Source organism: Aureimonas sp. Leaf427, assembly GCF_001425485.1.
Lineage (GTDB): Bacteria > Pseudomonadota > Alphaproteobacteria > Rhizobiales > Rhizobiaceae > Plantimonas.
This window is the reverse complement of record NZ_LMQW01000007.1, coordinates 1-54,925: the sequence shown is the minus strand read 5'-3', so window position 1 is coordinate 54,925 and position 54,925 is coordinate 1. Positions and strand designations below refer to the sequence as shown.

Here is a 54,925-nt window from a genome sequence, read left to right as displayed (position 1 = left end):
CCATCGCCTTCGGCGCGATCGGCGTCCTCGCCTCGCAGGCCATGGGCCGCATCGCGAGCTTCAGCGTCATCGTCTCCTCCGGCACGCTCCTGGCCGCCATCGGCCTCGCTTCGCCCGCCGTCACGGCCGGCGCGCTGCTCTATCTCGTCAGCTCCTCGCTGACGCTCTGCGCCTTCTTCCTGCTGATCGAGCTCGTCGAGCGCGGTCGCGAGCCCGGCGCCGACATGCTGGCCGTCACCGCCGAGGCCTTCGGCGGCGACGAGGACGAGGAGGGCGTGCTCCACGAGAGCGAGGAGGTCGGCACCGCCCTTCCCGCGACCGTCGCCTTTCTCGGCATCGGCTTCTTCGCCTCCGCGATCCTCATCGCCGGCCTGCCGCCGCTGTCGGGCTTCCTCGCCAAGTTCGCGATCCTTTCGGGCATGATGAACTCCGAGGGTCTCGGACGCGGCACGCCGATCAGCGTCGGCGCCTGGTGCTACCTCGCGCTTCTCCTCTTCTCCGGCTTCTCCGCCATCCTCTCCATGGTGCGCACGGGCATCCGCATCTTCTGGGTTCCGCAGGAGGGCGGCCCGGTCCAGCGCGTGCGCGTCATCGAGTTCACGCCCATCATCGCGCTGCTCGCCCTCTGCGTCGGCATGACCGTCGCGGGCGAGCCGGTCATGCGGTTTATGCGCGCCACCGCCGACGACATCCACAGCCCCAGGGCCTATATCGAGACCGTCCTGCCGCAACGCGCGCCGGCCCCGGCACAGGGCGCCGAGACCGCGCCCGCGCCGGCCTTCGAGCCGCCGGCACCGGCACCTGCGGCGGGCACGGGAGGCACGCCATGAGCCTTCGCCCCGCCTATCCGCTCTTCGCCCTCTGCATCCTCGCCTTCTGGCTGATGCTGAACCAGAGCGCCTCCCCCGGCCATATCCTGCTCGGCGCCGGCCTCGGCCTGTTCGGCTCCTTCACGCTGGCGCGCCTGCAGGAGCCGGGCCTGCGCCCGGGCAATCCGCGGGCGGTCCTCAAGCTCGCCGCCCATGTCGCGGTGGAGATCGTGCGCTCCAACATCGCCGTCGCGCGCATCGTCCTGTCCGGTTCGGCCAAGCGCCGCTCCGGCTTCCTCACCGTGCGGCTTGAGCTGAAGGACCCGCACGCGCTGGCCGTCCTCTCCGCCATCCTCACCGCGACGCCGGGCAGCCTCTGGGTCGATTTCGATCCGACCGACGGCCGGCTCCTTCTCCACGTGCTCGATCTCATCGACGAGGAGACCTGGGTCGGCATCGTGAAGGGCTACGAGGCCCGTCTGCAGGAGATCTTCCGATGAGCGCCGTCATCCTCGACTGGTCGATCACCATCGCGCAGGTCATGCTGGGCCTCGCCTGCGCCTGCGCCACCTTCCGCATCGTCGCCGGCCCGCGGGCGCAGGACCGCATTCTCGGCCTCGACACGTTCTACATCTGCGTGATGCTGGTGCTTCTGACGATCGGCATCCGCTCGGGCACCAACATCTTCTTCGAGGCCGCGCTCGTCATCGCCGTCCTCGGCTTCGTCGGCACGGTCGCCCTGTCGAAATTCCTGATGCGCGGGGAGGTCATCGAATGAGCGCGGCCGCCGGCATGCCGCTCTGGGCGGCCCTCCTCGTCTCGGTGCTTCTCCTCTTGGGCGCCGGCATCACGCTCGTCGGAGCGCTCGGTCTCCTGCGTTTCAAGAGCTTCTACGAGCGCGTCCACGCCCCGACGCTCGGCGCCAGCCTCGGCACGATCGGCACGGTGCTCGCCTCGATCGTCTTCTTCACGGTGCTCCAGACGCGCCTTGCGATCCACGAGGTGCTGATCTTCGTCTTCGTGACGCTGACGACCCCCGTGACGCTCATGCTCCTCACGCGCTCCGCGCTCTACCGCGACCGCACGGAGGGCAAGACCTCGGTGCCGAAGATGTCGGAAAAGCGCGAGCCCTGACGAAGGGTATCATACCAGCGGCCCTGACCTTCGACACGTCGAAGGCAGGGCGAAACGGCGGCATCAGCCGCCGCCGCGCCGGTCGGCGCGGGATACCAGCGGTCCCTTGCCGGGGCCGCGGGTATCAGTTCCGGTTGGGAAAGTGGTTGGTCGAGCTGACGGTCATCCGATAGCCGAGAAGGTCGAACGGATAGGCGATCTCGACGCTCACATAAGAGATACCGTCGACCACGGCCTGCGTGTCGATCGTGACCTGATCGGGCGTGATGTCGGAGAGCCCCCGCGCGGAGGCGGTCGCGACCGCGTAGCAGGCGCCGGCAGCGCCGGAACAGCCGGCGGGAACCTTGCCGCAGTCGGACGACTGGATGGCGAGGCAGCGGGCCGTCTCCGCCGTCGCCTCCTCCAGCGCGTTCCACTTCCAAAGCGCGACCCCCATCGCGATCGAGCCGAAGACCATCAGGCAGAGGAGCGGCAGGACCATCGCGAACTCGACCGCCGCCGCGCCGCGCCTGTCCGCCCGGAACGAAAGCCGGCGTCCCGTAAGGGCTCCCGGTCTCATTTCACCCTCACGATCGCCCGGTCCGTCACGCGAATGGCGCTGCCGAGCACCGGGTCGCTCTGAAACAGCGTCGTCTCGGCGGCATGGGCCTCGATCGAGATGAACCGGCCGGAGAAGACGCCGCCCCCGCAGCCTGCGACGGCGGTGCCGGTGGAGGTCCAGACCGGCGGGGAGCCGGACGGGCAGTAGTAGTTGCCGGCGCGGCTGCCGTCGGCGGCTCCGTTGAAGGTCACGGTCACGGTCGGGGCGGATGGAAGGCCGGCGATCGTTCCGACCATCGAGGCCACCTTGGCGTTGAAGTCCGCGACCTGGTCGGCGGAGAGGTTCCGGCCGTACTGGAAGGCATATTGGGAGGCTGCCGTCACCGCGTTCGTCAGTTTCAGGCGAATGTGGAACGCATAGCCGAAGTCGAGCATCAGGATCGAGCCGAGCGCGAAGACGGGCATGATCAGCGCCAGTTCCACTGCCGCCACGCCGGACCGGTCAGCCGCGAGGCGCCGCCGCCGAAGGGGATGCGACCGCTTCGCCCTCATCGATACAGCGACACGTCGGAGGTGGACTCGGCCGACGACGAGCAGGGTGCCAGATCCAGCGAGGCGTCCTGGTAGATGTCGAGAACACCGGAAAGGAACTCGAGACATCCCTTCGCCGGCCGCTTCACGATCTGCTTGCCGTAGATCGAACTGTTGGTCTTGGGAACATAGGAGATGCCGGCCATCGTGTTGGTGTGGGCGGCCGACTGGTAGAGGTTGAAGGCGCCGCCGAAGACGACGAAGAGCATGTCCCGATAGCCGTAGGCGGGCGCCTTGCCGGTCGGCGCGGTCGCGGTGATCGTCCCCGTGCCGTAGAGGCTGATCGTTCCGCCATCGAGGGCGATGGTCGTGCCGATCGCGGTCATGTCGCCGGCGGACAGCGAGAGCGAGCCGCCGGACAGGAAGATGGAGCTGCCGCCTTCCACAGCCGAGCCGCCGACGCCGAGCTTCACCGACTTGCCGTTGAACGCGACGCTTCCACCATACATTTTGATGTCGCCCACGCCGAAGCTCTTCTCGGACCGGGGGTCGAGGATGAGGCCGCCCCCCTGGAACTCGAAGGGGCCACGGCCGAAGGTCATGGTGCCCGCGACATTCGTCACCGTGCCGCCGTAGAAGATGAAGGGTCCGTCGCCGAAGGTCATCGTTCCCGTCGAGGCGTTGCTCATGCTTCCGCCCCAAAGGTAGAAAGCCCCGTCGCCGAAGGTCATCGCCCCCTCGCCGTTGCTGATCGAGCCGCCGTTGAAATAGAACGGCCCGGTGCCGAAACCGAGAGTGCCCGAGCCGTTGAAGACGCCGGCCCCGGCGACGATCTCCCCGTTTCCGAACCGGAAGATGCCACCCTTGGAATTGTCGATATTGCCGGTGATCGAAACGGTGGCATTGCCGATGACGAGGCTCGCGCCGGAATGGACGAGGTCGCCCTTGAAGACGAGCGTGACGACGGCCCTGGGCTTGATGTCGAAGATGACATCGGCCCCGGCCTTGGTCGAAACGGTCCCTCCGAAGACGTAGCAGCCGGAGGCGAGGACCAGCCGCGTCGTGCCGGACAGTTCGGTGACGCCGCTGAAGCTCGTCGGCTTGGCGCAGCCGGGATCGGCGCCCTTCGAGCCTTCGAAGGTGATGAGGCTGCCCGCAGCGGTCAGCTTGCCCAACTGGGCACTGGCGGAAACGATCTGGGACCCAGGGCCGTAGGTCTGGTCCGGTCCGGTCGAAACGCTCGGCGTCAGGAGCTTGCGCGGCGAGATCCGTCCATAGGGCCAACCGGGATTTCGCATCGCCACGAAGCGTTTGCGGATCGCCGCCACCCGGCTGTCGGAGGATAGCGGATCGGTGCTGGTGGCGCCGAAGGTGAAGCTCGAAAGCGCGGGCGCCATCTTGGCGGAGTCGCAGATGTAGAGCTTCTCCCAGGGGGCGGTGTATTTCACGGATACGCCGAGCAGCGTGATGGCGGCGTTGCCGCAAGCATAGAAATAGGTTGCTGCACCGAGCCTGCAGTTCGGCCCGAAGACCGAGGCATTGCCGTAGATGTTGACCGGCCCCAGCAGCGAACGGGCGCAGTCGCCGATCGGCGTGTTCTGGACCACGGCCCAGGACTGGCTATCGACGGTGACGGACGGGTCGCGGCTGAGGAGGTTGCCGAGTTGCAGCGGAACATCGCGATGGATCGTGGTCACGAGCGCCGTGCCCGAGCCGCCATCCGTCGCGCGGCCGACCGTCTGCGTCCGGCCGGCGCCCATGCCGTTCAGCTCCGCCAGATGGGCGGCGGCCGCAACGGCCGTCGCGCTCGGCGTCGTTCCGGACAGCGGCTGCGGCGTGGCGGCGGCCGCCAGACTGGCAAGGTCGCTGGCGCGCTGGGTCTGGAGCTTCACCAGATAGAGGTTGGACGATTCGATCGCGAGCGCGGCGACGAGCACCATCACGCAAAAGAAGATCGCGGCGGCAATGCTGATGCTGCCGCCTTTGCTGTCGACAAATCTCGTGGAAGTCCGAAGTCCCAAGGTTTTCTTGCCATTGATTGTCGATGACAATAATGAAGCCGCCAAACAACTGACAAATCATGAACAGAATATGTCATTATTCATGTAGTATCGGACGCGGGCAGAGACCAGCATTCGCTTGAGGCCATGCCTAGCCGGCAAGGCGTTACACAAGTTTACCTTACGATGTCGCAAGCATCCCTTCACCCGCGGAGCGCTGACGCCACACGCGTCGGCCGAACCTCGCGAGCGGACGGGGCGTCGCATCGACCGCCGTCGAGAACGATCGAAACGCCGCTCGAAGCGCGCGATGCCGCGAAAGCCGGCTTAGCTTTTGTCGATGGAGACGATCGGGAAGCCCGGCAGACGACGCGCCTCGCCATGGATCGCCAAAGGAACTGGCGCCGACCGAAAGTCCGGACAGGCCTTTAGCATCCGTCAGGTTCATCCTGAACCAGACAGACCCTCGACCCTTGTCGTCGTTCGTCTTTTCGGGATAGCGGGCTTCACCCGATCCCGAAAAATCCTAGCGCAGGCGCCGCAGCCGGCTGGCGATGTAGTGGGCGAACTCTTCCAGTTCGAGCGTCACCGCCGCGCATTTTTCCGGGCTCATTCCCGCTCCGAGTTCGGCGTCGAGTTCGGCGCGCGCCTGCATCAGCATCTTGCGCGCCTCGATGCCGGCCGGCGTGATGCGGATGAGGGTCCGGCGACCGTCGCGGACGTCGCCGACCCGCTCCACCAGCCCCTTGTTCACCAACCGGTCCATCATCTTGGAGACGGTGGAGGGGCGGATGGCGAGATGCGCGGCCACCGTGCTGACCGTCTCCCCCTTGGCGTCGATCGCCATGAGGAGTTCGTCCTGGCCATTGTGGAATCCGAGCGAGGCCAGCTTGATGCCCTGCAGGGCCCGCGTCGATTTCGAAACCGAGAGAAGGGCGGGAACCAGACCGACGACCGCTATACCGGGGTCGTCGCCCGACCCGGACCTGCGGCGAGACGGCTTGCCACCTGCAGATACCGACATCGCACCACTCCCCCGTTTCACGATGTGCTGCCACCATGCTTGGAGAGCAGGCACGTTTTCCAGTCGAACGAAGGCCCTCAAGTCATGAACGTGAACGAGCATCCGTATCAATATGCAAGTCGAGACCGCTCGTTATGCCAGCTGCTTCGAAATGCTCCGGCACTGCGCGACGTCGTTGGGTCAACCGGCCCGGCACACGACGGCCTTGTCTCGGCTAGAATGTAAGGCGGCAGGACGGATACATAAATCCTCAGCAGCCCACCAGACTGAAAGTCGATATTATTATAATTCGGCCAATCAAACCGACATCCAAATCAAGCTTTCGAGTCCCGTCTGCGCCAATTCGCCGCAGCGGTATTTTGAAGGCTTGCGCACGCCGTAGCAAGGCCATTCGCCGTCGATCCGAGATCGGCGGTCGCCGCCTCGGGACGATGACGGCGCGAACAGGCGCAGGGGTCCGCGATGCCGCAGTGACAGACGCGTCCGGCGACCCTAGCTGAGGGGCATGGTGACGCTCGAACGACCCCGCCCCCTCGACGATCCGTCGATCCTGTCCGTCACGGGGTTGGGAAAGAGCGTTCCCGGCGGGCGGCGGCTCTTCGCCGGGCTCGATCTCTCCGTGCGGCCAGGCGAGGTCGTCGCGATCGTCGGCGAATCCGGCGTCGGCAAGTCGACCCTCCTCAACATCCTGGCCGGCCTCGACGAGAGCGACGCCGGCACCGTGGCGATCGAGGGAAAGGCGCTCGGCCCGCTCGACGAGGCCGGGCGCACGAGGCTCCGGCGCGAGCGCATCGGCTTCGTCTTCCAGGCCTTCCACATCCTCCCCTACCTCACGCTCCGGCAGAACGTCGCGCTGCCGCTCGCCCTTGTCTCGGCCGCCGCCGCCACGCTGGAGGCGCGCGCCGATGCGATGCTCGCCGCCGTCGGCCTGGGGACGCGCGGCAGCGACTATGCGCGCGATCTGTCCGGCGGCGAGTTGCAGCGCGTCGCCATCGCCCGCGCGCTTGTCCACGAACCCGCCCTGATCCTGGCGGACGAGCCGACCGGCAATCTCGATCCCGAGACCGCCGCCCGCGTTCTCGACCTCTTCGCGACGGCCGTGCGCGGCGGTCGCTCGGCCGCCGTCATCGTCACGCATTCGCTCGCCACCGCCGCCATCGCCGACCGCGTGCTGAGGCTGACGGCGGAGGGCCTGCGGGACGACGGCGCCTCACGCCCGGCGCGCGAGGGTGCTGAGAGGCAGGCGCACGAAGGCGCCATGTCGTGAACGGCCTCTCCTCCGTTCTGTCGGCCCGGCTGGCGCTCGGCTGGTTCGTGCTCGGCGAAGTGCGCGCCCATCCCGCCCGCATTCTCGGCACGATCCTCGCCATCGCCGTCGGCGTCGCGCTCGGCTTCGCGGTCCATCTCGTCAACGGATCGGCGCTCGCCTCCTTCGACGGCGCCGTGCGCGGCGTGAACGGCGCAGCCGACCTCCAGGTGCGCGCCGCCAGCCCGCTCGGCTTCGACGAGGCGCTCTACCCGGACGTGGCGCGCGCCGCCGGCATCGCGGATGCCAGCCCCGTCGTCTCGCTGGAAGCGCGGGCGAAGGGCCACGACGTCACCCTGCTCGGCCTCGACGTGATCCGCGCCGCGCAGGTGACGCCGAGCCTCGTCGGCCTGCGTCCGAGCGGACCCGACACGTCGGGCGAGAGCGTCTTTTCCGGCGAAGCGCTCTTTCTCTCCGCCGCCGCTCTCCAGGCCATCGGCGCTCGCACCGGCGAGGCGATCGAGATCTCCGCCAATGGCCGGAGCTGGACCTTCACCGTCGCCGGCCTCCTGCCCGGAGTGGCGGAGGGGCAGGCGATCGGCACGATCGACATCGCCGCCGCCCAATGGCGCTTCGATCGCCTCGGCCGGCTCGACCGCATCGATCTGAAGCTCTCCGACCGCCCCGCCGCGCAATCGGCACTGGCCGCGATTCTGCCGGCGGATGCCGCGCTCGGCAGCGCCGAGACCGAGACGCAGCAGGGCAGCGCGCTGTCGCGGGCCTACCGGGTCAATCTCGACATGCTGGCGCTGGTCGCGCTTCTCACCGGCGGCTTCCTCGTCTTTTCCGCCCAGTCGCTCTCCGTCGCGCGGCGCCTTCGCGCCTTCGCGCTGGTGCGCACGCTCGGCCTGCCGCGCAGCGGCATCGTCGCGCTCGTCGCGGTCGAGGGTCTCGTCATCGGCCTTCTCGGCGCGACGCTCGGCCTCGTCCTCGGCTACGGGCTCGCCAGCCTTGCCCTGAAGCTTCTCGGCGGCGATCTCGGCGCGGGCTATTTCCGCGGCGGCGGGATCGGCATCGTGTTCCAGCCGATGGCCGCCATCCTCTTCTTCGCGCTCGGCCTCGCCGCGGCTCTCGCCGGCAGCATCCTGCCCGCCAGAGCCGCCTCCAAAGCCGCACCCGCCGCCGCGCTGAAGAATGCCGGCGATGTCCTTGATCCCCGCGCGCCCGTCTCCTTCAAGCCCGCGCTGGCTCTGCTGGGCACCGGCATCGCCGTCAGCCTCCTCCCGCCGCTCTGGAACCTGCCGATCTTCGGCTTCGCCGGCATGGCTCTGATGCTGGCGGGCGGCGTCGCAGGCGTGCCGTTCCTCGCGCGGCTTCTCCTCTCGCCCCTGTCGCGGCGCCGCTCGGGCAGCGTGCCCGGCCGGCTCGCGCTCGCCCATGTCCACGGTGCGCCCGCCGCGGCCGCGACGGCGCTCTGCGGCATCGTCGCCTCCACCGCGCTGATGATCGCGATGGCGACCATGGTCACGAGCTTTCGCGGCGCGGTGGACGAGTGGCTGGGCGACGTCCTCTCGGCCGATCTCTACCTGCGCAGCGAAGACGGCGGCGGCTTCACGCCGGAGCGGCAGGCGAGGCTCCTCGCGGTTCCGGGCGTCGCCTCCATCGACTTCAGCCGGCAGCTGCCCCTCCAGATCGCGCCGGACCGCCCGCCCGTGACGCTGATCGCGCGCGACATCGACACGTCAGCCCCCTCGAACCGCCTCGTCCTCATCGAGGACGCCCCCGCCCCGGTGCCATCGGCCCGTCCCGCCTGGGTCTCCGAGCCGGCCGCGCGGCTCTACGGCTGGTCGCCCGGCCAGACGATCACGCTGCCCATCGGCGGGAAGGCCGAGTTCCAGGTGGCCGGCATCTGGCGCGACTATGCGCGCCAGACCGGCGCGGTGGTCGTGCGCGCGGGCGACTACCAGCGGCTCACCGGCGATGCCGCACGCGGCGAGGCGGCGGTGATGCTCGTCCCCGGTGCCGATCCCGGCCGCACCGGCGAGGCGCTTCTCAGCGCGCTTCGACCGGATCTGGAACCCTCGCTGGCCGAGCCCGCCACGCTCCGGCGCTTCGCGCTCGATCTCTTCGACCGCAGCTTCCTCGTGACCTACGTTCTGGAGGCGATCGCGGTGCTCGTCGGCCTCGCGGGCGTCGCCGCCACCATGTCCTCCCAGACGCTGGCGCGGTCCCGCGAGTTCGGCATGCTGCGCCATCTCGGCCTCGCCAAGGGCCAGATCCGCGCCATGCTCGGGATCGAGGGCGCGCTGCTCGGCGCGGTCGGGGGGCTTGCGGGCGTCGCGCTCGGCATCGCGCTCAGCCAGGTTCTGATCCACGTCGTCAATCCGCAATCCTTCAACTGGACCATGACGACGCGCCTGCCGCTCGGCACGATCGCGGGCGTGGTCCTCGCCCTGATCGCCGCGGCCGCGGGAACCGCCGTCCTTGCCGGACGGCGCGCGACCGCGGTCGATGCGGTGACGGCCGTCCGGGAGGACTGGTGACCATGGTGTTCCTGCGGACTCTCTTCGCGCTTCTCCTCGGCCTCACGGCGGCTCATCCCGCCGAGACGGCCTATCCGGCGGTGCGGCCGGGCGTCGCCCTCGCCTTTCCCGCCGATCACGGCGCCCACCCGGCGTTTCGGACGGAATGGTGGTACGTCACGGGCTGGCTGAAGACGGCCGAGGGCCGCGACCTTGGCTTCCAGGTCACGTTCTTCCGCACGCGCCCCTCGGTGAATGCGGACAATCCGAGCCGCTTCACGCCCGGCCAGGTTCTCTTCGCCCATGCCGCGATCTCCGATCCCGAGACGGGCAGACTCATCCATGGCGAGCGGGCGGCGCGAGCGGGCTTCGGCCTCGCCGAGGCGAAGACCGGCGATGCCGACGTCGCGCTGGCCGGCTGGACCTTCCGCCGCGAGCCGGACGGCCGCTTCACCACGCGCGTCGCGGCCGAGGGCTTCGCCTTCGACCTCGCCTTCGACCCGACGCAGGAGCCCTTCCTGCAGGGCGAGGCCGGCTACAGCCGCAAGGGCCCGTCCGAAGGCGATGCGAGCCACTATTATTCGCTGCCGCATCTGGCCGTCTCCGGCACGCTGACGCGGGACGGCGGAAGCGCGGAGGCGGTGACGGGCACGGCCTGGCTCGACCGCGAATGGTCCTCCAACTATCTGGCGCCCGATGCCGCCGGCTGGGACTGGACGGGACTGAACCTCGACGATGGCGGCGCGCTCATGGCGTTCCGCATCCGGGGCGCGGATGGGGGCACGGTCTGGGCCGGCGGCTCGCTGCGCCGGCCGGACGGCACGATCCAGCGCTTCCAGCCCGGCGACGTCACGCTGGAGCCCGTGCGCACCTGGCGCTCGCCGCGCACGGATGCGGATTATCCGGTGGAGCAGATCCTCACCATCCGCCTGCCGGAGGGCGAGCGGCGCTTTCCCCTGACGCCCCTCTTCGACGACCAGGAGCTGGACGGGCGCAGCGGCGGCCTTCCCGTCTACTGGGAAGGCGCCGTCACCACGACCGGCGGCCGCGGCTATCTGGAGCTCACCGGCTATGCCGCCCGGCTGCGGATGTGACGGCGGTGGGCCGTCGGGCGGTCAGTCCTTGGCCAGAACCGTGAAGCCCTGCGCCTCGAAGAGCTTGCGCGCCTCGTCGGTCTTCAGAAAGTCGAGAAAGACGCCGGCATCCGCATTCTGCGACTCGGCGGTCAGCGCGGCGGGATAGACGATCGGCGCGTGCGACTCCTCGGGAAACGTGCCGACCACCTCGACCGCCGGATCGGCCGCCGCATCCGTCTTGTAGACGATGCCGAGCGGCGCCTCGGAGCGCGACACGAGGACCAGCGCGGCGCGCACGTTCTCGGCCTGCGCCACCTGATCCTTCACCGCGTCCCAGAGGCCGAGATGCGTCAGCGCGGCCTTGCCGTATTTGCCGGCCGGCACGGAATCGACATTGGCCATGGCGAGCTTGCCGCCGCCGAGCATCGCGGCCAGCGGCAGGGCCGGCGTGATCGCGGCAGGCGCGACGCTACCCTTCGGCGCGACCAGCACGATGGAATTGCCGAGCAGTTCCACCCGGCTTTCCGCCCGGATCAGCTTGTCCTTGGCGAGCGCGTCCATCCAATCGAGATCGGCCGAGACGAAGAGATCGGCCGGCGCGCCGCTCTCGATCTGTTTGGCGAGCGCGGAGCTGGCGGCATAGGAGACCGTGGCCGACTTGCCGGTCTTCGCCGTCCAGGCCGCGTTCACCGCATCCAGCGCGTTCTTGAGGCTCGCCGCCGCGAAGACGACCGGACCGCCCTCCGCCGCGCTCGCGCGGGGCAGCGGAAGCGCAGTGGTCGCGACGAAGGCGATGGCGGCGAGGGCCTGGATGAAATGTCTGCGGGTCGTCATGCCTGTCTCCCGATCGGTTTCGAACGCTCCGACAGGATATAGCGAACCGTCGCCCTCGGAAAGGCGCTATATTCGACGGAATATGTCGCCGCCTCAGCCGAGCTCGAAGCTCGTCAGGCCGAAGATCCAGTCGAGCGGCAGGGCCGGCGCCGGTCCACGATACATGCGCGCCGTCTCGAAGACCGGCGAGAGACCGGCCGCCTCGGCCAGCGCCCGCGCCGCCACGTTGGGCTCGGGAAGATCGATCATCACGACCTCGCCGATCCCGGCCTTGGCGACGAGCGCGGCGAGCAGCCGGCCCGCCGCCTCCGGCGTCTCGGCAAAAAGCGGCGCGATCTTGAAGCCGGTGCGGCAGGGGCGAAGCACACCGAAGCCGGTGGGCTGCCCGTCCTCGCCCTCTGACAGGAGCGCCACATGGCCCGGCGCCGTCAGCCAGGATCGCAGGAAGGCCGGCCGCGCCGCTCCGAAACAAGCCGTGTCGATCCGATCGAGCGCGGCCATGTCGCCGGGCTCCACGGTCCGCACGCCCGCCACCGGCCCGTCCAGCACCGAGGCGATGCCGGAATAGCGGATGTTGCGATGGACGAGCGCGAAGCCGGAGCGCCGGTAGTCCGCCTGCCGCTCCACGACGCCGTCGAGCCCGACCGTCCGCGCGGCGCGCGCCTCCAGCGCGGCGTTCCAGAGCCGCGAGCCGATGCCCTGCCCCCGCCGATCCGGCCGCACCATGTAGAGGCCGAGAAAGGCGAAATCGGCCGTCGGCCGCACGAGCGACACCGCGCCCACCGGCTCGCCCGCCTCCAGCGCCACGAAGAAGCCCTCCGGGTCCGCCCGGTGGAAGAGGTCGGCATCGGACAGGCCGGGATTCCATCCTTCGGCGGCCGCCCAGTCGATGGCGAGCGCGACCTCGGCCGCCGTCATGACCCTGATCTCGAATTCGCTCATTCCGCCGCGAAACCCTTGCCTCTTGACCACCCGGACGGCGCCTTCGCCCCGCCCTCGCCCGCGATGGGCGACAGGTCGAACGCCTCGTTTCCGAAGCATATCGCCTGGAAAGGCGCAAAGGCACGTCTGGAGTTCCCTTAGCATGTTCGATGCGGCGATACGGAAGGCCGGCATTCCGGCATCGGCCCAACGGGAGAGGCCAGGGCTCAGCCCCAGCGCGGAAGCCGGTCGCGGGCGGCGCGCAGAAGCCCGAGCTCGGGATGCGGCGCGGAGAGAGGCAGGCGTCGGCCCGGCGGCTGGAAGCCCGCCTCGCGAAGTCTCGGATGGTCGTTCGAATAGGTCTTGCGGGCCTTCGACATGGGACGGCGCTCTATCATCGGTGAGCCGGGAGCCATGCGAGGGCATCTTCCTGGCATCACGCGACAGGCGAGGGCCGGCTCCTTGGGTGTCGTCAGCTCGTAGCGAACCCGCGTTTCCGCTAAATGTCGGCCCGGCACGATCGGGTTTCGCTGCAACGGCGGGAGCCGCGGCCCGCGACGCGTGGCCGAGTTGTGGCCGACATGAAAAAGGCGGCCCGAAGACCGCCTCTCTCGAAACCGTAGGGCTGAAAGCCCGGCTTTATTCGGCGGCGTCCTTGGCGGCGGCGGCTTCGGCAGCGGCCTGCTTGGCGGCGACCTTGGCGGCTTCGGCCTTGTTGCGCTCCTCGACCACGACCTGGCGGGCGTCGTCGTTCAGCTTGCGGGCGCGAACGTTGGTCGCCTCCACGATACGGGCCGACTTGCCGCGACGATCGCGCAGGTAATAGAGCTTGGCGCGACGAACGCGGCCGCGGCGCACGACCTCGACCGACTCCAGCATGGGCGAGTACATCGGGAAGACGCGCTCGACGCCCTCGCCGTAGGAGATCTTGCGAACCGTGAAGTTCTCCTGGATGCCGGCGCCCGAACGCGCGATGCAGACGCCCTCGTAGGCCTGCACGCGGGTGCGCGTGCCTTCCGTGACGCGCACGTTGACGCGCAGCGTGTCGCCCGGGGAGAAGGTCGGCAGGGTGCGGACGGCGGCGATGCGGGAGGCTTCGGCGGCCTCGAGTTCTGCGATGATGTTGCTCATGACGGGAGCCTCTCTTCATTTCATGCCGGCTCAGCCGGTCATGGCCGTTCTGCACGGTCAAGTTATTCTGAGGAACGGGGCGTGCCTTACACGCAAGGAGCCGTTTTGTCGAGCCGGCCCCATCGCCTTTTCTCGTTGGTATTGGCCGGGCGCATGCCTTGCCGGACCTGAGCCATCCTCCTATTCCTCGATCCGTTCCGGCGCATGCTCGCTGCGCCGGCCGGGGACACGTCAGATGCCGCTTCTCGAAATCGCCCTCCTCTTCCTGGCGGGCTTCGCCTCCGGCGCGATCAACGCGGTGGCCGGCGGCGGCACCTTCGTCTCCTTCGGGGCGCTGAGCCTCATCGGCGTTCCCCCGATCTCGGCCAATGCCACGTCCTCGATCGCCCAGTTTCCCGGCTACGTCACCTCCACCCTCGCCTATTGGAGCGACATCAAGCGGATGTGGCGGGGCGCCCTGGTGCTCGCCGTCGTCTCGGTTCTCGGCTCGACGCTCGGCGCGCTGATCCTCCTGTCGCTGGACAATCCGCAGTTCAAGGCGATGGTCCCCTGGCTCCTTCTCGCCGCCACCGGGCTCTTCGCCGCCGGCCCCTGGCTGAAGCCCAAGCCCCGCCATGCCGAGGAGGCCGCGCGCGGCAAGGGCCTCGCCGGCCCGATCGCGCAATTCGTCACCGCCATCTACGGCGGCTTCTTCGGCGCCGGCATGGGCATCATGATGCTGGCGACGCTCGGCCTCACGCAAGGCGGCGACTACCACCGCCTCAACGCGCTCAAGAACATGCTGGCGACCGTCATCGCCATCGTCGCCATCGTGATCTTCGTCGGCGGCGGCGTCGTCGACTGGCCCGGCGCCCTCGCCATGATCCCCGGCGTCGCGCTCGGCGGCTATGCCGGCGTCTGGATCGCCAAGCGCCTGCCCCAGATCTACGTGCGCAGCTTCGTCATCGTGGTCGGGCTCGCCCTCGCGGCCTACTACTTCGCCAAGGGCTGAGAGCGGAAAGCTCAGCCCTTCAGAAGATCCGGCCGCCGCTCCCGCGTGATCCGCTCGGCCTCGCCGCGGCGCCAGCGCTCGACGGCTCCGTGGTCGCCGGAGGTGAGGACGGGCGGGATCGTGCGGCCCTCCCATTGGGCGGGGCGGGTGTAGTGGGGATGTTCCAGAAGGCCGGCCTCGAAGCTCTCGGTCTCGCCGGAGAGCGCGTTGCCCATGACGCCGGGCAGTAGCCGCACGACGGCGTCGAGCAGGACGGTCGCCGCGATCTCGCCGCCGGAGAGGATGTAGTCGCCGATCGAAACCTCGGTGAGGCCCCGCCCCTCGATCACCCGCTCGTCGACGCCCTCGAAGCGCCCGCAGACGATCACCGCGCCCGGACCCGCGCTCAAGGCCCGCACGAAGCGCTGGTCGAGCGGCCGGCCGCGCGGGCTCATGAGGAGGCGCGGGCGCGGATCGCCCTCGGGCGACGCCGCGTCGATCGCCTGTCCCAGGACGTCGGCGCGCAGGACCATGCCCGCCCCGCCGCCGGACGGCGTGTCGTCCACCATGCGGTTGCGCCCGACCGAGAAGTCGCGGATCTGCACGGTCTCCAGCGACCAGTCGCCCCGCTGCATCGCGCGCCCCGAGAGCGAGATGCCGAGCGGCCCCGGAAACATCTCGGGATAGAGCGTCAGGATCGTCGCGCGGAAGCTCAACGCCCTTCCGGCTCCCCGGCGCCGGGCTCGGCAAGCCCCGCCGCCTCCTCCGCCTGATCGCCGACCGTCTCGGCGAGGCCGGCCGCGACGGGCTCGACGGTCATCGAGCCCGCCTCGATGTCGATCTCGGGAACGGCGGCCTCGGAAAAGGGGATCATCACGGTCGCCCCGCGCTCCGGCCGGATCTCCACCACGTCGCCCGCGCCGAAATCATGGATCGCGATGACCGTGCCGATCGGCTCGCCCGTCACGCTGACGGCGGAAAGGCCGACGAGGTCGGTCTGGAAGAACGCGTCCTCGTCGTCCTCGTCAGGCAGCATGGAGCGGTCGACGAAGAGCTCGGTCCCGTTCAGCCGTTCGGCATGGTTGCGGTCGCGCACCTCGGCGATGGCGGCGACGACGACCGTCTTCTGCACCCGCGCGGAGCGGATCGTGTAGCGGTTGCCCTTGGCGTCGACGAGCGGACCATAGGCGCCGATATCGGTGGGATCGGCGGTGAAGGAACGGATGCGCACCTCGCCCTTGATGCCGTGGGCACCCCCGACGACGCCGAGAAGGACGGGATCGGCCGGGGCCTGAGGTTTCGGATCGGACAAGGCGTTCGCTCGGGCTATTGGCGGGGAGCGGCCTGTTTGCGGGCCCTGCCTCCCCGCGTCAAGCCATCGAGCTGCGCCGGTCCACGCCCTGGTGCTGGTAGTACGCGCGCTTGGCTTCGTACATGCGAAGGTCCGCGCGCTTCACCGTGTCTTCCAGGCGCTCGCCCGGGCGAACGGAGGCGATGCCCATGGAGAGCGAGAGCGGCTCGCCGGGATAGAACTGGTTGTTGATCTCGCAGAGCTCTCCGATGGCGGAGGAGAGCGTGCGTCCTTCGTCCGGGCCCGCGCCGGGCATCAGCACCGCGAACTCGTCGCCGCCGATGCGCGCGGCGGTCCAGGGCTTGCCGACCGCCTCCTTGAACACCTCGCCTGCGCGACGGAGCAGCGTGTCGCCGGCGGCATGGCCGAGCCCGTCGTTCAGGACCTTCAGCCCGTTGAGATCGGCGACGAGCACGGTGAAGCGCTCGGTCTTGCGCCGCTCGATCCGGTTCAGCTCGTCGGCGTAGAAGGAGCGGTTGAAGAGCTTGGTGAGGACGTCGTGCTTGCCGAGATATTCGAGATAGGCCTCGGCCTTCTTGCGCGCGGTGATGTCGGTCAGCGCCACCTGCACCAGCGCCCAGTCCTCCTCGTGCCCGGGCAGGACGGAGAACTGCATGAGGAAATGCAGCTCCTCGCCGCTCAGCGAATAGTTCACGACCTCCCGGCTCTGCGAAAGCTTGCCGTTCCAGAGATCGACGAGTTGCTCCAGGAAGGGCTGGTGCATCCCGTCGCGGAAGACGTCGCCCTGGCGCAGGAGAAGGGTCTCCAGATCGGGCGCGGCGAAGGTCTGCAGCGTCTGGCGGTTCACGTCGAGGACGCGGATCTCGCTCATGCAGCGCGAGACGAATTCGGGATGGACGCTGAGGAAGGTGCGAAAATCCGTAACGCCGTTCTCCCGAACCTCCTCGATGAGGAGACGGATCGAGGAGAAGTCCTCGACCCAGAGGGAGACCGGCGAATGCTCGAAGAGCCCCTTGGCATAGGCCTCGCTCTCCGCGAGCCTGTGGCGTGTCTCCAGGAGGTCGGTCACATCCTCCGTCGCCACGAGAAGCCGGCTCCAGTCGGCCTCGTGGCCGGGCAGGACGCGCCCCTTCAGCTGGATGTCGAGGCGCCGTCCGGTCAGTGTGTGATTGACGGCCCGGCTGGTGAAGCTCGTCGCCCCGTCCCAGAGCTGGACGAGCTCTTCGAGATGGTTCTCCAGCATCGCGCCCTGGAAGACCGCGCCGAGCTCGGCGACGAGCGCTTGCGTGTCGGCGGCCTCGTAGAGGGCCAGTGCCTTGGCGTTGAGATGGAGGATGCGGATGCCCTTGGTCGAGGCGCGCAGCCGCGCCCGGTCGGCGAGGAGAAAGGCGCGCAGATCCGTCACGCCCTCGGCGCGCCAGCCATCGAGCAGCGCGCGCACGCCGCTCCAGTCCTCCAGCCAGAGGGGCGAGGGTGCGAGTTCGAAGAGGTCGTCGGGCGCGGCGGCCGGCTCGTGCGTCATGGCATCGATCCCCGAACAGGCGGCCGCCCGGTGGCGGCACGAACGAAAACGGCGCGGCGGGGGTTTCCCCCGCCGCGCCGCGCAGTCTATGCGACGATTGTAAAATCGAGCTTTACAACCGCTTGTATTACTCGGCCGTCTCTTCGGCCGGCGCGTTCTTGGCGGCTTCCGCGGCAGCGGCGGCGGCCTCGGCCTTCGCCGCGGCGTCTTCCTCGCGCTGCTTCTTCTCGGCGATGCGCTCGAGCGCCTTCTTGCCGGGCAGACCCTTGGTCTCGTTCTTCTTCTCGGGACGGTTCACGATGCCCGCCTTGTCGAGGAAGCGCAGCACGCGGTCGGTCGGCTGGGCGCCTTCCGAGATCCAGTGCTTGATGCGCTCGTCCTTCAGCGTGACGCGCTCGGCATCCTTCGGGAGCATCGGGTTCCAGGAACCGACGGTCTCGATGAAGCGGCCGTCGCGGGGCGAACGGGCGTCGGCGACGACGATGTGGTAGTAGGGGCGCTTCTTGGAGCCGGCACGGGCAAGGCGCATCTTCAGGGGCATGGGTCTGTCCTTCGTTCGATGAGTTGAATGTCGTTCTCTGGTCGTCTCAACTTCGGCGCCGGGAGGCGGCCGAGGCTATGTCTTGCGGCCGGGCCGCACTTATTTCTTGCGGCCGGGAAGCCCGGGGAGCCCCGGCAAGCCGGGCAGACCGGGAAGCCCCTTCGGCAGGCCGCCCGCGCCCGGCATTCCGGGAAGGCCCTTGGCCTGCGCCATCTTGGCGAGCGCCTCGAGCTGCTTGGGGTCCATCTTGGAGAGATCGGGCATCCCGCCCATCCCGCCCATTCCACCGCCGCCTCCGCCGAGGCCGAGCTTGGCGCCGAGCCCGCCCATGAGCTGACCCATCATGCCGCCGCCCTTGCCGCCCTTCATGGACTTCATGACGTCGGCCATCTGCCGGTGCATCTTCAGGAGCTTGTTGATGTCGGCCGAGGAGGTGCCCGAGCCCGCCGCGATGCGCTTCTTGCGCGAGTGCTTCAGCGCATCGGGATTGCCGCGCTCGAAGGCGGTCATCGAGGAGATGATGGCGAGCTGGCGCTTCAGGAGCTTGTCGTCGATGCCGGCGGCCGCGACCTGATCCTTGATCTTCCCCATGCCGGGCATGAGGCCCATCATGCCGCCCATTCCGCCCATCTTCTGCATCTGGCGGATCTGGTCGGCGAGATCGTCGAGGTCGAACTTGCCCGACTGCATCTTCTTGGCCATCGCCGCGGCCTTTTCCGCGTCGATGTTCTCCGAGGCGCGCTCGACGAGGCTGACGATGTCGCCCATGCCGAGAATGCGGTCGGCGATGCGCGAGGGATGGAAATCCTCCAGCGCGTCCATCTTCTCGCCGGTGCCGATCAGCTTGATCGGCTTGCCCGTCACCGCGCGCATGGAGAGCGCCGCGCCGCCGCGACCGTCGCCGTCGATGCGGGTGAGGACGATGCCGGTGATGCCCACGCGCTCGTCGAAGGAACGCGCCAGATTCACCGCGTCCTGGCCGGTCAGGGAATCGGCGACCAGCAGGATCTCGTGCGGGTTCGAGCGGGCCTTGATCTCGGCCATCTCGGCCATCAGCGGCTCGTCGATATGCGTGCGGCCGGCCGTGTCGAGGATGAGGACGTCGTAGCCGCCGAGCTTGGCGGCCTGGGCCGCGCGCGAGGCGATGGCGACGGGGTCCTGGCCGACGATCACCGGAAGGGTCGCCACGCCCGTCTGCTCGCCGAGGACGCGCAGCTGCTCCTGCGCGGCCGGACGGCGCGTGTCGAGCGAGGCCATCAGCACCCGCTTCTTCTGCCTCTCCGTCAGGCGCTTGGCGAGCTTGCCGGAGGTCGTCGTCTTGCCCGAGCCCTGGAGGCCGACCATCATGATCGTGACCGGGGCGGGCGCGTTCAGATCGATCGGCGCGTGATCGGAGCCGAGCGTCGCGACCAGCTCGTCATGGACGATCTTGACGACCATCTGGCCGGGCTTGATCGACTTGACGATCTCGGCGCCGACCGCCTTCTCGCGCACGCGGTCGGTGAAGGAGCGAACGACCTCGAGCGCGACGTCGGCTTCGAGCAGGGCGCGCCGCACCTCGCGCAGCGCCGCCGCCACGTCCGCATCCGACAGGGCGCCGCGTCCGGTCAGGCCGGAGAGAATGGACCCCAGGCGGGTCTGCAACGAGTCGAACATATCGTCCCTTCCGTCCTTCGCCGGCGCCGGCCGATCGGAAGACCGGCTGCGCACGATCGCGAATGTGGTGACGGACCATCAGCCGCAACAAGCCGCGAACGCCCAAAGCAAAGCCGCATCCGCGGGCGACACTCGCTGGCGGATGGGGACCTCCGTAACGTCGGGGCGTCTGCCATCAGGCAGAAAATCCCGACAAACGGTCGGCGGCTCGCGGACGGATGCTCGCGGATTTGGGTTGCCTAAAGCACGGATGGGGGGACGAGGTCAAGAATGCGCGAATTCAGGCCCGAAGCTTCGGCACATGGACGACATCGGGAAGACCGATGAAATGGGCATCCGATGTCAGAAGAGACGCGCGATGATGCCGTGCGGTCGCATAGATGACGGCATCGGCGGTCGCCAGCTTGGCGCTGGCGGAAAGCTCCGCGGCGAGAAGGGCGATCGTCGTATCGAGGGGAACGACGACGCATTTTTCCATGAAGGCGGCGACTTCACCTGCCCGTTCCGGATCGACCTCTCGCCGCAGCCACTTGGACAATTCGAGTTGGACCATCGTCGGAACGATCCAAGCGTCTCGCCGAGGCAGCAACGGCTCGATAGGTCGTCCCGTCGGCGAATTCGCAAGCCATTCGATGAAAGCCGACGTATCGACCGCCCGCATCAGTATCGATCGTTACGGTCGCGATAGTTTTCCGTGTTGGCGCCGGCGGCGATGCCCTGGAGACGGTCGCGCGTCGGAACAGGAACCAGCAGCACCCCGGCCGGCGTCGGGACGAAGGCAAACTCCTGACCCACGTCCCACTTGTTCTGGGACCGGACCGACTCGGGAATCTGGATCTCGAAATCAGAAGAAAGAACCGTTGAATCCGACATGAACCGAACCTCGCCCAGTCATCGAGAAAAGATAGATAGCATCCCGAATAGGGTCTCGTAAGACCTCGGCCAGCCGTGCAGATCGAGGTCCCGCTGTCCGCACTGCATGTGCAGCCACCCTTGCCTTTTGCCTCCTCCGCGCAACCCTATGCCGCGTCTCGTTCCGCGCCGTGTCGCCGGAAACAGTTGGACAGGGTGGCGTCCTTCGGGGCCAGGAGACGGACCGATGTGGGCAGAGATCGTAATCGGCCTCCTCGCGGGCATTCTCCTTGCGGCCACGCTCGGCTCCTTCCTGCGCATACCGCACGGCTTCGTGCGCAGCCTCTCCTTCCCGCGCCTTCAGATCTTCGTTCTCGCCGCCGCGCTCGTAGCGGCCGCGCTCTGGTGGGTTCCCCCGTCGGCGACGCGCTGGTCGATCCTGGCCGCGCTTCTCGTCGTGCTCGTCGTCCAGACGATCTGCATCCTGCCCTTCACGCCGCTCTGGAAGAAGCAGTCGAAGGGCCGGCTCGTCGACGGAGAGGATGCGCCGGACACGGTCTCGGTCCTCTCCTACAATGTGAAGATGTCGAACCGCGACTATGCCGCCGCGCTCGCCATCGCGCGGCAGGCCGATGCCGATCTCCTCCTCTTCATGGAGACCGACCAGCCCTGGTGCGACGCGCTGGAGCCGTTGCGGCAGACGCATTCCCACGTCCTCTCCGCGCCCTATCCCAATGCCTACGGCATGATCCTCTTCTCGCGCCTGGAACTGTCGCAGACGACGATCCAGTGCCTTCTGATGGAGGAGGTCCCTTCCTTCGGCGCCACCGTGACCCTTCGGGACGGGCAGCGCTTCCGCTTCCACGCGGTCCATCCCGAGCCGCCCGTGCCGACCATGGACTCGCTCGGCCGGGACGCCGAACTCCTGATGGTCGCCGACATCGTGAGACAAGAGCGCCTGCCCTCCGTCGTGTCGGGCGATCTCAACGACGTCGCCTGGTCGAACACGACGCGCCTCTTCCAGCGCGTCTCGCGCCTCCTCGATCCGCGCATCGGCCGCGGCTTCTACAACACGTTCGACGCGCGCTTTCCCTTCCTGCGCTGGCCGCTCGATCATCTCTTCCACGATGCGCGCTTCGCCATCGTCGCCATCGAGCGGATGCCCGCCGGCGGCTCCGATCATTTTCCCATGTTCTTCCGCCTCGCCCTCACCCCCAGCGCCGAGGGCGCCGACATGCCCGAGCCCGAGGACGCGGCCGACCGCGAGGAGAAGAAGGAAATCGTGGCGGAGGGAAAGAAGCTCGACAGAGAGGCCATCGGCGTCGATTGGGAAACGTGAGCGACCGGCGACTTCCATAAGTCGAGATTAATATCTTCGCCTCCGCAGGAACGAGCGCCCCGCGCCCTCCGTTGATTCCCCGACAACTGCATGGCCAGGAGGATCAGCGACATGCCATCCGACACCAGCCGCCGCGGCCGCGAAACCGTGACCGCCTTCTTCGAAACCCGCAGCGACGCGCAGGCCGCCCTCGACCGGCTGCGCCACGAAGGAATTGCCGTCGAGCACGCGCAGATCTACGACGGCGCGCCGGACGAGGCGCTGGCCGCCGCGACCGACCGCGAGACGCGCCACAAGGGCTTCTTCGAGAAGCTCGGCGATCTCTTCCTGCCGAGCGAGGACCGGGGAACCTATGCCGAGGGCCTGTCGCGCGGCGGCACGCTCCTCTCCCTTCCCGTTCTCCCCGGCGACCGCTCGCGCGTGCTCGATCTTCTCGACGATGCGGGCACGGTCGATCTCGACGAGCGCGAAGACAGCTGGCGCGCCGAGGGCTGGGGCGGCCCCGCGACCTCGCCGGTCTTCGGCGATGCGAGCCTTGCCGCGACCGGCGGCGACGCCGATCGAACGGTCGCGACATCCGACGCCGGCCTGCGCAGCGGCATTTCGGGCATCGGCGGACATGCGGCCGGGGCGCCGCCGGCAAGCTTCGCGCGCCGCGACGACAGTCTCGGCCGGCGCCGCGCCCGCAGCTACCGCTGGGACGAGGAGCCGCTCGACCGGACCGATGTCGAGATCGAGGACGGGCGCCGCGAGGACGACGCCGATCTTAGAGGCACCGGTACGCGGGGGCCCCCGCCGAGCCGGCCTCGAGGCCGGCTCGGCGACACTTGCGATCCCGCGATTAAGCGGACGTTAACCATGCCCGACCGATGATGGGTCATCGAGAATCAGGGTGAGGCGTAGACGTCCATGCGCAGGATCGAAGTGGCTGACGAGCTGAAGGTTCGCTTTCCCGCTCGCAGCGCCGAGTTCGACGACGGGTTCGAAGTCGGCATGATGGCACTGCTGATGAGCCGTCGCGAAGCCGAGTTCACGCGCTCCGTGTCCACGCGCATCGTGGACCAGTGCATCGAGCTCGCCGGCAAGCTCGGCTATCATCTGGGCGAGCGCGAGGAGAGCGAGGAGACCGTGCGCCTCACCTTCCGCAGCCGCCGCAGCCGGCCGAAGCTGCGCCTCGTCTCCAGCCAGGCCGTCGCTTCCTGACGGCGGAACCTCCGGGCCGGCTGGCATTCGTCGGCGGGCTCGGCCATATAACGGGCATGGGCCAGGATCAGACCATTCCCTTCGCGCGCATGAACGGGCTCGGCAACGAAATTCTCGTCGCCGACCTTCGCGGCCGCACCGATCGGGTAACGCCGGCTGCAGCGATCGCGCTGGCCGGCCGGCCCGAGACCCATTTCGACCAGATCATGGCGATCCATGATCCCGCGACGGCCGGCACCGACGCCTTCGTGCGCATCCTCAATGCCGACGGATCGGAAGCCGGCGCCTGCGGCAACGGCATGCGCTGCGTCGTCCAGGCGCTGGCGGCCGATCTCGGCCAATACGCCTTCACCTTCGAAACCCGCGCCGGCCTTCTCTTCGGCGAGGAGGGCCCGGACGGCCTCCTCACCGTCGACATGGGCATCCCCCTTTTCGGCTGGCAGGACATTCCGCTTTCCGAGCCGTTTCACGACACGCGCGCCATCGAGCTTCAGATCGGCCCGATCGACGCGCCGATCCTCCATTCGCCCTCCGTCGTCTCCATGGGCAATCCCCACGCCGTCTTCTTCGTGGACCGCGACGTCTGGTCCTTTGAGCTCGACCGCTTCGGCCCCATCCTCGAAAACCACCCGCTCTTTCCCGAGCGCGCCAACATCACCATCGCCGAGGTGAAGGCGCCCGACGCGATCACCATCCGCACCTGGGAACGCGGCGTCGGCCTGACCCGCGCCTGCGGCTCGGCCGCCTGCGCCAGCGCCGTCAGCGGTGCGCGCTCGAGGCGCACGCATCGTCTCGTCACCGTCACCGTGCCCGGCGGCGATCTCACGATCGAATGGCGCGAGGACGACCACGTCGCCATGACCGGCCCCGCCGAATGGGAATGGTCGGGCCGTCTCGACCCCGCGACCGGCGCCTTTTCCCGCGACGACAGCCCCGCCCCATGAGCGCGGCGGCGACCGCCGCCTCTTCGGGCGGCATCAAGGTGGTGAGCTTCGGCTGCCGGCTGAACACGCTGGAATCGGCCGGAATGCGCGAGGCCGCCGGGCGCGCGGGCCTGTCCGACACCATCCTCTTCAACACCTGCGCCGTGACGGAGGAGGCCGTGCGGCAGGCCCGCAAGGCCGTGCGAAAGGCGAGGCGCGAGAACCCTTCGGCGCGCATCGTCGTCGCCGGCTGCGCCGCGCAGCTCGATCCGGCCGCCTTCGCCGCCATGCCGGAAGTCGATGCCGTCCTCGGCAATGCCGAGAAGACGCAGGCCGAGAGCTTTTCCAGCCTTCCCGATTTCGGCGTCTCGGCCGAGGAGAAGATCCGCGTCGACGACATCATGAGCGTCACCGAGACCGCGCCGCATCTGGTCGATGCGATCGAGGGCCGGGCGCGCGCCATCGTCGAGGTCCAGAACGGCTGCGACCACCGCTGCACCTTCTGCATCATCCCCTTCGCGCGCGGCCCCGCCCGCTCGGTGCCGGCCGGCGCCGTCGTCGAGCGCATCCGGCGCATTGCGGCAAGCGGCGTCGCCGAGGTCGTCCTGTCCGGCGTCGATCTCACCAGCTACGGTTCGGACCTGCCGGGCGCGCAGAGTCTCGGCCGGCTGGTGCAGGCGATCCTCGCCGGCGTCCCCGATCTGAAGCGCCTTCGCCTCTCCTCCATCGATTCCGTCGAGGCGGACGAGGCCCTTCTCGACGCGATGACGACGGAGGAGCGGCTCGCGCCCTATCTCCATCTCTCGCTTCAGGCGGGCGACGACATGATCCTGAAGCGCATGAAGCGTCGCCATTCGCGCGACGACGCCGTGCGCTTCTGCGAGGACATGCGCCGGCGCCGGCCCGACATCGCCTTCGGCGCCGATCTCATCGCGGGCTTCCCGACCGAGACCGAAGCGATGGCCGAGAACACGGCGGCCCTCGTCGAGGATTGCGGCCTCGCCTTCACCCACATCTTCCCCTTCAGCGCCCGCGAGGGAACGCCCGCCGCGCGCATGCCCCCCGTCGAGCCGGCCGTCGTGCGCGAACGCGCCGCGCGCCTGCGCGCGCTGGGCGCCGCCGCCCTCTCGCGCCACCTCTCCGAAAGGGTCGGCGGCACCGCCGAAGTGCTCGTCGAGCGCGGCCGGCGCGGGCGCCTTGCGGACTTCACGCCGGTGGCCATGCCCTTCGGCCTCCCCGGCACGCTCGCAGGCGCTAGGTTCACCGGTCACGACGGCTCGGCGCTCCAGGCCGCCCCGCTTCAGGAAATGACGGACCAGCATGTCTGAAAACAAAGGCTTCTTCCGGCGGATCTTCTCCTTCGGCTCCGCGCGCGTCGAGGACGAGCGCCCGCCGGCCGAACCGCCGGTGGCGTCGGCCGCCGCCGAGGCCCCGCCGGCACCGCCTGTCGAACGCGACGCGACGCCGCCGGCACCCCCCGCGAGCTTCGAGCCCGAGGTCTCAACGCGGGCCGAGCCGGAGCATGCAACCCTTGTTCCGCCTGCCGATCAGGCTCTCTCGCTGGAGACGCGGCCGGCCGAGGCGCTGGCGCCTCTCGTCGTGACGCCGCCGGAAACGACGGCCGAGCCGGCACCGCCGACCCGAGATGCCGAAACGGCGGCGCTTTTCTCGCCGGAGCCAAGTCCCGCTCGGGAACCGGAGCCGGCGGCGGATGCGCCGGCCGCGGACGAGGCCGACTTCTCCTGGCTCGACGCGCCCCTGCCGCCCGAGGACGAGATCGAGGCCGCGACCCAGGCGCCCGTCGACGAGACGACGCCCCTTCCCGATCCCGCGCCCGACCTCGCCGAAGAGCCCGAGGCCTTCGGCGAACCGGTCGAGGACTTCGCCGCCGAACCCCTGCCCGAGGACGAGGCGGACTTCTCCTTCCTCGATGCCGACGCGCCGCTGCCGCCGGAAGACGAAGAGGCCGAGCCCGACTTCTCCTTCCTCGAGCCGGAAGCCCGGGCCGACGGCAGCGCGGACACGCTCGACGACACGGTGCCGCACGAAGGCTGGCGCCGCCGCGAGGCGCCCGCCGTGCCGGAAGCGCTCATGCCGGTCGGCCCGCGCATTCCCTGGTTCGAGCGGCTGCGCCAGGGTCTGGCGCGCTCCTCCAGCCAGTTGTCAGGCTCGATCACCGCGCTCTTCACCAAGAAGAAGCTGGACGAGGCGACCCTCCAGGATTTCGAGGACGTCCTGCTCCAGGCCGATCTCGGCTACGAGACCGCGACGCGCATCACCGACCGCCTGTCCGAGGGCCGCTTCGGCAAGGAGATCTCGGGCGCCGAGGTGCGCGCCATCCTCGCCGCCGAGGTGGAGGCGACGCTCGCCCCCGTCGCCCTGCCGCTGGAACTCGACCTCGACAAGAAGCCGCACGTCATCCTCGTCGTCGGCGTCAACGGCACGGGCAAGACGACCACGATCGGCAAGCTCGCCGCCAAGCTCGTGCGCGGCGGCCTGAAGGTCACGCTCTGCGCGGGCGACACGTTCCGCGCCGCCGCCGTCGAGCAGCTGAAGATCTGGGGCGAGCGCACGGGCTCGGAGGTCGTGGCGAAAGCCATCGGCGCCGATGCGGCGGGCCTCGCCTACGAGGCCTACGACCGCGCGGTGGAGAACGGGTCCGACGTCCTCATCATCGACACGGCCGGCCGCCTTCAGAACAAGGCCGAGCTGATGGCGGAGCTGGAGAAGATCGTGCGCGTTCTCAATAAGCGCGAGCCCGACGCCCCGCACACCGTGCTCCAGACGCTGGACGCGACGACCGGCCAGAACGCGCTCAGCCAAGTCGAGATCTTCCGCAACGTCGCGGGCGTCAACGGGCTGGTCATGACCAAACTCGACGGCACCGCGCGCGGCGGCATCCTCGTCGCCATCGCCGCCCGCCACAAGCTGCCCGTCTACTTCATCGGCGTCGGAGAGGGCATCGACGATCTCGAACCTTTCCGGGCGAAGGATTTCGCCGACGCCATCGCGGGAACGGCTTGATACGGGCCCGGTCCCGCCTCAAGCCGATCGACCGTCCAAGCCGGCTCCAAGAGACCGCGGATAGGAACAAAAGTCCATGCCCGAGACGATCCTCGAACCCGGCCCGAACGCTCCCGGACCCGCGCGGGCGAAGAAGGACATGAACCCGCTTCTGAAGTTCGCCCTGGAGCTCGGGCCTCTCGTCGTCTTCTTCTTCGCCAATTCGCGCGGCGAATGGCTGGCCCAGCGCTTCCCGACGCTGGCCGAGCTCGGCGGGCCGCTCTTCATCGCGACCGCCCTCTTCATGGCCGCGACCGTCCTCGCGCTCGCCGTCTCCTGGTCGCTGACGCGCACGCTGCCGATCATGCCGCTCGTCTCCGGCCTCTTCGTCGTCGTCTTCGGCTTCCTGACGCTCTGGCTTCAGAACGAGACCTTCATCAAGATGAAGCCGACCATCGTGAACTCGCTCTTCGCGGTCATCCTTCTCGGCGGGCTCTTCTTCGGCAAGGCTTTGCTCGGCTACGTCTTCGAGCAGGCCTTCAAGCTGGACGATGCCGGCTGGCGCAAGCTGACGCTGCGCTGGGGCCTCTTCTTTCTCGTCATGGCCGCGATGAACGAGGTCGTCTGGCGCAACTTCTCGACCGATTTCTGGGCGGGGTTCAAGGTCTGGGCGACCATGCCCATCACCATGATCTTCATGATCTTCCAGATCCCGCTCCTGAAGCGACACGCCACCGAGCCGCTGATCAAGGACTATACGGGCGGCAAGCCGTAACGCCCCTCGGAGCCGATCGCCCGCACGCGCATTGTCCTGCCACGTCGGCATCCCGATATGCCGGACAACGCAACTTTCGCGATCGGAACCCTTCATGCTCGACGTCCAGAAGCTTCTCGGCCAGTTCCTCGGCTCGCAATCCGGCCAGAGCGGCCAGGGCCGGCCCTCCGGCTTCGGCTCCCCGTCCTCGCAGGGCGGCAGTTTCGGCGGGCTTGGCGGCGGTTCGGGCGGCGGCTCGCTGCAGGACCAGATCGGCGGCCTCATCCGCACCCACGGCGCCTCCGTTCTCACCAGCGGTCTGGCCGGCGGACTCGCCTCGCAGCTCTTCAAGGGCAAGGGCCTCGGCAAGATGGGCGGCGTCGGCAAGATGGGCGGCACGGCCCTGAAGCTCGGCGGCGCGGCCATCGTCGCGGGCCTCGCCTACAAGGCCTATCAGACCTGGGCGGCCAACAATGCCGGCGCGCCCGCTCTTCCCGGCGCGAGCCCGCTGCCGCGCATCGCGGCGCCTGCCGCGGGCGAGCTGCCCGCGCCGGCCGGCACCGCCTTCCTCCCCACTGGCGAGGAGGACGCCCGCGCCCGCCTCATGCTCTCCGCCATGATCGCGGCGGCCAAGGCCGACGGCTATATCGACAGGCAAGAGCAGGAGGCGATCTTCGGCCGCATCGACGACCTCGATCTCGACGCGGAGGAGAAGGGCTTCGTCGTCGACGAAATGCGAAAGCCCCTGTCGATCGACGATCTCGTGGCAGGCGCCCGCACGCCCGAGGCCGCGATGGAGGTCTACACCGCCTCGGTTCTCGCCATCGACGCCGACCATCCCGCCGAAAAGGCCTATCTCGACCAGCTCGCCGCCCGGCTGAACCTGCCCGCCGACCTCACCGCCGAAATCCGCCGCACCGCAGACGAAGCCGCCGCCGGCTGACCGACCGAGGGGAAGCACCGGAGGCCGGAGGCGGCTTCCGGTGGAGACGAGAAGCGCGGGTCAGCAGGCGGGCTCGCCGTGAAACCTGCCCGCGCGAGTTCAGAACTCTTCGGTCGCAAGCCGCCGGCCGTCCGGCATCCGGTCGCCCGTCGAGCCCTCGGGATTGCCGAAGGGCACGGGCGAGGCGCCGGCCTCGGCCTCCGCGTCGTGGTTCAACGCCCAGTGCACGGACGGGAAGGCCAGCTCGTCTAAAGGGATGTCCTCCGGCCGAAACAGCGCGATCTCCAGGCTCTCCGGCCCCGCAGCCATGTCGGGATCGGCCAGCGTCGCGCGATAGATCAGCTGAACCTGGCTGATGCGCGGCACGGAATAGACCGCGAGCAGGCGCTGGATGACGAGCTTCGCCCCCGCCTCCTCCCGCGCCTCGCGCATCGCGCCCTCCTCCGGCGTCTCGCCGAGCTCCATGTAGCCCGCCGGGATCGTCCAGAAGCCGGCCCTAGGCTCGATCGCACGCCGGCAGAGGAGAATGCGCCCCTCGTGCCGCACGACCGAGCCGACCACGATCTTGGGGTTCTCGTAGACGACGAAGCCGCAATGGTCGCAGGCCCGCCGCTCGTGCTCGTCGCCGTCGGGTATGCGCAAGGAGAAGGAAGGTTCGATCATCGGCTCAAAGATGGGACGAGAGGTTCATCCGGGAATGGAGAATACGCACGATCAAGATGCCGCCGTCCGGACGCTGGCGGTAGATCAGATAATGCGCTTCGACGAGAAAACGGCGGTGATGCGGAAACTCGGGATCGAAGATGTGGCCTCTTCGCGGGTCCCGCGCGAGGGCATCGGCACCCTTGGTCAGCCGGTCGACATAGCGCCGTGACTGACGAAGACCGAACAGCTTGAGACTTTGAGCAGCGGCCCTGCGAAGATCGCGCTGCGCGAGATCCGTGAAGATCGGCGTCGTCACCGACGCGCTTCGGCCTCGGCGACGATCTCCTCGAACATGGCATCGACATCGAGCGGCCCCGCCTCGCCGCTCGCCTCTCCATCCCGAATCGCCTGACGGACCTCTTCGAGCGACAAGGCCGGGCCTGCGTGCTCGCCGAACGCGATGCGGAGCTGTTTCATCTCGTCTTCCTGCTCTTCCAGAAGTCGTAGACCGGCCCTGACGACATCCTCCGCCGTTTCATAATCATCGCTTCCAGCCCGTTCGTCGATGAAGCGATCGAACCGGTCGTCCATGCGGAGTGTGCGTTGCTGGCTCATGGCAGCGTCCTGAAACCCGATGGCGATCCTGGCATCTTGACCCGTCCTCGGCGCGCCGTAAAGCCGAAGGGCGGGCCCTTATCCCCCGCCCGCCACCGCCCGCGCGATCGCCGGCTCCAGCTTCTCCGCCACGTCCTTTTCGGAGAACGGACCCGTCTGCTTCCAGAGGATCGTGCCGTCCGCGGCGACGAGGAAGGTCTCGGGCACGCCGTAGACGCCCCAGTCGATGCCCGCGCGCCCGGAGACGTCGGTGCCGACGGCGGCGTAGGGATTGCCGAGATCGCCGAGGAAGCGCCGGGCGTTTTCCGGCTTGTCCTTGTAGTTGATGCCGACGAGGCGGACCCGTGGATCGCGCGCGATGCCGAGCAGAAACGGATGCTCCAGCCGGCAGGGCCCGCACCAGGAGGCGAAGACGTTGACGAGCGTCGGGCGCCCGTCGCCTTGGGCGAGATCGAGCCCCGGCACCGGCGCACCCGTCGCCGAGACGAGGCCATCGAGGGGCGGCAGGCTCGTCGCGGGGGCCTTGGCGCCGATGAGGGCGGAGGGGATTTCCTGCGGGTCGTGGCCGGAGACGAGCTGGTAGAGGAAGATGCCGGCGAGCCCCGCGAAGATCAGCACCGGCAGCGCCGCCAGCCAGGAGCGGCGGCGGGGCGCTGCGTCGGCCGGATGAGCGTCTCCGCTCATCGCGCCGGCTCCCGGTCCGACCTTCTGCGCAGGCCGCGCGCTTCCAGCGCCTTCAGCTCGGCGCGCACCGAGCGCCCGTCGAGGAAGACCCAGGCCCCGATCCCGGCCAGCGCCAGGACGGAAAGCCCGTAGGCGGCGAGGATGAAGGCCGCATAATCGCTCTGCATCGGATCAGCCTTCCGTCTGGCGTAGGGCCAGCCGCGTCAGCGCGGCGACGCGCCGGCGCAGGATTTCGGTCCGCATGGCGCTGAGATGCAGCGCGAAGAAGAGAAGCGAGAAGCCGATCGCCGAGACCAGAAGCGGCCAGAGATAGGCGGCCGGCATGGTCGGGCCGTCCGCGCGCAGAACGCTCGCCGGCTGGTGCAGCGTGTTCCACCAGTCGACCGAGAACTTGATGATCGGGATGTTGATGAAGCCGACGAGGACGAGGATCGCGGCGGGCTTGGCCGAGCGGCCGGGATCGGAAAGCGCTCGCGTCAGCGCGATCAGGCCGAGATACATGAGGAAGAGGATGAAGACCGAGGTCAGCCGCGCGTCCCAGACCCACCAGGTGCCCCACATGGGCCGGCCCCAGATCGAGCCGGTGAGGAGCGCCAGCGCCGTGAACACGGCCCCGATCGGCGCCGCCGCCTTCACCGCGACATCGGCCAGCGGATGGCGCCAGACGAGCGTGCCGAGCGCCGAGGCCGTCATGACGGTCCAGATCATCATGGAGAGCCAGGCGAAGGGCACGTGGATGAACATGATGCGCACCGTCGAGCCCTGCTGGTAGTCCTCGGGCGCGAGGAGCCCGAGCCCCAGACCGCCGGCGAGCGCCAGCGCCGCCAGAGCGTAGAGCCAGGGCTGCAAGGCCCCGGACAGCTCCAGGAAGCGGGAGGGATTGGCGAGGACGGAGAACCGCCCCCGCGTCGCGGAGAGATCGCTCATGACCCCAGTCTAGAATCTCTCCGAAAGACGGGCAAATGCCCATTTCGTCATCCGCCCTGCCACTTTCGTCGCCCCCCGCCCGGCCTTCGTCTCAATCGCCCCCGCCCTTCAGGACGGCCCCCGCCGCCAGCGGCCCGACGACGGCGAAGATGAGCGTGAGGGCGCCGAGGATCATGAGCGGCGGCAGGAAGGGATCGGGATCGTTCAGCGCGCCGTAGCTCGCCGAGACGCCGAAGATCAGCACCGGGATCGCCAGCGGCAGGACGAGCACGGAGACGAGCAGCCCGCCGCGCGGCAGGGCGACCGCGACCGCCGCCCCGACCGCGCCGATGAAGGCGATGGCGGGCGTGCCGACGAGAAGCGTCAGCGCGACCGCCGCCCCGGCCTGCGGCTCGAGCCCGAGGAGCAGGCCGAGCGGCGGCGCGGCCAGGACCAGCGGCAGCGAGCTGGCCGTCCAGAGCGCGGCGCATTTGGCGAGCACGACCAGCGGCATCGGCGTGCCCCCCATCTGCAGGAGGTCGAGCGTGCCGTCCTCCCGGTCGGCCTGGAACAGGCGGTCGAGGGTGAGAAGCGCGGAGAGGAGCGCGCCGATCCAGAGGATGGCGGGGCCGATCCGCGAGAGGAGCTTCAGATCGGGGCCGACGCCGAAGGGAATGGTCGCGATCACGGCGAGGAAGAAGATCAGCCCCGTCGCCGCCCCGCCGCCACCGGCGAAGGCGATGCGCAGGTCCCGCGCGAAGATCGCCCTCACGACCAGCCCTCGGCGGCGGCCAGATCGGCATCCGCGATGCCCGGACCGGCCTCCGCCCCCGAAAGGGCCGTCCGCCGCCGCTCCAGCCGAAGCTCTAGAGCCTCGATGCCGAGCGGCTGGTGCGTCGCCGCGACGAGAAGCCCGCCGGCTTCGAGATGGTGCGCGAGGAGCCCGGCGAAGAGGGCTTGCGAGGCCGCGTCCAGCGCGCCGGTCGGCTCGTCGAGAATCCAGGCCGGGCGCCGGGCGACGAGAAGCCGCGCGATCGAGGCGCGGCGCTGCTGGCCGGCCGAAAGATAGCCGAAGGGCGAGCGCTCCGCCCCGGAAAGCCCGACCGCCTCCAGCGCCTCCCGCGTCGAGAGACCCTCGGCGCCCCCGAGAAAGCGCCGCCAGAAGTCGAGATTGGCGCCGACGGTCAGCCCCGCCTTCATCGCGTTTCGGTGCCCGAGATAATGAGCGACCTCGGCAAGGCCCCGCGCCGGCTCGCCGTCCGGCCCGAGCGCGCCCGCAACGCGGATCGTGCCGCCGCCGGCGGGCAGGAGCCCGGCCAGCGTGCGCAGCAGCGTCGACTTGCCCGCCCCGTTCTCGCCGGTGACGACGAGCGCCTCGCCGGAGGACACGTCGATGTCGAGCGGCCCGGCGATCCGCTCGGCCCCGCGCGCGACGAGGAGGCCGCGCACCGACAGCCGAATCGTCATGCGGACGGACTTTCGAAGAAGCGGCACACGAGCGTCGTCATGCCGGACAGATGGCAGATCGCGGGGCCCTCAGTCCAGTCTCGCCCGCCCGGCGCGGCCGGTTCGGCGCAAAAGGCTTACGCGGCGCTTGCCATGTCGACGGATTCCTCCCGCACCGCACGGCGATGCCCTTTATAGGCGTTACAAACTTGCCTATAAGGACCGCGGCCACGCCAGCGACCGGGGTGGAGTGAAATCAGCGCCGACCCCATGAACCCTCGCCCGGCACCGGCGGGGATCGGGGCGGACGGGCGGAAATGGTCGTACCCGCATCTTTCGGGCGCGTTCGCGCTAGAGAGTTTCGTTCGCCTTTGGGGATCGACGGCAAGGTCCGAGAAGGAACCATCCTCCGTGTCCCATCCAGACAGCTTCAAGAGCCGCAAGACCCTCGACGTCGGTGGCAAGCAGTACGTCTATTTCGACCTGAAGGAGGCCGAGAAGAACGGCCTTCCCGGCGCTTCGCGCCTTCCGTTCTCGATGAAGGTGCTCCTCGAGAATCTCCTGCGCAACGAGGACGGACGCACGGTCACGGCGGACGACATCCGCGCCTGCGTCGCCTGGACCGAAGATCGCGGCAAGGCCGGCCACGAGATCGCCTATCGTCCCGCCCGCGTGCTGATGCAGGACTTCACCGGCGTTCCCGCCGTCGTCGACCTCGCCGCGATGCGCGATGCGACGACCAGCCTCGGCGCCGACCCCAAGAAGATCAATCCGCTCGTCCCCGTCGATCTCGTCATCGACCACTCCGTCATGGTCGACTTCTTCGGCCAGGCCGACTCGTTCAAGAAGAACGTCGACGTCGAGTACGACCGCAACGGCGAGCGCTACACCTTCCTGCGCTGGGGCTCGGAAGCCTTCCAGAACTTCCGCGTCGTGCCGCCCGGCACCGGCATCTGCCACCAGGTGAACCTGGAATATCTCGCGCAGACGGTCTGGACGAAGGAAGAGAACGGCGAGACGATCGCCTATCCCGACACGCTGGTCGGCACCGACTCGCACACGACCATGGTCAACGGCCTCTCGGTCCTCGGCTGGGGCGTCGGCGGCATCGAGGCCGAGGCGGCCATGCTCGGCCAGCCCGTCTCCATGCTGATCCCCGAGGTCGTCGGCTTCCGCCTGTCCGGCAAGATGCCCGAGGGCACGACCGCGACCGATCTCGTGCTCACCGTCACGCAGATGCTGCGCAAGAAGGGCGTCGTCGGCAAGTTCGTCGAGTTCTACGGCCCCGGCCTCTCCAACCTCACCCTTGAGGACCAGGCGACCATCGCCAACATGGCCCCCGAATACGGCGCCACCTGCGGCTTCTTCCCGGTCGACAACGACACGCTGGCCTTCCTGGAAGTCACCGGCCGCGCCAAGGACCGGATCGCGCTCGTCGAGGCCTATTCCAAGGCGCAAGGCATGTTCCGCGAAGAGGGCATGGAAGACCCCGTCTTCACCGACACGCTCGAGCTCGACATCGCCACCGTCGTCCCCTCGCTCGCCGGTCCCAAGCGCCCGCAGGACCGCGTCGCGCTGACCGACGTCGCATCCGACTTCACCCGCGTCCTTCCCGAGCTGCAGGGCGGCCGCAAGAAGTCCTCCGCCCCCTCGTCCGAGGGTGACGCGCGCTTCCTCGCCGAGGGCGCGGGACAGGCCGGCCAGACGCCGGAGACCGCCCGCCGCTACGACGTCGAGGGCGCCAAGCACGGCATCGCGGACGGCGACGTCGTCATCGCGGCCATCACCTCCTGCACCAACACGTCCAATCCGAACGTGCTCGTGGCGGCCGGCCTCGTCGCCCGCAAGGCGCATGCGCTGGGCCTTCGTCCCAAGCCCTGGGTCAAGACCTCGCTCGCGCCCGGCTCCCAGGTCGTGACCGAATATCTCGAGAAGGCCGGCCTTCAGGCCGATCTCGACGCGATGGGCTTCAATCTCGTCGGCTACGGCTGCACGACCTGCATCGGCAATTCCGGCCCGCTGCCGGAGGCGATCTCCGAGGCGATCACCGCCAACGACCTCGTCGCCTGCTCGGTCCTGTCGGGCAACCGCAACTTCGAAGGCCGCGTGAACCCGGACGTGCGGGCGAACTATCTCGCCTCGCCGCCGCTCGTCGTGGCCTATGCCATCGCCGGCTCGCTCTTCGTGGACATCACCAAGGAGCCGCTCGGCATCGGCAGCGACGGTCGCGACGTCTATCTGCGCGACATCTGGCCGACGACGCAGGAGATCGCCGAGATCGTGCGCAAGAGCGTCACGCGCGACCTCTTCGAGCGCCGCTACTCCGACGTCTTCCGCGGCGACGAGCACTGGCAGAAGATCGACGTTTCGGGCGGCCTCACCTACGACTGGGACGACCGCTCGACCTACGTGCAGAACCCGCCCTATTTCGAGGGCATGACGATGGAGCCGAAACCCGTCACCGACATCCACGGTGCGCGCGTCCTGTCCATCTTCCTCGACTCGATCACCACCGACCACATCTCCCCGGCCGGCTCGATCAAGTCGAACGGCCCGGCCGGCGACTATCTCGTCAGCCACCAGGTCCGCCCCGTGGACTTCAACTCCTACGGCGCGCGCCGCGGCAACCACGAAGTCATGATGCGCGGCACCTTCGCCAACATCCGCATCAAGAACCAGATGGTGCCCGGCGTCGAAGGCGGCATCACCAAGCACTATCCCTCGGGCGAGCAGCTGCCGATCTACACCGCGGCGATGAAGTACAAGGACGAGGGCGTGCCGCTCGTCGTCTTCGCGGGCAAGGAATACGGCACCGGCTCCTCGCGCGACTGGGCGGCCAAGGGCACCGTGCTTCTCGGCGTGCGCGCCGTCATCGCGCAGTCCTTCGAGCGCATCCACCGCTCCAACCTCGTCGGCATGGGCGTCGTGCCCTTCCTCTTCGAGGAGGGCACCTCCTGGCAGACGCTGGAGCTGAAGGGCGACGAGACGGTCACGATCGAGGGCCTGACCACGATCCAGCCGCGCCAGAAGATGGAGGCGGTCATCACCCGCGCCAATGGCGAGGTCGTGAAGGTCCCGCTCCTCTGCCGCATCGATACGCTGGACGAGCTGGAATACTTCAAGGCCGGCGGCATCCTGCACTACGTGCTGCGCAAGCTCGCCGCCTGATCGCGGCTTCGACATCGGGAACCGGCCGGGGCATGTCCCCGGCCGGTTGCGTTTCGGGCCGAAGTTCCACAGAAGGAGCCTCGTTCGGCGCAACCTTCGCGCGGCTTTCAAGGGGAAGTGACTGGTTGTTGTGGCCGCGCCTCTCTAGCGTCCGGGCTCATTCGCTCAGCCGAAGCGGTGGGGGGACGGCGTGCACCGACGCGCGCCACCCCGCGGCGCCCGGCGATGCCGCGATCCGTTCGAGGGCACCCGTCGTGACCGACCTTCATCCGGCCCTCCTGGTCGCGACCGCGTTCATCGCGATCCTCGCCGCTCGCCCGGTCGTGGCGAGCGAGGAGCGCAGCGTGACGAGCCGCGACGTGACCGGCGTCGTCGAGCTCTTCACCAGCCAGGGCTGCTCCTCCTGCCCGACCGCCGACAAGCTGCTGACCCGCCTCTCCGAGGATTCCCGCCTCGTCGCGCTCGCCTATCACGTCGACTACTGGGACTATATCGGCTGGCAGGACACGCATGGCTCGCGCGAGAACACCGAGCGCCAACGCGCCTATGCCAAGGCGCTGGGCAAGGGCGGCATCTACACGCCGCAAATGGTGGTGAACGGGCGGCGCGGCGCCATCGGCTCGCGCGAGGACGACATCCGCAAGGCGCTGGCCGAGACGAGCCTCCAGCCCTCGCCGGCGCTGCTGACGCTCTCGGTCGACGGAAAACGCCTGCGCGTCGGCGTCGAGAACGGCTCGGGCGGCCCCGGCTCCACGACGGTCCTCATGCTCGTGACCTTCACCGAGACGACCGAGACGCCCGTCGAGCGTGGCGAGAACAAGGGCCTCACCCTCATCGACAGCCATGCCGTGCGCGACTGGCGCATCCTCGGCATGGGCTCGGACAAGCCGATGGAGACCGAAATTCCCCTGGCGGCGCTGAAGCCCGATCCCGCCACGAAGATCGGCTGCGCGGCGATCCTCCAGAGCGTCACCGAAGGCGGCCAGCCCGGCCCGATCCTCGCCGCCGCCGCGATCGAATTCTGAGGCGCTTCCCGGTTTCACAACCGAAGAGGCGAAGCCAAACGGTCGGTTGCAGCCCATCCGGCAGGCCCTGACCCGTCGAAACCTCCGAAGGTCACGCCGTCCCGAAAGACGCACGGAAGACGCTCCGATGTCCTGACGAGTTAGCCCTTCGCCCGGCCTGTCGCCAAGCTGGACGCATCTTCGAACGCACGGCCTGCGCTTGAAAAGCTTTTGCCGCCTCCCCTAATTCATGAGACGCTTGGGGTCGGGCCGTCGAAGGACAGCCGCAAAACAAGCCCGGCGCGCCCTTCGGATGGCGCGAACTCGAGAGTGGCGAGGTCTCATGGAACTGGCGGAGAGTGGCGGAGAGCGTGGCGAAGGCGCCAAGGTCATCGATTTTCCCTCCGCCCGACATCCGCCAGCCCCCGCCCCCTCGTCCGCCGCCGCGCACGGCATCGTCGCCTTCGACCGGCGCGAGTTGAACGAGATCCTCAACATCTACGGCCGCATGGTCGCGGCCGGCGAATGGCGGGACTATGCGATCGACATGCTGAAGGACCGCGCGGTCTTCTCGATCTTCCGCCGCACCAGCGAAATGCCGCTCTTCCGCGTCGAGAAGACCCCCCGCCTCGCCCGCCGCCAAGGCGCCTTCTCCGTCACCGCCGCCGGCGGCCTCGTGATGAAGCGCGGGCACGAACTCGGGCAGGTGCTGAAGGTCTTCGACAAGGCGCTGCGCTCGGTCGAGGAGCGGTAGAACAGACGCCATCGACCCGCCTCGGCGCGGCCATGTCGTCGCTCGATCCGAGATCAGCGCATTTTCGGATTGCTGTCTGCTTCGATCAACTTCAAGCGCGGCCGATGGCGAGGTGCGAGTGTGTCGTAGACATCGCGCAACGAGAGAACCGACCCGATCTCAGGCAGAACGATCTCATCCTCGAGGTCCTCGTACTTCTCCGCCTTCCATAGCCCTTTCCCGTCCCGTCTGTAGAGCTTTACTGAAACGACGCCGGGTTCGACGAACATGATGAGCTGAATGGTCCGGTGCCGCTGGTACTCGTCGAGCTTGTCGGTCGTATCGACCTGACTCGTTCCGGGCGACGAGACTTCGACCACCAGAGTTGGGTTGGCGGCAACCGTCGCGTTGGGATCGGAAGGCCCGCAGTCGACGACCACGTCAGGAAACCGTATTCCGTCCGTGCCCGTCTGCACGGCCGTGTCGCTGGAAGTGGTTCGACAGCCGCCGGCTTTGGCCTGTGGCCCCACGGACATGACGATATTGCTGACGACGACGTTGTGTCCCTGCTTGGCTCCCGCCATCATCTCGACGACGTACCCGTCGACAAGTTCGAAGCGCCCGTCCTGGTCGAAAACCCAGTCGAGAAACTCTTCGGCCGATACACGCGCCTGTTCAGGAACTTCCATAGGGTACTCCGCTGTCCGCGAGCGTACCACACGCCACCGATCTCACTCCAGCCTGCAACCTCGAACGTCGATTCGGCGGCGCCTGCCATCTGACGGCGAGCCCACTTTGCAGGCCAACTCGCCGATCGGCATGATCGCATCGCATGGTCGCGACATTTGGTGTTCCATAGCGAACATAGATGATCGCAAGTGCTTGCTTGAGAAGCTTCGTCATCGCGCCCGTGTGCTCCGCATCTCGAAGTACAAACGACGATGGCCTCGGAGGTCGCTCTCCGGCTCTCAAGACGGCGAGCATTCGTTCGTCATCAGCTCGTCCAGGAGCGCGCCGTTTCGAGCGTCGAAGCGGCCGCCCACAGCCTGCGGGTCCTCGATGCGGTCGGTTCGGAAGAAGCGGTAGCTCGCCCGCAGCTCGCACCAGCAACCCAGAAGCGTGACGCGGGAGAAGAAGAGGAGCGCCAGGGGCCAGACGACGCGGGTCGTGACGGCGCCGCTCGCATCCGCATAGCCGATGCGAAGCCTCGCGCGCTCGCGCACCGCCTGCCGGAGCGTGGCCATGTAGGGGCCGAAGGCCGCGTCGTCGTCGGCTCTCGAGGGCACCAGAAGCGCCGAGCGCTCCATCGCGACCGCGAGAGGCGGCGGAAGAACGGCCGAGACCTTGGCCAGGACGTCGTCGGCGGCCCGCGCGAGCCTGGCATCGCCCCGGTCCCGCGCGAGGCGGGCGCCGAGCACGATGGCCTCGATCTCCTCGACCGTGAACATGAGCGGCGGCAGATCGTAGCCGGGCCGCAGGACGTAGCCGATGCCGGCCTCGCCTTCGATGGGCACCAGCGACGCCTGAAGGTCGAGCACGTCGCGGTAGATGGTGCGTCGGGAGACCTCCAGCTCGTCGGCGAGCGCCTGGGCCGTCATCGGCCCGCGCCGGCGGCGCAGAGCCTGAACGATCTGAAGGAGCCGGTCCGCACGCCGCATCTGTCTTTCGTCCCGTCCGAGCGAACACTGCTGACACCACGGTGGCCACAGGGCTTCGTTAGGTACCTCCCGACGCGCCGCGGCGGAAGATCGATCCCGAGAGACTTTCCGCGAGGCCATCGTCACCCGCAACCGGCAAAGCCAAGAGGCAGGAAAAGACTCATGTCACGCGCACTGAGGCATCTGACTGCCAGAGGATTGATCTTCATGACCCTCATGCCCGCCATCGCGACAGCGAACGAGCCGACCATCCGCAATCCGCCGGGCCTCTTCGACCCGACCGCCTTCGGCTACAGCCAAGCCGTCATCGCGCCCGCCGGAGGCCGGCTCGCCTTCATATCCGGCCAAGGCGGAGCGGACGGCCAAGGAGCGCTGTCGCCCGACTTCGCAGCCCAGGTGAAGCAGGCCTACGCCAACCTTCGCACCGCCCTCGACGCCGTCGGCGCAAAGCCGAACCAGGTCGTCAAGCTCACGATCTTCGTGGTCGATCACGACCCGTCCAAGCTCGGCGTCCTGACGAGCCAGGTGATCGAAACCTTCGGCGAGGCACGGCCGGCCCAGACCCTGGTGCCCGTCCCCCGGCTGGCGCTCGACGGCATGCTGTTCGAAGTCGAGGCCGTGGCGGTGGTGGAATAGAACGGACGAAACGGAAGGCCGTCCTGCCGCTCCAGGTTTCCCGGCTTTCGGTGGACCCGTTCCCCCGTGGCCATGGCGCCTCCGCCGCAAGGCGCGGCAGTCCGTCGGCCGTTCGGCGGGCGAACGCCGCCCCCTTCACCCCTTGAACATCGTCCCCGGATAGGCCGCCTCGTCCGGCGGGGTCTCTCCGCTCTCACCGAGCGGAAGCTGCATGAAGACCGTGTCGATCCATTTTCCGTGCTTGAAGCCGGAATTCTGGAAGATGCCGATCGTGCGGAAGCCCGCGCGCTCGTGGAGGCGGATCGAGGGGGCGTGGTCGGAGCCGCCGATGACGGCGATCATCTGGCGGAAGCCGAGCTCCTCCGATAGCTCGACGAGGCGCAGGAGCAGCGCTCGGCCGACGCCGTAGCCCTGCGCGTCCGGGGCCAGATAGACCGAATCCTCCACCGACCAGCGATAGGCCGGCCGCGCGCGGAAGGGGCCGGCATAGGCATAGCCGAGGATGGTGCCCGAGCCGTCCTCGGAGACGATGTAGGGATAGCCCTCCCCGGTCAGCGCCAGAAAGCGCCGCTCCATCTCCGCCTCGTCGGGCGGCGCCAGCTCGTAGCTCGCCGTGCCGTGGAGAACGGCATGGCGGTAGATGGCGGTGATGGCGGGAATGTCCGCGAGCGTTGCGTCGCGAAGGGCATGGGCGCTCATGAGGGTCCTGTCGGTGCGGCACGGCCTCAGCCGGGTGGAACGAGCCGGACGGGGACGGGCGATCTGTCCCACCTCTCGCAAATGTCGGGGCGGAAGGAAAGCGCCTCCGAGCCGTTCGATCCGCTGGGCGGCCTCGGCCGCAAAACCGGAGAAGGAGGGAATTGACTTTACGCCACCATGCGCGCATGAGCCCTTGCCATGCACCGCTTCGCCAAAACCACGATCATTATCTGACGTCTCCTGCCCCGTTTCTCTCCCCGGGGTGGGTGGGAAGCGTTCGGGCTCGATCGGGAGAGCGGAGTTCGGATCATGGGTTACAAGGTCGCCGTCGTCGGTGCCACCGGCAATGTCGGACGCGAGATGCTCTCCATTCTCGACGAGCGCGGCTTTCCCGCCGACGAAGTCGTGGCGCTCGCCTCCCGCCGCAGCCTCAACACGGAAGTCTCCTACGGCGACAAGACGCTGAAGACGCAGGTTCTGGACACCTACGACTTCACCGGCACCGACATCTGCCTCATGTCGGCCGGCGGCGACGTCTCGAAGATCTGGTCCCCGAAGATCGGCGCGACGGGCTGCGTCGTCATCGATAACTCCTCGGCCTTCCGCTACGACCCCGACGTGCCGCTGATCGTGCCGGAGGTGAACGCCGACGCCGTCACCGGCTTCACGCGCAAGAACATCATCGCGAACCCGAACTGCTCGACCGCGCAGCTCGTCGTGGCCCTCAAGCCGCTGCACGACCACGCCACGATCAAGCGCGTCGTCGTCTCGACCTATCAGTCGGTGTCGGGCGCCGGCAAGGAGGGCATGGACGAGCTCTTCAAGCAGTCGCGCGCCGTCTTCGTCGCCGATCCGATCGAGCGCAAGAAGTTCACCAAGCGCATCGCCTTCAACGTCATCCCCCATATCGACGTCTTCATGGAGGACGGCTCGACGAAGGAGGAGTGGAAGGTCATGGTCGAGACCAAGAAGATGCTCGACCCGAAGATCAAGGTGACCTGCACGGCCGTGCGCGTCCCCGTCTTCATCGGCCATTCGGAAGCGGTGAACATCGAGTTCGAGAACCCGATCACCGCCGACGAGGCGCGCGCCATCCTGCGCGAGGCGCCGGGCTGCCTCGTCGTCGACACCCACGAGGACGGCGGCTACACGACGCCCTACGAGTCCGCCGGCGAGGACGCGACCTTCATCTCCCGCATCCGCGAGGACCAGACGCTGGAAAACGGCCTCAACATCTGGGTCGTCGCCGACAACCTGCGCAAGGGCGCCGCGCTGAACGCGGTTCAGATCGCCGAGCTTCTCGTCAACCGCGGGCTCCTGCGGGCGCAGAAGGCCGCCTGAAACCGACGCAAACCGCAGGGAGCGGCCCCGGTCGCTCCCTGCCAGAGTTTGTCAGGGATCAGTGGGAACCGGTTATCCCGAAAAGACAAACGACAACAAAGGAATCGAGAGTCCGTCTGGTTCAGCATGAACCTGACGGACTCTAGCTCCTTACGCCGTAAGTGTTTCGGCCGGCGCGCCGCTCGGGCCTAGACCGAGGCGGCCTCCAGGGGCGGCTCCGCCTTCAGCGCATCGGCCATGGCCCATTGGTTTCGCCCGCGTCGCTTCGCGCGATAGAGCGCCTCGTCGGAGGTGGCCAGAAGCAGCGCCGGCGAACTGACGCGCGGATGATCGACCCAGGCGAGCCCGACGCTGGCCGTGACGATGCCGAGGCCGTCGGAGCGCCCGGGATGCGGGATGGCGAGCGCGCGGATGCGCTCCACGAGGTCTCCCGCGAGCCGCGCGGCCTCCAGCTGGCTGAGCCCCTGCACCAGGAACGTGAACTCCTCGCCGCCGAAACGGGCGGCGATGCAGCCGGAGGCCTGCGCGAGGTCCTGCAGGCTCCGCCCGATCGCGCGCAGGCATTCGTCCCCCTGGGGATGGCCGAGGCGGTCGTTGTAGAGCTTGAAGAAATCGACGTCGATCATCAGCATGGCGAGTTGACGGTCCTCGGCGAACCAGCGCTCCGACGTGAGGTCCAAGACGCGGCGGTTCGGCAGGCCCGTGAGGGCATCGACATGGGACAGATGCTTGAACGCGTCGCTGCGGGCCTCCGCGCCCACGACCTCCCGGCGCACGTCCAGCTCTCGAAGAAAGGACCGGCAGCGCAGGCTCTCGGTCCGGCCATTGGCATAGAGCGTGAGCACGCAGCCCGTGCCGAACTGCAGGAGGAAGGCGAGGACGACATCCTCCGACAGGCCCGGCTTGGTCGAGACCACGCCGGCCACGCCGACAAAAGCCAGGAGCGTGAAGCCCGCCGCATGCACGAAGCGCAGGGGCAGCGACATGCAGGCGAAGACGAGGGTCAGCGTGAACTCGGCGAAGGCGAAGGGCGAGTTGGGGTCGGTGGACGTCCAGAACACGGCGAGAGGAAGGAAGAAGGCGTTGAGAACCGCGATGACCAGGAGGCGTTCGCGGGCGGGTCCGCCAAGACGGGGGAGAAGGACGAGGAAGAGCAACGAGGCGGGCGTCACCACGACGAGCCGGAGCATCGCCGAAATCTCGAAGACGTCCCGCAGCAGAAGCGCGCCCGTGAACGTGTGGATGTTGTAGAGGACGAGGCCGACGACGAGCGAATGCTGGATCGACAAGCACCGCTCATCGTGGTGCTCGGCCTCGTAGAGAGCCTCCAGCTCCGGCGTCAGCCGGAGCCGCATATCGAACAGGGGATGGGCAGGCACATGTCCTGGCATGATCCTCGTCGCCTGGATTGGCGCGAATCCGGTACGGATGCGCGTAAGTGGCCCGGCGGCCGCGAAGCGGATGAAGGCCTGCTCGATCGAGCGGCCTGCTCCGCAGCGAGGCTCGTGCAGGTCTTCGTCGAAAAGACGATAGCCGGGCAACGTTGAGGAAGCGTCAAACTTGGATCGCAATGGTGGGGGAAGGCGGGGACGGGCTTCTTCAGCCTTCGTCAACCATCCTTCGGCAGGGTTCCGCCAACCGCTGCCACTATCCGGACCCTGCCATGACGCGCCTCATTCCCGCATTCGTCGCCGCGACCCTGCTCCTCTCGGGCTGCACGACCAATCCCTATACCGGCGAGAGCCAGCTTTCGAACACGGTCGGCGGGGCGGGCATCGGCGCCGGCGTCGGCGCGCTCGGCGGCTATGTGATCGGCCGGGCGACGGGCGTCGACGCGGGCAGAGCGGCGCTGATCGGCGCGGGCATCGGCGGCATCGGCGGCGCGGGCATCGGCGCCTACATGGACAACCAGGAGGCCGAGCTTCGCCGCCAGCTCCAGGGCACGGGCGTCTCGGTGACGCGCGTCGGCGACCGCATCGTCCTGAACATGCCCTCCAACATCACCTTCCCGTCCGATGGCGACACGATCCGCTCGCAGTTCTATCCCGTCCTGAACTCGGTCGCGATCGTGCTGGCGAAATACGACAAGTCCGCCGTGGATGTCGGCGGCCACACCGACAGTCAGGGCTCCGACAACTACAATTACGATCTCTCTCAGCGCCGCGCCGAGAGCGTCGCCGACTATCTCGCCAGCCAGCGCATCGACGGCCGGCGCCTCAACGTGCGCGGCTACGGCGAATCCCAGCCGATCGCCGACAACGCGACGGACTACGGCCGCGCCCAGAACCGCCGCGTCGAAGTGTCGATCTCGCCCTACTCGTGACCCGGACACCCGGACCCGCCCGTCGCACGGCGCATGCCGCCAGGCATGCGTGGCGGCGGGTGGCCGGTGCCGGATAGCGTCCACGCGACGATCCAGCGGCTGATCGAACGGACACCATGAACCAGAGCGAACTCGCCGCTTTCTACCGCGCCTATATCGACTGCCTGAACCGGCGCGACTGGGATTTGCTCGGCCGCTTCGTCCATCCCGACGTCTCGCACAACGGTCGTCGGATCGGCCTTGCCGGCTACCGGACGATGCTCGAACGCGATCACCACGAGATTCCGGACCTGCGCTTCTCCATCGAGATCCTGGCCGTCGATCCGCCGCGCGTCGCCAGCCGTCTCGCCTTCGACTGCACGCCCGTCGGCACCTTCCTCGGCCTTCCCGTCGACGGACGGCGCATCCGCTTCGCCGAAAACGTCTTCTACGAACTGCGCGAGGGGACCATCGTCGACGTCCGCTCGATCCTCGACAAGGCTGCGATCGAGTTGCAGCTGGCAACGACCGCCCCTCCGGGGGCGGCCGAGCCCATCCCAGGCGAAACCGAGACGCTTCGCCGTTAAAGCTGTCAGGAATCAGCGGAAACCGGTCGTCCCGAACGGGAGCCTGCCTGGTTCGGAATGGACCTGACGGGCCCTAGAGCATCGGACGGTAAATAGGACCCAGTTCTGCTGGCCCCCTATCGGCCAAGGTCAAGGTGGGTGGCAAGGCCGTAGCGGGGCTACGGCCGCAGACGCNCCCGCGCGTAAAGCCGCTTTGGCCGAGTTCGGCGAGCCTTCGCCGGCTATATCGATTAGAGCATCGGACGGTAAATAGGACCCAGTTCTGCTGGCCCCCTATCGGCCAAGGTCAAGGTGGGTGGCAAGGCCGTAGCGGGGCTACGGCCGCAGACGCACGCTGCTGGAATTGGCCGATAGGGGGCCAGCCCTTCGGGTTTGCCGTGGCCGTCCGCCCACTTTGTCGGCTCGCTAGGCCGTGGCCCCGCCACGGCCGTCGCAACCCTTCGCGTGGATCGGGCGGACACGGCAAACAGAACTGGGTCCTATTTGCCGTCCGATGCTCTAGATCCCCGACCCGTCCCCGACCACGGTCGGATCGGCCGGCTCGTCCGGGTAGCGCTCGGTGCGGTCCACCGTCTGGCGGAGGAACGGCCGGAAGAGGAAATCGACGACGCCGAGGAGAAGCGCGGCGAAGACGCCGAGCCCGAGCAGGAAGGCGATCAGCGCCGTCAGAACCGAGGCGAGCGCGCGGAAGCGCAGGACGCCGGACTTGCGCTCGGGCCGGCGCATCGTATCGGCACCGAACCAGAGCGCGCGGGCCCGGTCGAGGCCCGTGGCACTGGAGGCGGGCTGGCCGGCGGCACCCGGCGCCGGGACGACGCCCGTCGTCTCGCGCACGAGGCCGAGCGCGACCGTCTCGTTCGACAGCTGGTCGATCAGGATGAAGGCGCCGAGTTCGCGGTTCTGCGTGTAGGGCAGCGCGACAGGCGGGCGGTCGAAGGCGACCGTGACGCGGCCGATCTCGTTCATCAGGAGCGCGTCCGCCGGACGGGGCTGATAGGTGTGGATGTCGATCGCGTGGTCGAGCGTCCGGACGCTCGCCGGCGTCTGCGCCGAGCCGAGCTTGGCGATGAGCCGCGCGCCGGGGATCAGCGGACGGTCCACCATCCAGAGGATCTCGGCCTTCACGGTCTTCTCCGCCGCGACGCTGTCGCCCGGCTTCACGATCACGTCGCCGCGCGAGACGTCGACCTCGTCGGTCAAGGTCAGCGTCACCGCCTCGCCGGCCCCGGCCGACTCCACCTCGCCGGACGGCCCGTAGACCGCCTTGACGCGGGTCTGGCGGCCGGCGGGCAGCACGGTCACGCTGTCGCCGCGCCGCACCGAGCCGCCCGCGATCTCGCCGCAATAGCCGCGGAAGTCGAGGTTCGGCCGGTTGACCCACTGCACGGGCAGACGGAAGGGCTGGTCGCCTTCCAGAAGCGTCGAGGGGGTCGCGGTCTCCAGCCGCTCCAGCAGCGTCTCGCCCTTGTACCAGGGCGTGTGCGGCGAACGGGTCGTAATGTTGTCGCCGTTCTTGGCCGACAGCGGAATGTAGGAGACGTCGGTGAAGGCAAGCTGCGGCAGGATCTCCTTGTAGCCCGCGACGATCCCGTCGAAGACCGCCTGATCGAAATCGACCAGATCCATCTTGTTGATCGCCACGATCACCGACTTGATGCCGACCATCGAGGTGATGAACGAGTGCCGGCGCGTCTGCTGCAGAATGCCCTTGCGCGCGTCGACCAGGATCACGGCAAGCTCGGCCTGGGAGGCGCCGGTCGCCATGTTGCGCGTGTACTGCTCGTGGCCGGGCGTGTCGGCGATGATGAAGGCCCGCTTCGGCGTCGAGAAGTAGCGATAGGCGACGTCGATCGTGATGCCCTGCTCGCGCTCGGCCGAAAGCCCATCCACGAGAAGCGCGAAGTCGAGATCCTCGCCCGTCGTGCCGAACTTCTTGGAGTCGCGCTTCAGCGCCTCCAGCTGGTCGTCGAAGACCGCGTTCGCGTCGTAGAGAAGGCGCCCGATCAGCGTCGACTTGCCGTCGTCCACCGAGCCGCAGGTGATGAAGCGCAGGAGCGAGGTGGCGGCGGCCGGAACGGCGAGGGGAGCGGCGGCGGCGACGGCCGGGGCGTCGGATTCGAGAGCGAAAGCGGCGGTCATCTCAGAAATAGCCTTCCTGCTTCTTCTCTTCCATCGAGGCGCCGCCATCCTTGTCGATGACGCGCCCCTCGCGCTCGGAGGAGCGGCTGCCGCGCATCTCGGCGATGATCTCGGGCAGCGTGGCGGCGGTGGATTCGACCGCCCCGGTCAGCGGATAGTCGCCGAGCGTGCGGAAGCGCACGACCCGGTCCTCCACGACCTCGCCGGGAAGAAGCTGCATGCGCTCGTCGTCGCGCATGATGAGCGTGCCGTCCCGCGTGACGACGGGACGGGCCTTGGCGAAGTAGAGCGGCACGACGTCGATGCCCTCCAGCGCGATGTAGTCCCAGACGTCCGCCTCGGTCCAATTGGACAAGGGAAAGACGCGAAAGCTCTCGCCGATGCGCTTCCTCGTGTTGAACAGGCGCCAGGGCTCGGGGCGCTGGTTCTTGGCGTCCCAGCGATGCTCGGCCGAGCGCAGCGAGAAGACGCGCTCCTTGGCGCGGCTCTTCTCCTCGTCGCGCCGCGCGCCGCCGAAGGCGGCGTCGAACTTGTGCTTCTCCAGCGCCTGCTTCAGCCCTTCCGTCTTCATCACGTCGGTATGGACGCGCGAACCGGAGGAGAAGGGATTGATGCCCCGCGCGACGCCGTCCTGGTTGACGTGGACGATGAGATCGATGCCGAGCTTTGCCGGCAGCGCGTCCCGGTGCTCGTACATCTCGCGGAACTTCCAGGTCGTGTCGACATGCAGCAGGGGAAACGGCAGCTTGCCCGGCGCGAAGGCCTTCAGCGCCAGATGCAGCATCACGGCCGAATCCTTGCCGATCGAATAGAGCATCACCGGATTTTCGGCGGTCGCGGCGACCTCGCGGATGATGAAGATCGACTCGGCCTCGAGCCGCTGCAGATGGGTCATGTGCTTCAAGCTGCGGGTCCTTTCGGGACGCTCTCGCCGGCGTTCAGCCGCTCGAAGGCGGCGTCGCCATGTTGTGTGCCGGAAACGACGTCCTTGGCGCGCACCACGCGCCCGTCGGCTTCGACGTGGAGGCCGCATTCGCGCATCGTCTCCTCCTCCCACCACCAGCGCCCCGCGCGCTCGGGCTCGCCGGGCTTCAGCGCCCGCGTGCAGGGCGCGCAGCCGATTGAGAGGAAGTTGTGGGCGTGGAGCGGATTGACGGGAACGTGGCTCTCCTCGGTGAAAAGGCGGATTTCCTCGCGCGTCCAGTCGAAGAGCGGATTGGCCTTGATGAGACCGCGCGCGGCGTCGAAGCCGACGAACTCCATCGTCTCGCGATTGGCCGACTGGTCGCGGCGAAGGCCCGTGACCCAGCCGGCGGCGCCGGCCAGCGCCCGGCCGAGCGGCTCGACCTTGCGCACGCCGCAGCAGGCCTTGCGAAACTCCGGCGCATAATAGAACGCGTCGATGCCCTGATCGTTGACGAGCTCTTCGAGCGCCTCGGCCTTCGGATACATCGCCTTGATCCGCTTGCCGTATTTCTCTTCCGTCTCGCGCCAGAGCGTGTAGCTTTCGGGAAAGAGACGCCCCGTGTCCAGCGTCTTCACCTCGATGGCGAGCTTCTGGGAGAAGATCAGATGCGTCAGCATCTGGTCCTCGATCCCGAGACTCGTCGTGAACACGGTCTTGCCCGGCACGCGAGCGGCGAGCAGCGCCAGACGCTCGGCGGGTGCCAGCGTGCGGAAGGCCACGTCGAGCTCGGCGGCCAAGGTCTGAAGCGTCTCGGTCATGGTCTGGACCTCGCCTTCGAGGGGTGAAGTGATGATGAGGGCTGCGGGAGGCACCCCCCCTCTGACTGCCGGACATCTCCCCCGCAAGGAGGGAGATCAGCAGCTTTGCGGACGGATCAGGATCTGGAGATGCCGGCAACGAGACTGATCTCTCCCCTTGCGGGGGAGATGCCGGCAGTCAGAGGGGGGTACCTCCTGCCGACCGGTCCGTCTCACGTGCGCAGCGTCCCTACCCCGCCCGTGCCTTCAACCGCTTCTGCAGAATGCTCTCCCCCTCGCCGTAACCCGACTGGTACTGGCCGTGGACGATCTCCTTGGCCACCATCCATTGCGGCAGCGGCTGGCGCGCCGCCATTTGGTCGGGCAGCAGCACCTCGTCGAACCCACAGGCGAGCGCCTCGGCGAACTGGTCGGCGATCAGCGGCCCGGCGGCGCGCAGCGTGCCCGTAAAACCCTTGCGGCGGATGCGCTTGGCGAGCGACAGGCCGCGCCCGTCCGAGAAGGACGGAAAGGCGATCGAGATCAGCTCGACCGAATCGAAATAGGGGCTGATCGCCTGGACCGGCGTGTCGTTGGCGACGGAGAGGCCGAGCGGCGTGTTGCGACGGTCGTCGATCGCCTGATCGATGACCGTCAGCGGCACCAGAACGGGTCCCGAGACCAGCGACAGATCGGCGACGTCCTCGACGGCGACGAAGGCGTCGGCCTTCTCGCCGGCATCGGTGACGAGCAGCGTCATGCCGTCTCTCCCACGGGCTGAGCCGAGCCGGTCTTTTCGGCGACATAGGCCGTAAAACCCGCCTTGAAGGGCTCGAGCCCCGCGCGGCGCACCGTCTGGATAAACTCCTCGCCGGTCTGGCGCTCCTTCAGATAGACGCCGACGATCGCCTCGATCGCGCCGGGCACGTCCTCTCCGTCGATGCCGGGGCCGAGCCGCTCGCCGAGCGCCGCATGTTCCGTCGCATCGCCCCCGACCGTGATCTGGTAGTTCTCGACGCCGGACTTCTCCAGCCCGAGAATGCCGATATGGCCGACATGGTGATGGCCGCAGGCATTGATGCAGCCGGAAATCTTAATCTGCAGCGGGCCGATCTCGCGCTGGCGCGCCTCGTCGCCGAAGGTGTTGGAGATTTCCTGCGCGATCGGGATCGAGCGGGCGGTGGCCAGCGCGCAATAGTCGAGGCCGGGGCAGGCGATGATGTCGGTGACGAGCCCGGCATTGGCGGTGGCGAGGCCTGCCGCCTTCAGAGCCTCGAACACGGCCGGCACGTCGTCCTGCTTCACATAGGGAAGGACGAGGTTCTGCGAATGCGTGACGCGGAACTCGTCGGCCGAATAACGCTCGGCGATATCGGCGAAAGCGCGCATCTCCTCCGCGCTCATGTCGCCGGGAATGCCGCCGATCGGCTTCAGCGAGACGGTCAGCGCGATATAGCCGGGCACCTTGTGGGGAAAGCCGTTCTGCTCGACGAACCGGTCGAGCGCGGGATCGGCGGCGCGGGCCGCGGCCAGCTTTTCCGAGACCGCCGGCAGCGTCTCGTAGCCCGGTCCCGCGAAATAGGTCGCGATGCGCTCCAGCTCTTCCGGCGGCGCGTTGATCGTCGGCCCGTTCAGCGCGGCATATTCGGCCTCGACGCGGCGGATGAACTCCTCCGTGCCGACCTCGTGGACGAGGATCTTGACGCGCGCCTTGTACTTGTTGTCGCGCCGGCCTTCCGCGTTGTAGACGCGCATGACGGCTTCGAGATAGGCGAGCAGCTCGTCCTTGGGCAGGAAGTCGCGCACGATCTTGCCGACCATCGGCGTGCGCCCGAGTCCGCCGCCGACGACGACCTCGTAGCCGATCTGGCCGGAAGCACCGCGTTTCACCTTCAGCCCGATATCGTGGACGAGGATCGCCGCCCGGTCGTGCTCCGCGCCCGTCACTGCGATCTTGAACTTGCGCGGCAGCCAGGAAAACTCGGGATGGAGGCTCGACCACTGGCGGATCAGCTCCGCCGTCGGCCGGGGGTCCTCGACCTCGTCCGCAGCGACCCCCGAGAACTGGTCGGCCGTCACGTTGCGGATGCAATTGCCGGAGGTCTGGATGCAGTGCATCTCGACATCGGCCAGAAGGTCCAGGATGTCGGGCACGTCCTTCAGCTTCGGCCAGTTGTACTGGAGGTTCTGCCGCGTCGTGAAATGCGCGTAGCCCCGGTCGTACTTTTCCGCGATATGCGCGAGCGTGCGCATCTGCCGGGCGCTCAGCGTGCCGTAGGGCACCGCGACGCGCAGCATATAGGCGTGGAGCTGGAGATAGAGCCCGTTCTTCAGGCGCAGCGGCTTGAACTCGTCGTCGGACAGCGACCCGTCGAGCCGCCGCTCCACCTGATGGCGGAACTGGGCGACGCGGTCACGCACGAACTCTTCGTCGAACTCATCGTAGCGATACATGGCGCAAGTGCCTTTCGAACGTCGCCGGCCTCCTCGATACTGGGGCGGGCCGCTTCATGCGATCAGAGGGCGGGCGATCGACGCCCGCAATAGAAGACCAGGCGATCAGCGCCCGTAATCGTTGTGGAACTCGGCTTCCTTGCCGTAGGCGGGATGGACCGAGGGACCGCGCTGGCGGATCAGCTCGCGAAAGTGCCGCGCCGCCGCCAGCCCGTTCGGCAGGATCTCGACGGGCACGAGATAGGCGTCCACCACCTCGTTCGCCTTCACCGCCACGCCCGCGCGCGCCTCGAGATCCGCCGCCACCTCGGCCTCGTGGGCGACGAGCGCCTCTGCCGGATCGCGCGTCCAGCCGTCCGCGGTGAGGAAGACGACGTCGCCTTCCAAAAGGTTGTTCGCCGCGAGCATGACGGGCAGCTGCGGCCCCTTGCTCTTCGGCGATGCCTTCGGCCCGGCTTTCGCGTCCTTCGCCATGTCGGCCTGCCCCTTCCCTACGCATGAAACCCCGGCGGCGGCCCGACGAGGTTCTGTCACCATTCTAAATAGACGCACGCGGGCAAAGTTGCGGCGTCGAGAATTCCCGATTGCGCCCCTTCCGGAGAAGATTTTGCCCGAAAGGCCGGAAAACATGCCCTTTTCCGGCACTTCCTGCACAAACATGAATGCCATCTCGAAAATTCGAACCCACGAAGTATAGATCGAAAAACCATACAGCAGAGCGACTCGACGAAAGCGGCAGTTGTTTAAAATTGGAAGCATTTCGGCATGACGGCTTTATCACGCGGCGCAGTATTCATTTCCTCGAAGCAAGCAACACCGCTCTTCACAACAAACGGGGAAAAGAACAATGGTCTCGATCAACACCACTTACAACGGCGTCGCAGTTGCAGCTCTCCGCCGCGTCAATTCCGACCTGCAGACGACCCAGAACCGCATCGCCACCGGCTACCGCGTCAACTCCGCCAAGGACGATCCGTCGGTCTGGGCCGCGGCGTCTACGCTGCGCTCCGACGCGGCCGGCTCGGAAACCCTGAAGAGCCGGATGACGACCGCCAAGGCCCAGGCCGATGCCGGCATCGCCGCCATCGACGGCGTCAGCGAAGTCCTCCAGAAGGTCTCCGACATCGTGGTCGCCGCCAAGGCCGCCGGCTCCGCATCGACGCAGCAGATCGCCGACGTCGCCAAGCTGGGGGCTCAGATCACGGCTCTCGTCGCTAGTTCGGCCTTGAACGGAAAGAATGTCCTCGTCACCGGCAACGACCTCAGCGCGTCGGGTGTGGTCGCAGCCGGAGCCACGGTCGGCGCCCTCGGCTACACCAGCGCGACGTTCGTATCCGGCACGAATGTGGCTGCCGTGTTGGCCGCAAACGACTCTGCCAAGGTTCTTGCGCTGGACATCTCGGCGGCTCAAACCGAAATTTCGACCGTCTCCACCGCGCTCGGTGCCTTCTCGAGCGGAGCGGACACCCTCCTGAGCTTTTCCGAAAAGCTGACCGACATCCGCAACTCCGCCATCAGCGGCATGGTGGACGCCGATCTCGAAAAGGAATCGGCCAAGCTCCAGGCGCTCCAGGTTCGCCAGCAGCTCGCCTATCAGGCGATCTCGATGAGCAACAACTCCACGCAGAACATCCTGCGCCTCTTCCAGTAAACCGACCGGGCGACAATAGCAGGTTCGCCAGCAGCTCGCCTATCAGGCGATCTCGATGAGCAACAACTCCACGCAGAACATCCTGCGCCTCTTCCAGTAAACCGACCGGGCGACAATAGCGTCTCCCCGTCGCGACGATCGCTCGCGGTTTACTGAGGCTCTCGGCGCGCAAGCGCCGGGGGCTTTTCGTATTTCTACGACAACAGCCATCGAGACGAAAGTCAGGAATCACCCGACAAGGCACACCCAGGCTCGGACGAGGCATCTTAGAAGTATAATTATTATATTTATACAAAATTATCTATCAGAAAAATGCATATCGCTCAAATTTTAGCTTCTGCAATGCGGATAAATTACAGAACAACGTAGTATTCATTTCCTCGAAGCAAGCAACACTGCTCTTCACAAACAAACGGGGAAAAGAACAATGGTCTCGATCAACACCACCTACAACGGCATCGCAGTTGCAGCTCTCCGCCGCGTCAATTCCGACCTGCAGACGACGCAGAGCCGCATCGCCACCGGCTACCGCGTGAACTCCGCCAAGGACGATCCGTCGGTTTGGGCCGCGGCGTCCACGCTGCGCTCGGACGCCGCGGCTTCGGACAACCTGAAGAACACGCTGACCACTGCCAAGGCCCAGGCCGACGCCGGCATCGCCGCCATCGACGGCGTCAGCGAGGTTCTCCAGAAGGTGTCCGACATCGTCGTGGCCGCCAATGCGGCGGGCGCGGCCACTGCCCAGCAGGTGGCCGACGTCGGCGTCTACATCACACAGATCACTGCTCTCGTCGCAGGCGCCTCGCTGAACGGCAAGAACGTGCTCGTAACGGCCAACAACCTCAGCGCGTCCACGGTCGTCGTCAACGGCGCAACGGTCGGCGCCCTCGCCTATACCAGCGCGTCGCTGGTGGCTCAGACGAACATAGCTCTCGTCATGGGCGCCACGGACGCGACCAAGGTTCTGGCGCTGAACGGCAAGATTGCCCTGGCCCAGGGCGAGGCATCCGCGACCGCCAGCGCGCTCGGATCGTTCTCCAGCGGCGCGGAAACGATGCTGAGCTTTTCCGAAAAGCTGACCGACATCCGCAACTCCGCCATCAGCGGCATGGTGGACGCCGATCTCGAAAAGGAATCGGCCAAGCTGCAGGCTCTGCAGGTTCGCCAGCAGCTCGCCTATCAGGCGATCTCGATGAGCAACAACTCCACGCAGAACATCCTGCGCCTCTTCCAGTAAACCGACCGGGCGACAATAGCGTCTCCCCGTCGCGACGATCGCTCGCGGTTTACTGAGGCCCTCGGCGCGAAAGCGCCGGGGGCTCACGGCGTTGATCGGGCAAATCCGCCGATGCGTAAAATTCGACGGAAATCCGCCAGGCTTCCTTCAGCGGGCGACGGCTAGGGTCATGACATCGAAGGCCGTGAGCAGACGGCCCGGCAGGCCGGCGGAACGCCGGAACAGGACGACGTCAGACGCCGGCGCGCGAGCCCGGCACCTTTGGAAAAGGACCGATCCCATGTCGAACGCCCGCACCTTCGCCGCCGTCTCCTCGAACGTTCTGGGCGCCGTCCGCCTGCCCGCGACGCCCGCACCGAGCGCCAAGGCGAACGCCATCCTCGCCCTCTTCCGCTAAGCCCTGACGCAAACGCGCGCCCGGCAACGGCCGGCTAGATGTTTGGTCCCGGAATTTGGTGGTGTGGATCGATGGTGAACCTGGCCGGCTCTTCCGTCCAGGCTTTGCAGATCGCCTCGTACGGCGTGAGGCC

The 54,925-nt window shown here is 68.0% G+C and carries 58 protein-coding genes and 1 pseudogene (1 of these 59 cut by a window edge); 25 read left to right on the top strand and 34 right to left on the bottom strand.

Going from position 1 to position 54,925, the window contains the following annotated elements:
* The 4 genes in view from ASG62_RS06560 to mnhG are tightly spaced (each overlapping or abutting the next) and all read left to right on the top strand, a layout consistent with a single transcriptional unit that may run on beyond the window.
* Window positions 1–830, top strand: the end of a protein-coding gene (locus ASG62_RS06560) for a monovalent cation/H+ antiporter subunit D (RefSeq protein ID WP_156381992.1). The gene continues 871 nt to the left of window position 1, outside the view; only the last 830 of its 1,701 coding nucleotides appear in the window; the start codon falls outside the window, past its left edge; the stop codon is at window positions 828–830.
* Complete coding sequence (locus ASG62_RS06555) at window positions 827–1,309, top strand: Na+/H+ antiporter subunit E (protein WP_056695453.1); 483 nt, start codon at window positions 827–829, stop codon at window positions 1,307–1,309. Before ASG62_RS06560 ends, ASG62_RS06555 begins: the two co-directional genes overlap by 4 nt.
* On the top strand, window positions 1,306–1,587 hold the full coding sequence (locus tag ASG62_RS06550) for a K+/H+ antiporter subunit F (protein ID WP_056695451.1): 282 nt from the start codon (window positions 1,306–1,308) through the stop codon (window positions 1,585–1,587). Before ASG62_RS06555 ends, ASG62_RS06550 begins: the two co-directional genes overlap by 4 nt.
* Window positions 1,584–1,943 carry a monovalent cation/H(+) antiporter subunit G gene (gene mnhG, locus ASG62_RS06545; RefSeq protein ID WP_056695449.1) on the top strand — a complete coding sequence of 120 codons (360 nt, stop codon included), beginning with the start codon at window positions 1,584–1,586 and terminating at the stop codon, window positions 1,941–1,943. The genes ASG62_RS06550 and mnhG overlap by 4 nt, the downstream gene beginning before the upstream one ends.
* A gap of 124 nt (window positions 1,944–2,067) precedes the next feature.
* Here the strand turns inward: mnhG and ASG62_RS06540 are convergent, their stop codons facing one another.
* From ASG62_RS06540 to ASG62_RS25360, 4 genes are all read right to left on the bottom strand, one after another.
* Window positions 2,068–2,502, bottom strand: a complete 435-nt coding sequence (locus tag ASG62_RS06540) for a TadE/TadG family type IV pilus assembly protein (protein WP_082537273.1) — start codon at window positions 2,500–2,502, stop codon at window positions 2,068–2,070.
* Complete coding sequence (locus ASG62_RS06535; RefSeq protein ID WP_162246023.1) at window positions 2,499–2,975, bottom strand: TadE/TadG family type IV pilus assembly protein; 477 nt, start codon at window positions 2,973–2,975, stop codon at window positions 2,499–2,501. The genes ASG62_RS06540 and ASG62_RS06535 overlap by 4 nt, the downstream gene beginning before the upstream one ends.
* Window positions 2,976–3,031: 56 nt before the next feature.
* Window positions 3,032–5,035, bottom strand: a complete 2,004-nt coding sequence (locus tag ASG62_RS06530) for a pilus assembly protein TadG-related protein (RefSeq protein ID WP_156381991.1) — start codon at window positions 5,033–5,035, stop codon at window positions 3,032–3,034.
* A 505-nt stretch (window positions 5,036–5,540) separates the two neighbouring features.
* Window positions 5,541–6,038: a MarR family winged helix-turn-helix transcriptional regulator gene (locus ASG62_RS25360; RefSeq protein ID WP_056695442.1), complete on the bottom strand. Its 498-nt coding sequence runs from the start codon at window positions 6,036–6,038 to the stop codon at window positions 5,541–5,543.
* 505 nt (window positions 6,039–6,543) lie between these two features.
* Between ASG62_RS25360 and ASG62_RS06520 the strand changes: the two genes are divergently transcribed.
* Genes ASG62_RS06520 through ASG62_RS06510 form a run of 3 tightly spaced genes read left to right on the top strand, consistent with a single transcriptional unit; the run spans window position 6,544 to window position 10,900 of the window.
* Complete coding sequence (locus ASG62_RS06520; protein ID WP_056695440.1) at window positions 6,544–7,305, top strand: ABC transporter ATP-binding protein; 762 nt, start codon at window positions 6,544–6,546, stop codon at window positions 7,303–7,305.
* Complete coding sequence (locus ASG62_RS06515; RefSeq protein ID WP_056695438.1) at window positions 7,302–9,827, top strand: FtsX-like permease family protein; 2,526 nt, start codon at window positions 7,302–7,304, stop codon at window positions 9,825–9,827. Before ASG62_RS06520 ends, ASG62_RS06515 begins: the two co-directional genes overlap by 4 nt.
* Before the next feature lie 2 nt (window positions 9,828–9,829).
* The gene (locus tag ASG62_RS06510; protein ID WP_056695435.1) at window positions 9,830–10,900 is read left to right on the top strand and encodes a lipocalin-like domain-containing protein; all 1,071 of its coding nucleotides are present in this window, start codon (window positions 9,830–9,832) and stop codon (window positions 10,898–10,900) included.
* Between the two features lie 21 nt (window positions 10,901–10,921).
* On the opposite strand, the gene modA is transcribed toward ASG62_RS06510, so the two are convergent.
* The 4 genes from modA to rplS form a co-directional block, all read right to left on the bottom strand.
* Complete coding sequence (gene modA / locus ASG62_RS06505) at window positions 10,922–11,716, bottom strand: molybdate ABC transporter substrate-binding protein (RefSeq protein WP_056695433.1); 795 nt, start codon at window positions 11,714–11,716, stop codon at window positions 10,922–10,924.
* 93 nt (window positions 11,717–11,809) lie between these two features.
* Window positions 11,810–12,658 (bottom strand): GNAT family N-acetyltransferase, encoded by an 849-nt coding sequence (locus tag ASG62_RS06500; protein ID WP_056695431.1) that lies wholly within the window; start codon window positions 12,656–12,658, stop codon window positions 11,810–11,812.
* A 206-nt stretch (window positions 12,659–12,864) separates the two neighbouring features.
* Window positions 12,865–13,017 (bottom strand): hypothetical protein, encoded by a 153-nt coding sequence (locus ASG62_RS26255; protein ID WP_156381990.1) that lies wholly within the window; start codon window positions 13,015–13,017, stop codon window positions 12,865–12,867.
* 259 nt (window positions 13,018–13,276) lie between these two features.
* A complete protein-coding gene (gene rplS, locus ASG62_RS06495) occupies window positions 13,277–13,768 on the bottom strand; it encodes a 50S ribosomal protein L19 (protein WP_056695430.1) in 492 nt (163 codons plus the stop codon).
* A 235-nt stretch (window positions 13,769–14,003) separates the two neighbouring features.
* Between rplS and ASG62_RS06490 the strand changes: the two genes are divergently transcribed.
* Entirely contained in the window at window positions 14,004–14,759 is a 756-nt protein-coding gene (locus ASG62_RS06490) for a sulfite exporter TauE/SafE family protein (RefSeq protein WP_056695428.1), read from the top strand.
* Between the two features lie 11 nt (window positions 14,760–14,770).
* Here the strand turns inward: ASG62_RS06490 and trmD are convergent, their stop codons facing one another.
* From trmD to ASG62_RS06455, 7 genes are all read right to left on the bottom strand, one after another.
* Window positions 14,771–15,454 carry a tRNA (guanosine(37)-N1)-methyltransferase TrmD gene (gene trmD / locus ASG62_RS06485; RefSeq protein ID WP_056695425.1) on the bottom strand — a complete coding sequence of 228 codons (684 nt, stop codon included), beginning with the start codon at window positions 15,452–15,454 and terminating at the stop codon, window positions 14,771–14,773.
* Window positions 15,451–16,050, bottom strand: a complete 600-nt coding sequence (gene rimM, locus ASG62_RS06480) for a ribosome maturation factor RimM (RefSeq protein ID WP_056695423.1) — start codon at window positions 16,048–16,050, stop codon at window positions 15,451–15,453. Before rimM ends, trmD begins: the two co-directional genes overlap by 4 nt.
* Before the next feature lie 58 nt (window positions 16,051–16,108).
* Window positions 16,109–17,572, bottom strand: coding sequence for a sensor domain-containing diguanylate cyclase (locus ASG62_RS06475; RefSeq protein ID WP_056695421.1), 1,464 nt, complete (start codon window positions 17,570–17,572; stop codon window positions 16,109–16,111).
* A gap of 127 nt (window positions 17,573–17,699) precedes the next feature.
* A complete protein-coding gene (gene rpsP, locus ASG62_RS06470) occupies window positions 17,700–18,113 on the bottom strand; it encodes a 30S ribosomal protein S16 (protein ID WP_056695419.1) in 414 nt (137 codons plus the stop codon).
* A 99-nt stretch (window positions 18,114–18,212) separates the two neighbouring features.
* Window positions 18,213–19,769, bottom strand: coding sequence for a signal recognition particle protein (gene ffh / locus ASG62_RS06465; RefSeq protein WP_056695416.1), 1,557 nt, complete (start codon window positions 19,767–19,769; stop codon window positions 18,213–18,215).
* A gap of 280 nt (window positions 19,770–20,049) precedes the next feature.
* The gene (locus ASG62_RS06460; RefSeq protein ID WP_056695415.1) at window positions 20,050–20,430 is read right to left on the bottom strand and encodes a type II toxin-antitoxin system VapC family toxin; all 381 of its coding nucleotides are present in this window, start codon (window positions 20,428–20,430) and stop codon (window positions 20,050–20,052) included.
* Complete coding sequence (locus ASG62_RS06455; RefSeq protein WP_056695414.1) at window positions 20,430–20,642, bottom strand: hypothetical protein; 213 nt, start codon at window positions 20,640–20,642, stop codon at window positions 20,430–20,432. Before ASG62_RS06455 ends, ASG62_RS06460 begins: the two co-directional genes overlap by 1 nt.
* 226 nt (window positions 20,643–20,868) lie before the next feature.
* On the opposite strand from ASG62_RS06455, the gene ASG62_RS06450 reads away from it, so the two are divergent.
* The 8 genes from ASG62_RS06450 (at window position 20,869) to ASG62_RS06415 (ending at window position 28,786) form a co-directional block, all read left to right on the top strand.
* Window positions 20,869–21,960 carry an endonuclease/exonuclease/phosphatase family protein gene (locus tag ASG62_RS06450; RefSeq protein WP_056695413.1) on the top strand — a complete coding sequence of 364 codons (1,092 nt, stop codon included), beginning with the start codon at window positions 20,869–20,871 and terminating at the stop codon, window positions 21,958–21,960.
* A gap of 111 nt (window positions 21,961–22,071) precedes the next feature.
* Window positions 22,072–22,833: a hypothetical protein gene (locus ASG62_RS06445; protein WP_057180333.1), complete on the top strand. Its 762-nt coding sequence runs from the start codon at window positions 22,072–22,074 to the stop codon at window positions 22,831–22,833.
* Window positions 22,834–22,869: 36 nt separating this feature from the next.
* Window positions 22,870–23,163: a hypothetical protein gene (locus ASG62_RS06440; RefSeq protein WP_056695409.1), complete on the top strand. Its 294-nt coding sequence runs from the start codon at window positions 22,870–22,872 to the stop codon at window positions 23,161–23,163.
* 56 nt (window positions 23,164–23,219) lie between these two features.
* Window positions 23,220–24,107, top strand: coding sequence for a diaminopimelate epimerase (gene dapF / locus ASG62_RS06435; protein ID WP_056695407.1), 888 nt, complete (start codon window positions 23,220–23,222; stop codon window positions 24,105–24,107).
* Window positions 24,104–25,414: a tRNA (N(6)-L-threonylcarbamoyladenosine(37)-C(2))-methylthiotransferase MtaB gene (gene mtaB, locus ASG62_RS06430; RefSeq protein ID WP_056695405.1), complete on the top strand. Its 1,311-nt coding sequence runs from the start codon at window positions 24,104–24,106 to the stop codon at window positions 25,412–25,414. The genes dapF and mtaB overlap by 4 nt, the downstream gene beginning before the upstream one ends.
* The gene (ftsY, locus tag ASG62_RS06425) at window positions 25,407–27,110 is read left to right on the top strand and encodes a signal recognition particle-docking protein FtsY (RefSeq protein ID WP_056695403.1); all 1,704 of its coding nucleotides are present in this window, start codon (window positions 25,407–25,409) and stop codon (window positions 27,108–27,110) included. Before mtaB ends, ftsY begins: the two co-directional genes overlap by 8 nt.
* A 139-nt stretch (window positions 27,111–27,249) precedes the next feature.
* The gene (locus ASG62_RS06420) at window positions 27,250–27,864 is read left to right on the top strand and encodes a septation protein A (RefSeq protein ID WP_413814183.1); all 615 of its coding nucleotides are present in this window, start codon (window positions 27,250–27,252) and stop codon (window positions 27,862–27,864) included.
* A 94-nt stretch (window positions 27,865–27,958) separates the two neighbouring features.
* Window positions 27,959–28,786 (top strand): tellurite resistance TerB family protein, encoded by an 828-nt coding sequence (locus ASG62_RS06415; RefSeq protein ID WP_082537270.1) that lies wholly within the window; start codon window positions 27,959–27,961, stop codon window positions 28,784–28,786.
* A gap of 99 nt (window positions 28,787–28,885) precedes the next feature.
* On the opposite strand, the gene ASG62_RS06410 is transcribed toward ASG62_RS06415, so the two are convergent.
* From ASG62_RS06410 to ccmA, 8 genes are all read right to left on the bottom strand, one after another.
* Window positions 28,886–29,428 carry an NUDIX hydrolase gene (locus ASG62_RS06410; protein WP_244487597.1) on the bottom strand — a complete coding sequence of 181 codons (543 nt, stop codon included), beginning with the start codon at window positions 29,426–29,428 and terminating at the stop codon, window positions 28,886–28,888.
* A gap of 25 nt (window positions 29,429–29,453) precedes the next feature.
* Window positions 29,454–29,747, bottom strand: coding sequence for a type II toxin-antitoxin system RelE/ParE family toxin (locus tag ASG62_RS06405; RefSeq protein ID WP_056695397.1), 294 nt, complete (start codon window positions 29,745–29,747; stop codon window positions 29,454–29,456).
* Window positions 29,744–30,046, bottom strand: coding sequence for a type II toxin-antitoxin system ParD family antitoxin (locus ASG62_RS06400; RefSeq protein ID WP_082537269.1), 303 nt, complete (start codon window positions 30,044–30,046; stop codon window positions 29,744–29,746). Before ASG62_RS06400 ends, ASG62_RS06405 begins: the two co-directional genes overlap by 4 nt.
* Window positions 30,047–30,124: 78 nt before the next feature.
* Window positions 30,125–30,730: a DsbE family thiol:disulfide interchange protein gene (locus ASG62_RS06395; RefSeq protein ID WP_056695392.1), complete on the bottom strand. Its 606-nt coding sequence runs from the start codon at window positions 30,728–30,730 to the stop codon at window positions 30,125–30,127.
* Window positions 30,727–30,897 carry a heme exporter protein CcmD gene (ccmD, locus tag ASG62_RS06390; protein WP_056695390.1) on the bottom strand — a complete coding sequence of 57 codons (171 nt, stop codon included), beginning with the start codon at window positions 30,895–30,897 and terminating at the stop codon, window positions 30,727–30,729. Before ccmD ends, ASG62_RS06395 begins: the two co-directional genes overlap by 4 nt.
* 4 nt (window positions 30,898–30,901) lie before the next feature.
* A complete protein-coding gene (locus ASG62_RS06385; RefSeq protein WP_056695388.1) occupies window positions 30,902–31,657 on the bottom strand; it encodes a heme ABC transporter permease in 756 nt (251 codons plus the stop codon).
* A 91-nt stretch (window positions 31,658–31,748) separates the two neighbouring features.
* Window positions 31,749–32,408 (bottom strand): heme exporter protein CcmB, encoded by a 660-nt coding sequence (gene ccmB, locus ASG62_RS06380; protein ID WP_056695386.1) that lies wholly within the window; start codon window positions 32,406–32,408, stop codon window positions 31,749–31,751.
* On the bottom strand, window positions 32,405–33,097 hold the full coding sequence (gene ccmA, locus ASG62_RS06375; RefSeq protein WP_082537281.1) for a heme ABC exporter ATP-binding protein CcmA: 693 nt from the start codon (window positions 33,095–33,097) through the stop codon (window positions 32,405–32,407). The genes ccmB and ccmA overlap by 4 nt, the downstream gene beginning before the upstream one ends.
* A gap of 396 nt (window positions 33,098–33,493) precedes the next feature.
* On the opposite strand from ccmA, the gene acnA reads away from it, so the two are divergent.
* The 3 genes from acnA to ASG62_RS06360 all read left to right on the top strand — a co-directional run bounded on the left by acnA (window position 33,494) and on the right by ASG62_RS06360 (window position 38,008).
* Window positions 33,494–36,250, top strand: coding sequence for an aconitate hydratase AcnA (acnA, locus tag ASG62_RS06370; RefSeq protein WP_056695381.1), 2,757 nt, complete (start codon window positions 33,494–33,496; stop codon window positions 36,248–36,250).
* A gap of 254 nt (window positions 36,251–36,504) precedes the next feature.
* On the top strand, window positions 36,505–37,275 hold the full coding sequence (locus ASG62_RS06365) for a DUF1223 domain-containing protein (protein WP_056695379.1): 771 nt from the start codon (window positions 36,505–36,507) through the stop codon (window positions 37,273–37,275).
* 322 nt (window positions 37,276–37,597) lie between these two features.
* Window positions 37,598–38,008 (top strand): DUF2794 domain-containing protein, encoded by a 411-nt coding sequence (locus tag ASG62_RS06360; RefSeq protein ID WP_056695378.1) that lies wholly within the window; start codon window positions 37,598–37,600, stop codon window positions 38,006–38,008.
* A gap of 53 nt (window positions 38,009–38,061) precedes the next feature.
* Here the strand turns inward: ASG62_RS06360 and ASG62_RS06355 are convergent, their stop codons facing one another.
* Together ASG62_RS06355 and ASG62_RS06350 are read right to left on the bottom strand one after the other, a co-directional pair.
* Entirely contained in the window at window positions 38,062–38,676 is a 615-nt protein-coding gene (locus tag ASG62_RS06355) for a Uma2 family endonuclease (RefSeq protein WP_056695377.1), read from the bottom strand.
* A gap of 279 nt (window positions 38,677–38,955) precedes the next feature.
* Window positions 38,956–39,645 (bottom strand): helix-turn-helix transcriptional regulator, encoded by a 690-nt coding sequence (locus ASG62_RS06350; protein ID WP_056695375.1) that lies wholly within the window; start codon window positions 39,643–39,645, stop codon window positions 38,956–38,958.
* Window positions 39,646–39,807: 162 nt separating this feature from the next.
* On the opposite strand from ASG62_RS06350, the gene ASG62_RS06345 reads away from it, so the two are divergent.
* Window positions 39,808–40,281 (top strand): RidA family protein, encoded by a 474-nt coding sequence (locus tag ASG62_RS06345; protein ID WP_056695372.1) that lies wholly within the window; start codon window positions 39,808–39,810, stop codon window positions 40,279–40,281.
* 135 nt (window positions 40,282–40,416) lie between these two features.
* On the opposite strand, the gene ASG62_RS06340 is transcribed toward ASG62_RS06345, so the two are convergent.
* Entirely contained in the window at window positions 40,417–40,980 is a 564-nt protein-coding gene (locus ASG62_RS06340; RefSeq protein WP_056695370.1) for a GNAT family N-acetyltransferase, read from the bottom strand.
* Between the two features lie 309 nt (window positions 40,981–41,289).
* On the opposite strand from ASG62_RS06340, the gene ASG62_RS06335 reads away from it, so the two are divergent.
* The gene (locus ASG62_RS06335; protein ID WP_056695368.1) at window positions 41,290–42,321 is read left to right on the top strand and encodes an aspartate-semialdehyde dehydrogenase; all 1,032 of its coding nucleotides are present in this window, start codon (window positions 41,290–41,292) and stop codon (window positions 42,319–42,321) included.
* A 188-nt stretch (window positions 42,322–42,509) separates the two neighbouring features.
* On the opposite strand, the gene ASG62_RS06330 is transcribed toward ASG62_RS06335, so the two are convergent.
* Window positions 42,510–43,712: a sensor domain-containing diguanylate cyclase gene (locus ASG62_RS06330; protein WP_156381988.1), complete on the bottom strand. Its 1,203-nt coding sequence runs from the start codon at window positions 43,710–43,712 to the stop codon at window positions 42,510–42,512.
* A gap of 272 nt (window positions 43,713–43,984) precedes the next feature.
* Between ASG62_RS06330 and ASG62_RS06325 the strand changes: the two genes are divergently transcribed.
* Window positions 43,985–44,644: an OmpA family protein gene (locus ASG62_RS06325; protein ID WP_056695364.1), complete on the top strand. Its 660-nt coding sequence runs from the start codon at window positions 43,985–43,987 to the stop codon at window positions 44,642–44,644.
* Window positions 44,645–44,760: 116 nt separating this feature from the next.
* Window positions 44,761–45,210 carry an ester cyclase gene (locus ASG62_RS06320; RefSeq protein ID WP_056695362.1) on the top strand — a complete coding sequence of 150 codons (450 nt, stop codon included), beginning with the start codon at window positions 44,761–44,763 and terminating at the stop codon, window positions 45,208–45,210.
* A 498-nt stretch (window positions 45,211–45,708) separates the two neighbouring features.
* On the opposite strand, the gene cysN is transcribed toward ASG62_RS06320, so the two are convergent.
* From cysN to ASG62_RS06290, 6 genes are all read right to left on the bottom strand, one after another.
* Window positions 45,709–47,349, bottom strand: a complete 1,641-nt coding sequence (cysN, locus tag ASG62_RS06315) for a sulfate adenylyltransferase subunit CysN (protein ID WP_056695360.1) — start codon at window positions 47,347–47,349, stop codon at window positions 45,709–45,711.
* Window position 47,350: 1 nt separating this feature from the next.
* A complete protein-coding gene (gene cysD, locus ASG62_RS06310) occupies window positions 47,351–48,244 on the bottom strand; it encodes a sulfate adenylyltransferase subunit CysD (protein ID WP_244487601.1) in 894 nt (297 codons plus the stop codon).
* 5 nt (window positions 48,245–48,249) lie between these two features.
* Window positions 48,250–49,074, bottom strand: coding sequence for a phosphoadenylyl-sulfate reductase (locus ASG62_RS06305; RefSeq protein ID WP_056695356.1), 825 nt, complete (start codon window positions 49,072–49,074; stop codon window positions 48,250–48,252).
* Between the two features lie 229 nt (window positions 49,075–49,303).
* Window positions 49,304–49,813, bottom strand: coding sequence for a DUF934 domain-containing protein (locus tag ASG62_RS06300; RefSeq protein ID WP_056695354.1), 510 nt, complete (start codon window positions 49,811–49,813; stop codon window positions 49,304–49,306).
* Window positions 49,810–51,507, bottom strand: coding sequence for a nitrite/sulfite reductase (locus ASG62_RS06295; RefSeq protein ID WP_056695351.1), 1,698 nt, complete (start codon window positions 51,505–51,507; stop codon window positions 49,810–49,812). Before ASG62_RS06295 ends, ASG62_RS06300 begins: the two co-directional genes overlap by 4 nt.
* Before the next feature lie 105 nt (window positions 51,508–51,612).
* Window positions 51,613–51,981 (bottom strand): DUF2849 domain-containing protein, encoded by a 369-nt coding sequence (locus ASG62_RS06290; protein WP_056695350.1) that lies wholly within the window; start codon window positions 51,979–51,981, stop codon window positions 51,613–51,615.
* Window positions 51,982–52,354: 373 nt separating this feature from the next.
* On the opposite strand from ASG62_RS06290, the gene ASG62_RS06285 reads away from it, so the two are divergent.
* Both ASG62_RS06285 and ASG62_RS06280 read left to right on the top strand, forming a co-directional pair.
* Complete coding sequence (locus ASG62_RS06285) at window positions 52,355–53,158, top strand: flagellin (protein ID WP_057180332.1); 804 nt, start codon at window positions 52,355–52,357, stop codon at window positions 53,156–53,158.
* Between the two features lie 427 nt (window positions 53,159–53,585).
* Window positions 53,586–54,395 carry a flagellin gene (locus tag ASG62_RS06280; RefSeq protein ID WP_057180329.1) on the top strand — a complete coding sequence of 270 codons (810 nt, stop codon included), beginning with the start codon at window positions 53,586–53,588 and terminating at the stop codon, window positions 54,393–54,395.
* A 431-nt stretch (window positions 54,396–54,826) separates the two neighbouring features.
* Here the strand turns inward: ASG62_RS06280 and ASG62_RS26250 are convergent.
* Window positions 54,827–54,925: pseudogene (locus ASG62_RS26250) on the bottom strand (IS481 family transposase); the annotation flags it as partial.

Coding starts and splice junctions, on each gene's coding strand:
- ASG62_RS06355 (WP_056695377.1), bottom strand. CDS start 38,676: ATGGAAGTTCCTGAACAGGCGCGTGTATCGGCCGAAGAGTTTCTCGAC.
- ASG62_RS06500 (WP_056695431.1), bottom strand. CDS start 12,658: ATGAGCGAATTCGAGATCAGGGTCATGACGGCGGCCGAGGTCGCGCTC.
- ASG62_RS06445 (WP_057180333.1), top strand. CDS start 22,072: ATGCCATCCGACACCAGCCGCCGCGGCCGCGAAACCGTGACCGCCTTC.
- ASG62_RS06320 (WP_056695362.1), top strand. CDS start 44,761: ATGAACCAGAGCGAACTCGCCGCTTTCTACCGCGCCTATATCGACTGC.
- rplS (WP_056695430.1), bottom strand. CDS start 13,768: ATGAGCAACATCATCGCAGAACTCGAGGCCGCCGAAGCCTCCCGCATC.
- ASG62_RS06325 (WP_056695364.1), top strand. CDS start 43,985: ATGACGCGCCTCATTCCCGCATTCGTCGCCGCGACCCTGCTCCTCTCG.
- ASG62_RS06335 (WP_056695368.1), top strand. CDS start 41,290: ATGGGTTACAAGGTCGCCGTCGTCGGTGCCACCGGCAATGTCGGACGC.
- ASG62_RS06510 (WP_056695435.1), top strand. CDS start 9,830: ATGGTGTTCCTGCGGACTCTCTTCGCGCTTCTCCTCGGCCTCACGGCG.
- mnhG (WP_056695449.1), top strand. CDS start 1,584: ATGAGCGCGGCCGCCGGCATGCCGCTCTGGGCGGCCCTCCTCGTCTCG.
- ASG62_RS06400 (WP_082537269.1), bottom strand. CDS start 30,046: ATGAGCCAGCAACGCACACTCCGCATGGACGACCGGTTCGATCGCTTC.
- cysD (WP_244487601.1), bottom strand. CDS start 48,244: ATGACCCATCTGCAGCGGCTCGAGGCCGAGTCGATCTTCATCATCCGC.
- ASG62_RS06305 (WP_056695356.1), bottom strand. CDS start 49,074: ATGACCGAGACGCTTCAGACCTTGGCCGCCGAGCTCGACGTGGCCTTC.
- ASG62_RS06450 (WP_056695413.1), top strand. CDS start 20,869: ATGTGGGCAGAGATCGTAATCGGCCTCCTCGCGGGCATTCTCCTTGCG.
- ASG62_RS06540 (WP_082537273.1), bottom strand. CDS start 2,502: ATGAGACCGGGAGCCCTTACGGGACGCCGGCTTTCGTTCCGGGCGGAC.
- ASG62_RS06555 (WP_056695453.1), top strand. CDS start 827: ATGAGCCTTCGCCCCGCCTATCCGCTCTTCGCCCTCTGCATCCTCGCC.
- cysN (WP_056695360.1), bottom strand. CDS start 47,349: ATGACCGCCGCTTTCGCTCTCGAATCCGACGCCCCGGCCGTCGCCGCC.
- ASG62_RS06440 (WP_056695409.1), top strand. CDS start 22,870: ATGCGCAGGATCGAAGTGGCTGACGAGCTGAAGGTTCGCTTTCCCGCT.
- rpsP (WP_056695419.1), bottom strand. CDS start 18,113: ATGCCCCTGAAGATGCGCCTTGCCCGTGCCGGCTCCAAGAAGCGCCCC.
- mtaB (WP_056695405.1), top strand. CDS start 24,104: ATGAGCGCGGCGGCGACCGCCGCCTCTTCGGGCGGCATCAAGGTGGTG.
- ASG62_RS06300 (WP_056695354.1), bottom strand. CDS start 49,813: ATGACGCTGCTCGTCACCGATGCCGGCGAGAAGGCCGACGCCTTCGTC.
- ASG62_RS06295 (WP_056695351.1), bottom strand. CDS start 51,507: ATGTATCGCTACGATGAGTTCGACGAAGAGTTCGTGCGTGACCGCGTC.
- ASG62_RS06345 (WP_056695372.1), top strand. CDS start 39,808: ATGTCACGCGCACTGAGGCATCTGACTGCCAGAGGATTGATCTTCATG.
- ASG62_RS06385 (WP_056695388.1), bottom strand. CDS start 31,657: ATGAGCGATCTCTCCGCGACGCGGGGGCGGTTCTCCGTCCTCGCCAAT.
- ASG62_RS06420 (WP_413814183.1), top strand. CDS start 27,250: ATGAACCCGCTTCTGAAGTTCGCCCTGGAGCTCGGGCCTCTCGTCGTC.
- ASG62_RS25360 (WP_056695442.1), bottom strand. CDS start 6,038: ATGTCGGTATCTGCAGGTGGCAAGCCGTCTCGCCGCAGGTCCGGGTCG.
- ASG62_RS06360 (WP_056695378.1), top strand. CDS start 37,598: ATGGAACTGGCGGAGAGTGGCGGAGAGCGTGGCGAAGGCGCCAAGGTC.
- ASG62_RS06520 (WP_056695440.1), top strand. CDS start 6,544: ATGGTGACGCTCGAACGACCCCGCCCCCTCGACGATCCGTCGATCCTG.
- modA (WP_056695433.1), bottom strand. CDS start 11,716: ATGACGACCCGCAGACATTTCATCCAGGCCCTCGCCGCCATCGCCTTC.
- dapF (WP_056695407.1), top strand. CDS start 23,220: ATGGGCCAGGATCAGACCATTCCCTTCGCGCGCATGAACGGGCTCGGC.
- ASG62_RS06330 (WP_156381988.1), bottom strand. CDS start 43,712: ATGCCAGGACATGTGCCTGCCCATCCCCTGTTCGATATGCGGCTCCGG.
- ASG62_RS06455 (WP_056695414.1), bottom strand. CDS start 20,642: ATGTCGGATTCAACGGTTCTTTCTTCTGATTTCGAGATCCAGATTCCC.
- ASG62_RS26255 (WP_156381990.1), bottom strand. CDS start 13,017: ATGTCGAAGGCCCGCAAGACCTATTCGAACGACCATCCGAGACTTCGC.
- ASG62_RS06340 (WP_056695370.1), bottom strand. CDS start 40,980: ATGAGCGCCCATGCCCTTCGCGACGCAACGCTCGCGGACATTCCCGCC.
- ASG62_RS06350 (WP_056695375.1), bottom strand. CDS start 39,645: ATGCGGCGTGCGGACCGGCTCCTTCAGATCGTTCAGGCTCTGCGCCGC.
- ASG62_RS06475 (WP_056695421.1), bottom strand. CDS start 17,572: ATGACGCACGAGCCGGCCGCCGCGCCCGACGACCTCTTCGAACTCGCA.
- ASG62_RS06415 (WP_082537270.1), top strand. CDS start 27,959: ATGCTCGACGTCCAGAAGCTTCTCGGCCAGTTCCTCGGCTCGCAATCC.
- ASG62_RS06290 (WP_056695350.1), bottom strand. CDS start 51,981: ATGGCGAAGGACGCGAAAGCCGGGCCGAAGGCATCGCCGAAGAGCAAG.
- ASG62_RS06490 (WP_056695428.1), top strand. CDS start 14,004: ATGCCGCTTCTCGAAATCGCCCTCCTCTTCCTGGCGGGCTTCGCCTCC.
- ASG62_RS06550 (WP_056695451.1), top strand. CDS start 1,306: ATGAGCGCCGTCATCCTCGACTGGTCGATCACCATCGCGCAGGTCATG.
- ASG62_RS06395 (WP_056695392.1), bottom strand. CDS start 30,730: ATGAGCGGAGACGCTCATCCGGCCGACGCAGCGCCCCGCCGCCGCTCC.
- ASG62_RS06285 (WP_057180332.1), top strand. CDS start 52,355: ATGGTCTCGATCAACACCACTTACAACGGCGTCGCAGTTGCAGCTCTC.
- ccmD (WP_056695390.1), bottom strand. CDS start 30,897: ATGCAGAGCGATTATGCGGCCTTCATCCTCGCCGCCTACGGGCTTTCC.
- ftsY (WP_056695403.1), top strand. CDS start 25,407: ATGTCTGAAAACAAAGGCTTCTTCCGGCGGATCTTCTCCTTCGGCTCC.
- ASG62_RS06460 (WP_056695415.1), bottom strand. CDS start 20,430: ATGCGGGCGGTCGATACGTCGGCTTTCATCGAATGGCTTGCGAATTCG.
- ffh (WP_056695416.1), bottom strand. CDS start 19,769: ATGTTCGACTCGTTGCAGACCCGCCTGGGGTCCATTCTCTCCGGCCTG.
- ASG62_RS06280 (WP_057180329.1), top strand. CDS start 53,586: ATGGTCTCGATCAACACCACCTACAACGGCATCGCAGTTGCAGCTCTC.